The 57,671-nt window shown below is 43.1% G+C and carries 37 protein-coding genes (1 of these 37 running past the window's edge); 5 read left to right on the top strand and 32 right to left on the bottom strand.

The window, feature by feature from the left end:
* From MHM98_RS00005 to MHM98_RS00090, 18 genes are all read right to left on the bottom strand, one after another.
* A partial coding sequence (locus MHM98_RS00005) for a cadherin repeat domain-containing protein (RefSeq protein ID WP_239436943.1) occupies positions 1-9,804 on the bottom strand: 9,804 nt, incomplete at its 3' end.
* A 368-nt stretch (positions 9,805-10,172) separates the two neighbouring features.
* On the bottom strand, positions 10,173-12,089 hold the full coding sequence (gene htpG, locus MHM98_RS00010; protein WP_239436944.1) for a molecular chaperone HtpG: 1,917 nt from the start codon (positions 12,087-12,089) through the stop codon (positions 10,173-10,175).
* A gap of 185 nt (positions 12,090-12,274) precedes the next feature.
* Complete coding sequence (locus MHM98_RS00015) at positions 12,275-14,074, bottom strand: acyl-CoA dehydrogenase C-terminal domain-containing protein (protein WP_239436945.1); 1,800 nt, start codon at positions 14,072-14,074, stop codon at positions 12,275-12,277.
* A 165-nt stretch (positions 14,075-14,239) separates the two neighbouring features.
* On the bottom strand, positions 14,240-14,938 hold the full coding sequence (gene pyrF / locus MHM98_RS00020; protein ID WP_239436946.1) for an orotidine-5'-phosphate decarboxylase: 699 nt from the start codon (positions 14,936-14,938) through the stop codon (positions 14,240-14,242).
* A gap of 53 nt (positions 14,939-14,991) precedes the next feature.
* Positions 14,992-16,146: a lipopolysaccharide assembly protein LapB gene (gene lapB / locus MHM98_RS00025; RefSeq protein ID WP_239436947.1), complete on the bottom strand. Its 1,155-nt coding sequence runs from the start codon at positions 16,144-16,146 to the stop codon at positions 14,992-14,994.
* Between the two features lie 9 nt (positions 16,147-16,155).
* On the bottom strand, positions 16,156-16,455 hold the full coding sequence (locus tag MHM98_RS00030) for a lipopolysaccharide assembly protein LapA domain-containing protein (RefSeq protein ID WP_239436948.1): 300 nt from the start codon (positions 16,453-16,455) through the stop codon (positions 16,156-16,158).
* 237 nt (positions 16,456-16,692) lie between these two features.
* Entirely contained in the window at positions 16,693-16,983 is a 291-nt protein-coding gene (locus MHM98_RS00035; RefSeq protein ID WP_239436949.1) for an integration host factor subunit beta, read from the bottom strand.
* A 67-nt stretch (positions 16,984-17,050) separates the two neighbouring features.
* A complete protein-coding gene (rpsA, locus tag MHM98_RS00040; RefSeq protein ID WP_239436950.1) occupies positions 17,051-18,724 on the bottom strand; it encodes a 30S ribosomal protein S1 in 1,674 nt (557 codons plus the stop codon).
* A gap of 105 nt (positions 18,725-18,829) precedes the next feature.
* On the bottom strand, positions 18,830-19,519 hold the full coding sequence (gene cmk / locus MHM98_RS00045; RefSeq protein WP_239436951.1) for a (d)CMP kinase: 690 nt from the start codon (positions 19,517-19,519) through the stop codon (positions 18,830-18,832).
* A gap of 166 nt (positions 19,520-19,685) precedes the next feature.
* Positions 19,686-20,969 carry a 3-phosphoshikimate 1-carboxyvinyltransferase gene (gene aroA / locus MHM98_RS00050; protein ID WP_239436952.1) on the bottom strand — a complete coding sequence of 428 codons (1,284 nt, stop codon included), beginning with the start codon at positions 20,967-20,969 and terminating at the stop codon, positions 19,686-19,688.
* 179 nt (positions 20,970-21,148) lie between these two features.
* Entirely contained in the window at positions 21,149-22,366 is a 1,218-nt protein-coding gene (locus tag MHM98_RS00055; RefSeq protein ID WP_239436953.1) for an AMP-binding protein, read from the bottom strand.
* Between the two features lie 17 nt (positions 22,367-22,383).
* Positions 22,384-23,202 (bottom strand): ABC transporter ATP-binding protein, encoded by an 819-nt coding sequence (locus MHM98_RS00060; protein WP_239436954.1) that lies wholly within the window; start codon positions 23,200-23,202, stop codon positions 22,384-22,386.
* 74 nt (positions 23,203-23,276) lie between these two features.
* On the bottom strand, positions 23,277-24,518 hold the full coding sequence (locus tag MHM98_RS00065) for an ABC transporter substrate-binding protein (protein WP_239436955.1): 1,242 nt from the start codon (positions 24,516-24,518) through the stop codon (positions 23,277-23,279).
* A 79-nt stretch (positions 24,519-24,597) separates the two neighbouring features.
* Positions 24,598-25,671 carry a branched-chain amino acid ABC transporter permease gene (locus MHM98_RS00070; protein WP_239436956.1) on the bottom strand — a complete coding sequence of 358 codons (1,074 nt, stop codon included), beginning with the start codon at positions 25,669-25,671 and terminating at the stop codon, positions 24,598-24,600.
* 20 nt (positions 25,672-25,691) lie between these two features.
* The gene (locus MHM98_RS00075) at positions 25,692-26,585 is read right to left on the bottom strand and encodes a branched-chain amino acid ABC transporter permease (protein ID WP_239436957.1); all 894 of its coding nucleotides are present in this window, start codon (positions 26,583-26,585) and stop codon (positions 25,692-25,694) included.
* Positions 26,582-28,504 carry a long-chain fatty acid--CoA ligase gene (locus MHM98_RS00080; protein ID WP_239436958.1) on the bottom strand — a complete coding sequence of 641 codons (1,923 nt, stop codon included), beginning with the start codon at positions 28,502-28,504 and terminating at the stop codon, positions 26,582-26,584. Before MHM98_RS00080 ends, MHM98_RS00075 begins: the two co-directional genes overlap by 4 nt.
* Before the next feature lie 3 nt (positions 28,505-28,507).
* A complete protein-coding gene (locus MHM98_RS00085) occupies positions 28,508-29,305 on the bottom strand; it encodes an ABC transporter ATP-binding protein (protein WP_239436959.1) in 798 nt (265 codons plus the stop codon).
* Between the two features lie 234 nt (positions 29,306-29,539).
* Positions 29,540-30,442 carry a lysine exporter LysO family protein gene (locus tag MHM98_RS00090; RefSeq protein WP_239436960.1) on the bottom strand — a complete coding sequence of 301 codons (903 nt, stop codon included), beginning with the start codon at positions 30,440-30,442 and terminating at the stop codon, positions 29,540-29,542.
* Between the two features lie 137 nt (positions 30,443-30,579).
* Between MHM98_RS00090 and MHM98_RS00095 the strand changes: the two genes are divergently transcribed.
* On the top strand, positions 30,580-31,935 hold the full coding sequence (locus tag MHM98_RS00095) for a leucyl aminopeptidase family protein (RefSeq protein ID WP_239436961.1): 1,356 nt from the start codon (positions 30,580-30,582) through the stop codon (positions 31,933-31,935).
* 70 nt (positions 31,936-32,005) lie between these two features.
* On the opposite strand, the gene MHM98_RS00100 is transcribed toward MHM98_RS00095, so the two are convergent.
* The 3 genes from MHM98_RS00100 to hrpA are packed head-to-tail and all read right to left on the bottom strand — an operon-like array spanning position 32,006 to position 37,148.
* Positions 32,006-32,641 (bottom strand): hypothetical protein, encoded by a 636-nt coding sequence (locus tag MHM98_RS00100; RefSeq protein ID WP_239436962.1) that lies wholly within the window; start codon positions 32,639-32,641, stop codon positions 32,006-32,008.
* An 8-nt stretch (positions 32,642-32,649) separates the two neighbouring features.
* On the bottom strand, positions 32,650-33,183 hold the full coding sequence (locus tag MHM98_RS00105; protein ID WP_239436963.1) for a redoxin domain-containing protein: 534 nt from the start codon (positions 33,181-33,183) through the stop codon (positions 32,650-32,652).
* A gap of 5 nt (positions 33,184-33,188) precedes the next feature.
* Positions 33,189-37,148, bottom strand: a complete 3,960-nt coding sequence (gene hrpA / locus MHM98_RS00110; RefSeq protein WP_239436964.1) for an ATP-dependent RNA helicase HrpA — start codon at positions 37,146-37,148, stop codon at positions 33,189-33,191.
* Between the two features lie 153 nt (positions 37,149-37,301).
* Here hrpA and fghA point away from each other — a divergent pair, with 153 nt between their 5' ends.
* Entirely contained in the window at positions 37,302-38,147 is an 846-nt protein-coding gene (fghA, locus tag MHM98_RS00115; protein ID WP_239436965.1) for an S-formylglutathione hydrolase, read from the top strand.
* Between the two features lie 62 nt (positions 38,148-38,209).
* Here fghA and rmf read toward each other — a convergent pair whose 3' ends face one another.
* The 7 genes from rmf to MHM98_RS00150 form a co-directional block, all read right to left on the bottom strand.
* Positions 38,210-38,386, bottom strand: coding sequence for a ribosome modulation factor (gene rmf, locus MHM98_RS00120; RefSeq protein WP_239436966.1), 177 nt, complete (start codon positions 38,384-38,386; stop codon positions 38,210-38,212).
* A gap of 273 nt (positions 38,387-38,659) precedes the next feature.
* On the bottom strand, positions 38,660-40,537 hold the full coding sequence (locus MHM98_RS00125) for a DUF3466 family protein (RefSeq protein ID WP_239436967.1): 1,878 nt from the start codon (positions 40,535-40,537) through the stop codon (positions 38,660-38,662).
* A gap of 198 nt (positions 40,538-40,735) precedes the next feature.
* A complete protein-coding gene (locus tag MHM98_RS00130) occupies positions 40,736-42,655 on the bottom strand; it encodes an ABC transporter ATP-binding protein (RefSeq protein WP_239436968.1) in 1,920 nt (639 codons plus the stop codon).
* A 6-nt stretch (positions 42,656-42,661) separates the two neighbouring features.
* Complete coding sequence (locus MHM98_RS00135) at positions 42,662-42,886, bottom strand: glutaredoxin family protein (RefSeq protein ID WP_239436969.1); 225 nt, start codon at positions 42,884-42,886, stop codon at positions 42,662-42,664.
* Positions 42,883-44,985 (bottom strand): bifunctional 23S rRNA (guanine(2069)-N(7))-methyltransferase RlmK/23S rRNA (guanine(2445)-N(2))-methyltransferase RlmL, encoded by a 2,103-nt coding sequence (rlmKL, locus tag MHM98_RS00140; RefSeq protein WP_239436970.1) that lies wholly within the window; start codon positions 44,983-44,985, stop codon positions 42,883-42,885. The genes MHM98_RS00135 and rlmKL overlap by 4 nt, the downstream gene beginning before the upstream one ends.
* Before the next feature lie 169 nt (positions 44,986-45,154).
* Positions 45,155-46,276 (bottom strand): glycine cleavage system aminomethyltransferase GcvT, encoded by a 1,122-nt coding sequence (gcvT, locus tag MHM98_RS00145; RefSeq protein WP_239436971.1) that lies wholly within the window; start codon positions 46,274-46,276, stop codon positions 45,155-45,157.
* 74 nt (positions 46,277-46,350) lie between these two features.
* Positions 46,351-47,745 (bottom strand): sodium:alanine symporter family protein, encoded by a 1,395-nt coding sequence (locus MHM98_RS00150; RefSeq protein WP_239436972.1) that lies wholly within the window; start codon positions 47,743-47,745, stop codon positions 46,351-46,353.
* A gap of 682 nt (positions 47,746-48,427) precedes the next feature.
* On the opposite strand from MHM98_RS00150, the gene gcvH reads away from it, so the two are divergent.
* From gcvH to MHM98_RS00165, 3 genes are all read left to right on the top strand, one after another.
* On the top strand, positions 48,428-48,808 hold the full coding sequence (gene gcvH, locus MHM98_RS00155) for a glycine cleavage system protein GcvH (protein WP_239436973.1): 381 nt from the start codon (positions 48,428-48,430) through the stop codon (positions 48,806-48,808).
* Between the two features lie 15 nt (positions 48,809-48,823).
* Positions 48,824-51,703 carry an aminomethyl-transferring glycine dehydrogenase gene (gcvP, locus tag MHM98_RS00160; protein ID WP_239436974.1) on the top strand — a complete coding sequence of 960 codons (2,880 nt, stop codon included), beginning with the start codon at positions 48,824-48,826 and terminating at the stop codon, positions 51,701-51,703.
* 82 nt (positions 51,704-51,785) lie between these two features.
* Positions 51,786-52,850 carry a porin gene (locus MHM98_RS00165; RefSeq protein ID WP_239436975.1) on the top strand — a complete coding sequence of 355 codons (1,065 nt, stop codon included), beginning with the start codon at positions 51,786-51,788 and terminating at the stop codon, positions 52,848-52,850.
* Positions 52,851-52,936: 86 nt separating this feature from the next.
* Here the strand turns inward: MHM98_RS00165 and MHM98_RS00170 are convergent, their stop codons facing one another.
* From MHM98_RS00170 to MHM98_RS00185, 4 genes are all read right to left on the bottom strand, one after another.
* Complete coding sequence (locus tag MHM98_RS00170; protein WP_239436976.1) at positions 52,937-53,974, bottom strand: energy transducer TonB; 1,038 nt, start codon at positions 53,972-53,974, stop codon at positions 52,937-52,939.
* A gap of 100 nt (positions 53,975-54,074) precedes the next feature.
* Positions 54,075-54,614: a cell division protein ZapC domain-containing protein gene (locus MHM98_RS00175; protein ID WP_239436977.1), complete on the bottom strand. Its 540-nt coding sequence runs from the start codon at positions 54,612-54,614 to the stop codon at positions 54,075-54,077.
* Positions 54,615-54,805: 191 nt separating this feature from the next.
* On the bottom strand, positions 54,806-55,816 hold the full coding sequence (gene pyrD, locus MHM98_RS00180; RefSeq protein WP_239436978.1) for a quinone-dependent dihydroorotate dehydrogenase: 1,011 nt from the start codon (positions 55,814-55,816) through the stop codon (positions 54,806-54,808).
* 114 nt (positions 55,817-55,930) lie between these two features.
* Positions 55,931-57,671, bottom strand: the final stretch of a protein-coding gene (locus MHM98_RS00185; RefSeq protein ID WP_239436979.1) for an NAD-glutamate dehydrogenase. It continues 3,110 nt past the right edge of the window; only the last 1,741 of its 4,851 coding nucleotides appear in the window; its start codon lies off the right edge, out of view — the gene reads right to left on this strand; its stop codon occupies positions 55,931-55,933.

Raw genomic sequence — 57,671 nt, forward strand, 5'->3', positions numbered from 1 at the left:
TTGGTTGGTCGCTGTGCCCTCTAAGCTGTAGCTCACGTCTTGATTGTTCGGGTCAGTCGCTTTGGCCGTAATACCCACTTGGGTACCCGCTGGCGCGTTCTCTGAAATCTTGCCATCGAAACCGTCGATGTCGTTGACTTCACCAACTGGTAAATTGACCCTAATTGAGAACGTTGCAGTTGAAGTTGAACCGTCGGACGATGTCGCCATCACATTAATATCAATCGTTGTCTCATCAGGAGCAAAATTTTCTTTTACGGTCACGATTCCTGACTGACTATCAATCCTGAATTGATTGTTGCTTTGTCCAAATAAGCTATAAGTTACGATGTCACCATCGTCTGGGTCTTTAGCGAATGCTTGCACTCCAATTTCACTGTCAGCAGGAGCATCGTAATTAATAGTTAAATCTCTATTATCAAGATCACTAATTAGCCCAATAGCATTGTCAGTATCACCACCTGAGCCACCAATACCTTCGTTATTATTGCCGACATTAATCACAAAGGTTTCTTGACTTGTTGAACCGTCAGCCGACGTTGCAATCACTTTAATAGCATGTGATGGGGCCGTTTCGTAGTCTAGGTTACCAATTAAGGTAATAACCCCTTTTGTTTCATCAATGGCAAACAAGGCTTGTGATTCTGGGGCGAGTGAATACGTGACAGCGTCGCCATCTTCATCTTCTGCAAATGCTTTAATGCCAATTTCTGTACCAGCAGTGGCATTCTCTGAGACTTTATCGTTGATTGGGTCAAGATCAGTGATCGCACCAACTGCGTTATCTGTATCACCTTGTGAGCCTTCACCACCACGACCATCGTCGTTGTCACCTACTTCGATGGTGAATGTTTCAGCAGAGCTTGAACCATCATTTGAGCGTGCAATAACTGTTATGTCGTGACTTTCATTCGCTTCAAAGTTCAAATTACCTTTGAGAGTAACAACACCTGAAGTTGCATCGATTTCAAATAGACCATCAGCGATGTCTTGCTCAGATAAGCTGTAAGTAACAACGTCGCCCAAATCGGCGTCAGTCGCTTTTGCCGTGATACCAATTTCGGTACCCGCCGGCGCATTTTCTGAGATTTTGCTCTCGCGCGAATCTGTATCGCTAATTGGACCTACCGCATTATCAGTATCACCACCGCCATCACCGCCAGCATTATTCCCTACCGCAATACTAAAGCTTTCTGTTGAGGTTGATCCATCCGTTGAGGTTGCTATTACAGTAATAGTGTGGGATTGCGCTGTTTCAAAATCAAGGTTACCGTCTACGCGCACAACGCCTGTTTTTTCATCAATGCTAAACAGCTCGTTATCACCGCCAGCTTCTAATGCATAAGTGACGCTATCAGACACATCATCGTCTTCAGCAAAAGCTGTGATGCCAACAATATCTCCTTGCTCGGCATTTTCTGACACGCTGTTAATCGCATCATCAGTATCACTAATCGCTCCCACTGAGCGATCTAAGTCAAACCCTTCATCTTCTACGGCAATGGTATAGACTGCTGTACTGGTTGTTCCGTCCGTTGACTCGGCAATAACTGTAATATCATGGGATGGAGTAGTTTCAAAATCAAGATTGCCTTTAACAGTCACTAAGCCTGATTCAGTGTCAATATCAAACAAGCCATCGGCAACATCAGAGGCTGATAAACGATAGGTTACCGTATCGCCATCTTCGTCTTCAGCAAAGGCAATAAGCCCTACTGCAGAGCCTTGCGGCGCATTTTCTGATACTGTATTCGCGCCATTGTCTTTATCAATGAGCACGCCTAAGCCGTGATCTTTATCGCCGGTTTCAGTGCCACCGCCAATGCCATCGTTGTTATCACCAACCTCAATTACAAAGTCTTTTTGACTTGTCGAGCCATCGCTCGATGTAGCGATAACTTCAATGGTATGACTTTGTTTCGTTTCAAAGTCAAGATTCCCCGTTAGCGTGATAACACCAGTCGTTGGATCGATGTCAAACATCGCTGCATCTGCATATTTATCAGACAAGCTGTAAGTAACAACATCACCATCGTCATCTTTGGCAAATGCCGTAATACCAACTTTTTCGCCAATGCTTAGATTCTCTGATACTTTGCCTTCAAGCACGGTATCAACATCTGTAATATCACCCACCGCATTGTCTTTATCACCCGGCTCAGCACCACCGCCAATGCCTTCGTTATTATCGCCAACGGCAATAGTAAAGGTTTTCGTCGACGTCGAGCCATCAGTTGACGAGGCAATAACCGTCACTTCATGTGATTGAGCTGTTTCATAATCTAAATCACCGATAAGACGGATTATCCCTGTGCTACTGTCTATCGCAAACAGCCCAGTAAGCTCGTCTGCTGCCGATAGGTCATAGCTAATCGTATCTTCATCGTCACCATCGGTGGCTTTAGCGGTGATACCTACAAGCGAACCAATAGGCGCATTTTCTGAAATCGGGCGTACTTCTGGGTCAATATCAGTAATATCACTGATAAGGTTATCTTTATCACCGGTCTCCGTGCCGCCGCCAATACCTTCATTGTTGTTACCAACGTTGATCACGAACTCTTCGGTCGCAGTTGAACCATCAACTGATTTCGCGGTAATTGAAATGGTGTATTCGTTCTTAGTTTCAAAATCGAGGTCACTAATGACTGTCACAACACCGGTATTGCTATCAATCGCAAATATACCATCGGCAATATCGGCATCTGATAGGTGATAGGTGATATCATCGCCGTCTTTATCTTCAGCCAGTGCGGTAATGCCTACTTGGGTATTAACAGGCGCGTTTTCTGAAACGATGTTCTCACGCGCATCGTTATCACGCAGCATTTCTACCGTGTTATCGGTATCCCCCGTTGAACCTTCACCACCGTAACCATTGTGGTTATCAGCCACATTAATCACGAAGTTTTCACTGCTTGATGAGCCGTCAACAGAGCGAGCAATCACAGTCACGATATGACTTTCGGCAGTTTCAAAATCTAAATTGCCATCGACGGTAATAACACCGCTTGTCGCATCAATGGCAAATAGACCAGCTGCCATATCGCTATCTGATAAATGATAAGTAACGGCATCACCATCTTCATCAATCGCTTTTGCGATAATGCCAACCGCGGTGCCTATAGAAGCGTTCTCTGACACAGGACCATTGTCATCTAGATTTATATCGGTAACAGAGCCAACCGCATGATCGGTATCCCCTGTTGAGCCTTCACCGCCGCGGCCATCTTCGTTGTTGCCAACGTCAATAGTAAAGCTTTGAGTTGATGATGAGCCATCGTTTGAGCGCGCAATCACGGTAATGCTGTGTGATTCAGCTGTTTCAAAGTCTAAATCACCGATAAGCGTTACCACACCGCTGGTGCTATCAATGCTAAAGAGTCCGGCATCAATATCTGCTGCCGATAAGCTATAAGTCACCACATCACCATCATCGCTATCGATGGCATTAGCTTTAATGCCTACCTCCGTGCCTGCTGGCGCATTTTCTGAAACCTTACTCTCACGGCTATCGATATCACTAATCACGCCAATGGCGTTATCGGTATCACCGCCATTATCACCACCTAAATTATTCTCAACGTTGATGGTAAAGGTTTCAGATGAGGTTGAGCCATCATCAGAGCGTGCAATCACTGTAATGGCATGAGAAGTTGCTGTTTCATAGTCAAGATTACCAGCCACTGTTACTAAGCCAGTTGTGCTATCAATGGCAAAGAGCCCTGCATCGATATCTGTTTGTGACAGGCTATAAGTGACGGTATCTGAGGTATCTTCATCTTTGGCGAAGGCTGTAACACCTACAATATCGCCGATATCAGCGTTTTCACTGACTTTATTAGCGCTATCGTCCGTATCACTTAACGGACTAACGGCGCGGTCTTTATCACCGCTTTCGGCATCTGTGACATTAATAGTAAAGCTATCACTGCTGGTTGAACCATCAGTCGAAGTCGCTATCACAGTCACTGTATGTGATGCCGCAGTTTCAAAATCAAGGTTACCAGCAATAGTGACAATGCCTGATTCACTGTCGATGGTAAAGAGACCTGCATCGATATCCGCTTGCGATAAGGCGTAGGTTACAGAGTCTTCAGTATCCGCATCTGTTGCTAATGCAGTAATACCAACCGTTGTGCCGACTTCATCATTTTCTGACACACTATTATCGCGATTGTCTTTATCGCTTAAAATACTAATAGCGTTATCTTTATCGCCACCTTGGCCGCCACCACCAATACCTTCGTTATTATTACCAACGTCAATACTAAAGGTCTTTTGACTGGTTGAGCCATCTTCTGATGTGGCAATCACTTCAATGCTATGAGTAGTGGCCGTTTCAAAGTCTAAATTACCTTTTAAAGTAATCACGCCGCTATCACCATCGATAGCAAACAGCCCCTTCGCCGCCTCAGAAGCGGACAAGCTATAAGTCACCTTGTCGCCATCGGCATCAACCGCTTTGGCTGTGATGCCTATCTCAGTGCCAATGTTCGCATTTTCAGAGACTTTATCGTTAACTGGATTATCATCAGTAATTGGCCCAATCGCGTTATCGGTATCGCCGCCACTACTACCGCCACCAAGACCAGTGTCGTTATCACCAACGTTAATGGTAAATGTTGTGGTTGACGTTGAACCATCTGTTGACGAGGCAATCACCACAACATCGTGTAATGGTGCACTCTCAAAATCTAAATCACCAATTAGGCGGATCACGCCTGTATCACTATCAATGGCAAAGATACCCGCAAGTTGATCGGCTGGTGATAGCGCATAGCTAATGGCATCACCATCGGCATCGGTTGCTTTGGCTGTAATGCCAACTAACGTACCTGTTGATGCATTCTCTGAGATTGGGCGGTTTTCTGGATCTGCATCGGTAATGTCGCTGATAAGATTATCTTTATCGCCTGTTTCACTGCCGCCGCCAATGCCTTCATTGTTGTCTCCAACTTTGATAACAAAATCTTCGGTCGCCGTTGAGCCATCAGTAGATTTAGCAATAATCGAGATGCTGTATTCATCTTGCGTTTCATGATCAAGCTCACCAATAGCCGTTACCACACCTGTGTGGCTGTCAATGGCAAACACACCATCGGCGATATCTTTATCCGATAGGTGGTAAGTTATATCATCGCCGTCTTTATCTTCGGCAAGCGCTGTAATACCAACTTCGGTGTTAACTGGCGCATTTTCTGAAATGATATTTTCGCGGGCGTCGTTATCACGTAGCATTTCAACCGCATGGTCGGTATCACCACCGCCGCCATTGCCATCATCGTTATCACCAACTGCAATGATAAATTCTTTTTGCGACGTTGAACCATCCGTTGAAGTCGCTATAACCGTAATAGTGTGCTGCTGAGCAGTTTCAAAATTCAAATTTCCAGCTAGCGTTACAACACCAGATGTTTCGTTGATAGTAAACAGCTCGTTATCACCACCTGTTGCAAGGTTATAGGTTACACTATCACCATCAGGATCTTCGGCAAACGCCGTAATTCCAACTAAAGTGCCTGCATTAGCATTTTCAGAAACAGGACCATCAGTGGCGTTGTTAATGTCAATAATCTCACCAAGAGGACGATCTTTATCGCCAGTTTCTTCACCGCCACCAAGACCTGCTTTATTGTCACCGACACGGATGGTAAAAGTCTGTGTCGAAGAGCTATCATCTGCTGACTTCGCAATGATGGTAATATCGTGGCTTTGTTGAGTTTCGTAGTCTAGGTTGCCAGTAAGCGTCACTTTGCCCGAATTTTTATCGATGGCAAATAGACCAGCATCAATATCAGCTTGCGATAATGCGTAAGTAACAGCATCGCCATCTTTATCAGTAGCAAAAGCTGTAATGCCAACATAAGTACCAACTTCAGCATTTTCAGACACTAAGCTGCTGATCTCTTGGTCATTATCAACAACATCGCTCACTGCATTGTCAGTATCACCTTTAGTGCCTTCACCGCCAGCACCAAACTGATTGTTACCAACATTAATCGTAAATGTATTGCTTGATGTTGTGTTATCTGGCGACGTTGCGATTATTGTGATGTCGTGTGTTTTATTTGTTTCATAATCAAGGTTTCCAATCAGGGTTACGACACCAGAACCAGCATCGATGGTAAAAAGTCCTTTTGCTAAATCTGCTGGCGACAGCTTATAGGTAACACTACCCGTTGAATCTTCATCTATCGCTTTAGCAGTGATTCCAACGGCTGTTCCAATAGGTGCATTTTCAGAAACGAAATTTGAAATTTGATTACCATCTTCATCTGGATGGGTTGAAGTATCTTCGTCGATAACTTCGCCAATGGCCTTACTACCAACAGTAATAGTAAAGCTCTGCGTGCTGGTTGAACCATCGCTACTCGTAGCGACCACTTGTGCAATATGTTCATCACCTTGATTACCAAGGTTACTAATATCACCTAGATAAATTTTCCCATCGTTGCTATCGATAGTTAAAAGTCCATCTAAGTCATCTAATAATTGATAAGTTACTTTGTCTTCATCTAAGTCATCTGCAAATACTTGGATTTGTGTGTAAGTACCTGAATTACTGTCACTAGCTACAATGTTTTTATCACCGTCAATATCCGTCGCTTCTCCGATGGAATTTAATGTCGGATGCTTAACAATGGTGTCTGATACGCTGCCTTGATTACGAGCTTGGTCAGTCACATCCATGGTAACTGTCAACGTGCCATCTGCAAATCCAGATAAATCAACACTTGAGACTCTGATAACACCATCAACTATTGAAATGTTACTCGCGGGGAGGGTCAAATCTGCATTAACGCCATCACTTATAGTGATACTATTTAACGTGGCGTTTGATTCGATAAACCCAATCAAATTGACACTTGAGGCCTCGCTGTCATTAATATATTCGTCATCCTGTTGAAAACGAATATAGTTGCCACTGCTATCGACTTCACCATTCTCGCCGCCATTTTGTCCTGGTGGTGTTAAATCAATGTTTAGGGTAAAGCTCTCGCTTTTAGGTCCGACATTGCCAGCTGCGTCGGTTTGAATAGTGCTAAATCGATGTTCACCTTCTGATAGGCTGTCAATAAACTGATATTGCCAGCTACCATCGTCATTTACAGGAACAACAGCAATGGATTCGCCATTTTTGTCGAAAATTTCAATTGATGCGCCTTTTTCTGCGCCTTCGCCGTTAATCAACGGCAAGGGATCATTAGAATAATCACCGTTGTTAAGACTGATATCAGAGTCGCTCGCGTCATCGATTATCGAAAATTGTGCAACGGTAGGCGCGTTGATATCGAAAGTGAAATTTACAAGAGGACTTGGAATACTTTCGTTACCTAAGCGATCTATGACTATAGCACTTATGTCATAATCACCGTCTTTTGTAAGCTCGGTTAAAGCATTAATTCCAAGATCAACAGTTACAAAACCATTTACAATATCGGATTGACCGATATTGAATTCAACCACAATTTCACTTCCACCTTCAGTAGGGTTAAGATTTACTCTTAGGTAGTCACCAAAATTTGTGCCCTGAGGAAGATCAACTCGTAAAGGAATATTTTGACCATTTACTATAGAGTCAAAATCATCGCGATTAATATATCGATCACCAGTTAACTCATCTGTTTCTATTAGCGTAATCACGGGCGCCAAGTCGGTCCCACCAACTCCTTTTTCTCGACCAGGACCTAAAGTATCAACGTTGATAACTATGTCATCGTCTGGCGCACTGATGTTGCCTGCTTTATCTTCAATAGTTGTGGTAAGTAAATATCGCCCTTGTGATTCAAATAGCTGTTTTAAAAGGTCTAACTCTATGACGTCCCCTGCATTGTCAGTCTCTTTGACTACATAGTTAACCTCACCGACTTTTATGCCATTGGGATCAGTAAGCGTCAATGTGAGCTTGTCACCCGGTTGAGTATCAGCAGCCAATACAATCTTAGTTGTAACACCATCCTCGAGTTCTTGTTGGTTAACCCCAAAATTATCGAATTCTGCAATAATAACCTGTGGTAATTCAGGTGCTTGTCTGTCTACAGACAGAACTAAAATATTACTTTGTGCACTCTCATTACCGACTTCGTCATTGAGTGTTGCGCTTACTTGATAACGACCTTCAAGTGGAAAATATGTCGGAGATAAGCTGACTTCAATTTTTTGACCACTTGTTACCTCACTAACAATTGGATAAATCAAGCTCTCTTTTTGGCCATTGTTTTCAACGGTAATTTTAATGGAGTCACCAACTTCGACTCCGTCGCCTACAGTAACTTTAACTTTGACATCTGCCAAAGATTCGCTGGCACTTATACCATTAATAATCGCTTCTGATACTTCGATAGTCGGTGATTGCCCAATGGAGTAATCTGCGTTAAAACTCACCAACTCACTAGGTTGAGACTGATTACCAGCAATATCAACAACAGTTGCGACTACCTCAATGTCACCTTCATGTTGCAATAGCAAATCTGCTTGAATTGGAAACTCGATAGTCCCTGCATTCAATTCTTGTTGAGAAATAGTAGTGATGAACGGAAGAATTTCATTATTTGGGAGCTTGACGGACAGATTAACTGAATCTCCAATTTCTGCATCATCAGGCAATCGTACAGATATATTTAGTCCATTAGTCGCCTCTTCTAAGCTTAAACCATTTTGCGCTTTGCCTAGGTCAACCACAGCTTGATCTGGTGCAATAGTATCAACTGTAACACTCTTTAAATCTGCGAGGTCAGATCGGTTTCCTTGTGCATCGACTAAAACAATATTGGTAGCGACAACCCCTTGTGCTACTGCCTGTGGTAATTCAACGGTTAATTCGTTGGCATTAATATCACGTCGAGTCAGTGTAAACTTTTGCCCATTAATCTCTAGAAAATCACCAGATTGAGCATCTGTACCATCCAGGTCAACCAAGAACTTGATATGTGTTTGTTCGGCTAATTCTTCTGCATTAAGAATCCCATCACTACTAGTATCTTGAACAAGGGACACAACAGGCTTATTTGGCGCTTCGAAATCGAGGTAAGTTTCTTTTGCCTTTGAAGCTACAGAAGTCCCGTTATCGATAACACTAACTGTTAGATATATTCCACCTTGCTCTACATTGATAAGGTCTGTTTTTTCAAAAGTATGTGAAAAAGTGCCATCCGCTTTAATCTCGATATTGTCGAAGGTATCGCCACCGAAGAAATCATCAAGAAAATCAATTTCAATTGTCGAACCAGGTCGAAAGTTCTCCACGTCACCGCTAACAACAATCTGACCATTGGTCACTAGTAAGTCCATATTATTAACGGTAAGCTTTGGTTCATATGACTTTTGAATAACCGAGAAGGTTAACGCATCGTGATTTAACGTTTCTTGGGCTATAGACTCAAAATCTGACCCTTGCGCAATTTCAGATTCGTCATTTTCAATGACAGTATTATCCCTTAAAGAATCAAGATACCTACCAACGTTATTTGCCAACACAGTATTGCCTGCGGCGGTCTCTTCTTCGATAGCTTTATCTAATATTTCATAGTCTTGTGCGGTTAAAGAGAGGGATTCGAGCTGAGTATCTACTTCGACCTGATTGTCATTTCTAGCATCTAACCTGAGAGCTGAATCTGGCTTAATTGTTTCTTGGGTGCCATCTAAATAAATGAGGGTGAAATGCGTATCAGGATAAAGTACTAGGACCGTTCCAGAATCTAATACATCTCCAACTTTTATTGCTTGCTCAGTTGCTTCGTTTACAGCAGATTTTTCAACGCTAATGATCATAGCGTTTTGAGGAATGACGAAGTTACTCATGCGGTGAATCCTTTACTCAGTAATATTATTAGCTTTACTATCAATGACCTAGGAAGCTTATCCATAAGCAATTACGCTAAGTTATCAACGTCAAACTAATTATTTAATAAATCCCCCAAATTAATAAGTACGGCGAAACAGGTCATTTCATCTTATTAGGAAGTGTCTAATTTGGTACCAGTGGATTTATTGTTAAATTTAACAGTAAGTTAAATTTACAGTCTCTGATCCCGTAGTGCAATAAATCGCCCTTAAAATAAGCAGAACGGATTAGATAAGCATTAGATCTAATCCCTAAAACCATCCCAAACAAAAAGGCCACTAACAGTAAACTATTAGTGGCCTTCTTTATCGGTTTTTTCGATGAATTAACGTTTTGCTAAATCTAACATCAATTCATTCATCTTATTAATGAAGCCTGCTGGATCTTCGATTGAGCCGCGCTCAGACAATTGTGCTTGACGGTATAAAACGTCTACCCATTTTTCAAAACGCGCTTCATCTTGTTCATCTGCAAGATGTTTAACTAGCGTATGCTCTGGGTTGTACTCAAAGATAAACTTAGTTGGTGGAACCGGCTGACCTGCAGCTTCCATCAGTTTAATCATCTGACTTGTCATGTCTTGACCGTCAGATACGATACAACTTGGCGTGTTAGTTAGACGGTGTGATACGCGAACGTCTTTCACTTCATCGCCTAATACTGACTTAATACGCTCAGTCACTGATTCTAGTGATTTTTCAACTTCTTCTTGCTTAGCTTTAGTCTCATCATCAACTTCACCTAAGTCTAAATCCGCTTTAACCACTGACTGGAACGATTTCTCACTGTATTCAGTCAAGTGGCTCATTAACCACTCATCGATGCGATCTGACATCAGTAATACTTCATAACCACGAGCACGTAATTGCTCTAGGTGTGGGCTATTTTTAGCCGCTTGGAAGCTATCAGCAGTGATGTAGTAAATCGCGTCTTGACCTTCTGGCATACGCGAGATGTAGTCTTCTAATGATACTGACTGCTCTGCCGTATCGTTATGGGTCGATGCAAAACGCAGCAACTTAGCGATAGCTTCTTTGTTAGCTGTATCTTCTGCAGGGCCTTCTTTCAGTACTTGGCCAAATTCTTTCCAGAAACCTTGGTACTTTTCGCTGTCTTTCTTAGCAAGCTTATCCAACATTTGTAGGACACGCTTTGTACAACCACTGCGCATTTGTTTAGTGATGTTGTTCTCTTGCAAGATTTCACGCGATACGTTTAGCGGTAAATCGTTTGAATCAACAAGACCTTTAACAAAACGCAGGTAGGTTGGCATGAATTGCTCGGCGTCATCCATAATGAATACGCGTTGCACATAAAGTTTTAAGCCATTGTTGCCTTCACGGTTGTACATATCCCACGGTGCTTTTGCTGGAATGTATAATAAGCTAGTGTACTCAAGCTTTCCTTCTACCTTGTTGTGGGCCCAAGTTAATGGATCTTGGAAGTCGTGGGCAACGTGCTTGTAGAACTCTTGATAATCTTTATCTTCTAGCTCTGATTTACTTAATGTCCACAGCGCAGTTGCTTTGTTGATGGCTTCCCAGTGCGCCGGCACAGCTGGAATATTGTCACCGTCTTCTACTTCAACTTCAGCCACTTCTTCTTTAAACATTTCAACGCTTACTGAAATGTGATCAGAGTATTTACCAACAATTTGCTTTAAGCGGTAATCGTTTAAGAACTCATCTTCGCCTTCGTTAAGATGCAAGATAATCTCAGTACCGCGATCTTCTTTGCTGATATCCGTTAAATCGAAACTACCCTTGCCTTCTGATTCCCAGCGCACTGCTTGGTCTGCTGACTCACCAGCTTTACGGGTATTAACCACAACCTTGTTTGCTACGATAAATGCCGAGTAGAAACCAACACCAAACTGACCGATTAATTGACTGTCTTTTGCTTGATCGCCAGATAGACTTGCAAAGAACTCCGCTGTACCAGATTTAGCAATAGTACCTAGGTGATTAATCACGTCATCACGTGACATACCAATACCGTTATCGCTAATCGTAATGGTGCGTGCTTCTTTATCGAAACCGATACGAACACGTAAATCGCCATCACCTTCGTATAGGCTATTATCTTCTAACGCTTTAAAGCGCAGTTTATCGGCAGCATCAGCTGCATTTGATACCAATTCACGAAGGAAGATCTCTTTGTTTGAATACAGTGAATGGATCATCAATTGTAAGATCTGGGTTACTTCCGTTTGAAAGCCATGAGTTTGTGTTGTTTCTGACATGCTTAACTCCAAAAATTTACTAACATAATCATGCGTGTGTGATTAACTTAATCGACGCTTAGCATTAGTTATGGGGGACTATCACAGCTTTTCAACGGCTAGTTTTAAAAATTATCGATATTTTTTTGAGGCATAAAAAAAAGCCGAATAAAAATTCGGCTTCAATCGTTTATTTAACAGACATCTTAGAACATATCATTTGGCATTGCCATTAACGAACTTACGCCCGCTTTAATCGATGCAGCACAAGATAATTGCTTAGTTAATAGACGTGCAAAAAAGAACTCTGCAACAAAGAGTTTATTTTCGAGATATGGATTATCGCTATCACTTTGCGCAACCACAACATTCAGAGAAATCATACACCACATATAAGCAGTCGCTGCATAACCAAATGCGTTGAGATAATCGACTGCATTACCATTTAACTCATTACCGTCACTTGCACGCTCTAACACAATAGCAGTGAGTTCATCGAGCGTTGTAACCGCTTGTTCAAGCGAATTAAACATCGCATTGAGGCGTTGATTACCCGCATGTGCGCCCAAGCGATATTGACTAATATACGCCTTAACTTCTTCACTAAACAATTGATAATCCGCGCCGCCATTAGCAGCGACCTTTCGGCCGATTAGATCAAGCGCTTGAATACCATTAGTGCCTTCGTAAATTTGCGCAATTCGTACGTCACGTACTAGTTGCTCCATGCCCCATTCGCGAATATAACCATGGCCGCCAAAGACCTGTTGTCCCGCTATAGTTGAATCTAAACCAAGGTCAGTAAAAAATGCCTTAGCGACTGGTGTTAAAAGCGCGACGAGACGAGTCGCTCGTGCTTTGTCATCGGCATTTTCTGAAAACTTTGCAATGTCTAATTGCTTAGCAATATACAGCGCCAACGCTCGGCTACCTTCGTTATTCGCTCTCGCCGTTAACAACATGCGGCGAACGTCACCGTGCACCACAATTGGATCCGCAGCTTTGGATAGATCACGCAACTCGCCAACGCCTTTACTTTGTAAGCGATCTTTAGCGTATTCGGCTGCCCCTTGATACGCCATTTCACCACAGCCAATACCTTGAATACCGATTGAGAGACGCTCATAATTCATCATGGTAAACATGGCTGCTAAACCTTTATTTAGTTCCCCGACCAGATAACCACGTGCACCATCAAAATTCATGACACAAGTCGCTGATGCTTTAATGCCCATTTTATGCTCGATAGAACCACAAGAAACCCTATTGGCTTGGGTTAGTTCGCCGTCTTCTACATTAATTTTTGGCACCAAGAAAAGCGAAATACCGCGCGCGCCTTCTGGCGCATCAGGAAGTTTAGCTAACACTAAGTGGATAATGTTTTCGGTTAGATCGTGCTCGCCACCAGTGATGAAGATTTTGGTTCCAGTGACTTCATAACTGCCGTCGTCTTGCGGGATCGCTTTTGTTTTGATCAAACCAAGATCGGTACCACTATGAGGCTCGGTTAAACACATTGACGCCGACCATTGGCCGCTATAGAGATTTGGTAAATAGGCTTCTTTAAGTTCCTCGCTACCATGAGCACTTAATGCTAAACAGGCGCCAGCCGTCAGTGTCGGATAAAGCGTAAAAGAACTATTGGCGCCATACATCATTTCATCAAACAACACGCCAAGCATTTTAGGCATGCCCATACCGCCGTAGTTTGCATCACCACAAAGACCGCCCCAGCCACCTTCGGCAAATGTTGCGTAGGCTTCTTTAAATCCGGTCGGCGTTGTAACGACACCGTCATTCCATTCTGCACCTTCTTCATCACCGCTGCGATTAAGGGGTGCAATCAGACTGCTCGCTAGCTTACCGCCTTCTTCAAGAATCGCTTGCGCCGTATCGACATCCACAGACTCAGCAAGTGCTGGAATACTCTGCCACAACTGTTCAACATCAAAAACGTTAGTAAGTAAAAAGTTCATATCTTCGAGTGGTGCTTTGTATTCAGCCATGGATTATTCCTATCATTGTTAAACACTTCTTTTAAACGTATGTTTGAATATATAACAAAAATTTTCAAAGTTGAACCTAAGGATGATAAAAACTTGTTAATTACGGGTCTGACCAGACAAATAAAAAAACCGCCAACAGGCGGTTTTTGTAAAGACTAATTAGCGCTACGCCAATGAGGCATTGATTGTTGATAAAACTTGTTGTGGATTATCAGATTGGGTTATTGGACGCCCTATTACCAAGTAATCACTGCCTGCCGCAACAGCTTTTTCTGGTGTCATGATACGTTTCTGATCGCCGACGGCACTTCCCGCTGGACGAATTCCTGGGGTGATCAGCTGGAAATCTTGTCCTAACTCAGCCTTTAGTTTCTGTGCTTCTTGCGCAGAGCAAACCACACCATCAAGCCCACTGTTTTTTGTCAGCGTAGCTAAACGTAGTACATGTTCATCTAATGGTGCTTCAATACCAATTAATGGTAACTCTGCTTGTTCCATACTGGTTAGCACAGTAACCGCAATTAAAATAGGCGCTTTGTCGCCGTAAGGCACTAATGCTTCTTTAGCCGCACGCATCATTTTTTCACCACCAGTGGCATGGACATTAACCATCCACACACCTAGCTCTGCTGCCGCAGTGACTGCCTTGGCCACAGTATTAGGAATATCGTGAAACTTAAGATCTAAAAAGACATCAAATCCCTTGTTTACAAGTTGTTTGACGAATTCAGGGCCGAAATAAGTAAACATCTCCTTGCCAACTTTTAAGCGACAACTTTGTGGATCTATTGTCTCAACAAAGGCCAAGGCTTTATCTTGGTTGTCAAAATCTAATGCAACAACCACTTTTGATTGATTACTCATGTTCTCTTTTACCCTCATTTTACTTCATAAATTAATCGTAAATTAGATGATGGCTAATCGCCATCTAAACCGCGAATCGGTTTAACGCTGCCCCATGACAAACACGAAGGACATTGCCATTGAATTTTCTTTGCACTAAAGCCGCAACTTCCGCAACGGTAAACCGGACGAACTTTCAGTTGCTCGGCTACTAGCGCCTTTAAATGCAGTAAACTTTCTTTTGCTTTGCCATTTTCAGCATTACTAATTTGTGCGCTCATCAAATGATAAAACCCCGTCACACTTGGCGCTTCAAATAGGTGCTTGGTTAACAGCTCTTCGATTGCATCGTCATCTAAATCAGCATCATTCAGTTCAATCTTTGCCATCACCGTTGCTATACCAGCGCCTTTTGCAATGGCGTCATCAAATTTTGCTGCCAATAAATCAAGCTGATTTCTAGCTTGATAACAGGCTTTAAACAACGGGATTGCTTCGCGGAAAAAATCGATATCTTGACCAAGAAACTGGTCTATAACTAACTGACACTCTTCATATTGTCCGCGGTCGAAAAAGTATTGTCCTAACATTAATCGCGCGCGAGTACAGCCAGCATCAACTTGCAATGCTCGTTGCAATAACGTGATGTCATCAACATCACCATTACTCTCGTACAATTCGCAATAAAAATGTGCTCGCGCCGGAATCAGCTGTCTTCTACCTAAATCGACTAGTGCGCGAGATGTGTCGATTGCTTGCTGCCAGTCTTTAGTTTTTTGATAAATACACACCAGATGGGCAAGAGATTTCTCTCGATAAACTTTGTTATCGCTAAGCTCAATAAATAGATTGGCACTGCGATCAATGAGGCCAGCTTGAAGATAATCGTTAGCTAATTCGAACAACGCATTATCCCGTTGTTCGTGACTTAAGTTCGGACGCGCTAATAAGTTTTGATGGATACGCAAAGAGCGATCGACTTCACCGCGCTGGCGAAATAAGCGTCCTAAGGCAAGGTGGGTTTCTATGGTTTCACTGTCAACTTCAACGAGCGAAATAAATTGGTCGACGGCTTTATCTGGCTCGTCAGACAATAAGTAATTGAGGCCAGCAAAATAATTTTTTGAATGTTCACTGGCATTTTTTTGATGTTGATGGCCGGCACTTCTTCTTCCCATGTACCAACCGTACGCAGCGGCAATGGGTAATAAAAGAAAAAGTAACTCCATAATAACTATCTAAGCGTTGTCGTTAACGGCTATCGCGTTACTTGATGACTGAGCATCGGACGACTGTGCCTTATGCAACTTTTTATTGGTCATCGCTAACTTGAGCTTGAGCTGTAAATACATCGAATAGAAGATAACCCAACAAATCACAAAGCCACTAACAAAGGCTAATCCCAACAAGGTGCTTACATTGAAATTTCCCTGTCCCACCAGATAATTCAAATCGACAGTCGCTGTATTGACAGCACTAAACAATGCAGCAATTGCAAAGAAAACAATCACGAACATTGTCGTCAGAATACCTTTCATTATCGCTCCTTACAAAAATCGCTATAAAATGATGAAACTTCCGAGCTTACAACACGTAAGACGCCGTTTATTATCCAAGAAAATCAAGCGCCTTACTAGCGATTATTTGATGAAATAGTTGTTGAAATACTCACTTGCATCAATAAACGACACTATATTATTTAGCGCCCTATTAGCTCAGGCATAAAAAAAAGCGACCACAATGGCCGCTTTTTCACAAACAGTTACTAATGGTAACTACGCATTAAGACTGGCGTTGACTCGCTCGCGAAGCTCTTTACCTGGTTTGAAATGAGGTACGTACTTCGACCCTAGTTCAACCGTTTCACCAGACTTAGGATTACGTCCAGTGCGCGGTGCGCGGTAATGCAACGAGAAACTACCAAAACCTCGAATTTCGATTCGGTCACCTGATGCCAAAGTGTTTGCCATCATATCAAGCATGTCTTTTACAGCACTCTCGATATCTTTTGCTGACAAATGTAATTGTTTCAGGGCTAATCTTTCGATTAATTCTGACTTAGTCATAAACCTTCCTCTTAGCAGTATGATTATTAATAGAATGAGGCGTTTACACGCCCCAGTCAACTAATAATTAGTCACGGTTTGCGTTTTTGAACGCTTCAGCCATTGCATTTGAAGAGAAGCTCTCTTCTGCATTGTTTACGCTTTCAACTGCTGATTTTTCTTCAGCTTCGTCTTTAGCGCGGATAGATAGGCTGATTACGCGGTTCTTACGGTCAACACCAACGAACTTCGCTTCAACTTCTTGCTCTACAGATAGTTCAGTAGATGCATCTTCGATGCGGTCACGTGAAATGTCTGCAACGCGGATGTAACCTTCAACGCTATCAGCTAGTTCAACAGTTGCGCCTTTTGCGTCAACAGCTGTAACTTTACCTTTAACGATAGCACCTTTTTTGTTATCTGCTAGGTAGTTGTTGAATGGATCTTCTTCAGATTGCTTGATACCAAGAGAGATACGCTCACGCTCTGCATCAACTGCAAGAACAACAGCTTCAATCTCGTCACCTTTAGAGAAATCACGTACAGCTTCTTCACCAGCAACATTCCAAGAAATGTCAGATAGGTGTACAAGACCGTCGATACCACCGTCAAGACCGATGAATACACCGAAGTCAGTGATAGATTTGATCTTACCAGAAACGCGATCGCCTTTAGCGAACTTAGAAGAGAACTCAGACCATGGGTTAGCAACACATTGCTTAAGACCTAGAGAAATACGACGACGTTCTTCGTCGATGTCTAGAACCATTACTTCCACTTCGTCATCCAAGCTAACAACTTTAGATGGGTGGATGTTCTTGTTAGTCCAATCCATTTCAGAAACGTGTACTAGACCTTCTACGCCTTCTTGGATTTCAACGAAACAACCGTAATCAGTTAGGTTAGTTACGCGACCAGTAAGTTTGTGACCTTCTGGGAAACGACCAGCGATTGATACCCATGGATCTTCGCCCATTTGCTTAAGACCAAGAGATACACGAGTCTTTTCACGATCGTACTTAAGTACACGAACGTTGATTTCGTCACCAACTGCAACGATTTCGCTTGGGTGCTTAACGCGTTTCCAAGCCATGTCAGTGATGTGTAGAAGACCGTCGATACCGCCTAGATCTACGAACGCACCGTAGTCAGTTAGGTTCTTAACGATACCCTTAACTTCGATACCTTCTTGTAGGCTAGCTAATAGCTCTTCACGCTCTGCACTGTTTTCAGTTTCGATAACTGCACGGCGAGAAACAACAACGTTGTTACGCTTTTGGTCTAGCTTGATAACTTTAAATTCTAACTCTTTGCCTTCTAGGTGAGACGTGTCGCGAACTGGGCGAACATCTACTAGAGAACCAGGTAGGAAAGCACGGATAGTGTTTACTTCAACAGTGAAGCCACCTTTAACTTTACCGTTGATAACACCAACGATAGTTTCTTGCTCTTCAAATGCTTTCTCAAGAACGCCCCAAGACTCGTGACGCTTAGCTTTTTCGCGAGAAAGTTGAGTTTCACCGAAACCGTCTTCCATTGCGTCGATAGCTACGTCAACAACGTCGCCAACAGCCACTTCTAGTTCACCAAGTGCGTTTTTGAATTGGTCAGCAGAGATTGGGCTTTCAGATTTTAGGCCTGCGTCTACTAATACTGTGCCGCGTTCGATGCGTACTACAGTACCTTTAACGATGGCACCTTGGCGAGTTTCTAGTTCTTGAAGAGATTCTTCAAACAGTTCAGCAAAAGATAATTCTGTCATGTTTAATTCACATTTTTTAATCCGACTACGCAGTCCTGCGATAACGGGGTAGTTAATAAAAAGGTCTTATCCATCCTGGAGTCAACCTGAAAGTTGTTAACAGTTCTATTCTATTTCGGCGTCAATCGACACATGTTCGAGTACTTTTTCAAACACTTGCTCAATAGAAAGTCCTGTTGAATCGATTTCAAACGCATCATCAGCCGGAACAAGCGGTGCAACTGCGCGGTTGCGATCTCGCTCGTCACGCTCGGTGATCTCGCTCAAAAGGGACTGGATATTAGCATCAAAGCCCTTTTCTTGCAACTGATTATAGCGACGCTGGGCGCGCTCTTGCGCACTTGCCGTTAAGAAAAATTTAATCGGTGCTTGTGGGAAAACGATAGTTCCCATATCACGACCATCTGCAATTAATCCATCTTCACTTAAAAAAGCGCGTTGGCGACGTAATAAGGCTTCGCGAACACGAGGAAATGCGGCGACTTTTGACGCGCTATTACCCACTTTTTCACTGCGGATTTCGCGAGTCACGTCTTCGCCTTCAAGGATCACTTTAATTGCATTGGTATCAACGTCACTCACAAAGCGAACATCTAAATGACCCGCTAGTGGTGTTAACGCATCTTCGTTATCAAGTGCAACGTTATGATGAATTGCTGCTAATGCAAGCACGCGGTAAATCGCACCGCTATCGAGTAATTGCCAACCTAGTTTATCAGCGAGTAATCTTGCGATAGTTCCTTTACCGGCGCCACTTGGTCCATCAATAGTAATTACTGACAAATTTTCGGCCATTGTATACTCCTAATTAAAACGCCCAACACATGGGCTGCATAACTAACTCGGCAGGGCTAATGACCCTACCGGAAAAATTTCGGTGCATATTCTACATTAGGAAAGGTTAATAAGATAGAAAGAAACAAAAAATTAACCTTTATAAAACACGGATTAAATCAAACAATTATTGATTACTCACCTTGTCAAATTGCTCAAAATAAGTTGGGAAAGTTTTGGCAGTACAGCCGGGATCATTGATGGTCACTGGTGTGCCACTTAACGCAACCAGCGAGAAACACATGGCGATACGATGATCGTTATAGGTATCAATAGCGGCATGAGTTAAGTTTTGAGGTGGCGTAATTGTAATAAAATCGTGACCTTCATCAACTATTGCACCAACTTTGCGCAGCTCTGTTGCCATCGCGTTTAAACGATCGGTTTCTTTCACGCGCCAGTTGTAGATATTGCGAATAGCGGTTGTGCCTTTTGCAAACAATGCAGTTGTCGCAATGGTCATAGCAGCATCAGGGATATGGTTCATGTCCATGTCAACTGCGGTTAGCTCTCCAGCCTTCACAGTAATGGCATGAGGATGCCAAGTGACAGTTGCTCCCATCGCTTCTAACACATCGGCAAAATGCTTATCACCCTGCACGCTATCGCTACCGACACCAGTTACTGTAATTTCACCACCTTTAATCGCCGCTGCGGCCAAGAAGTAACTCGCCGATGACGCATCACCTTCAACAAATACCTCGCCCGGCGATTGATATTGCTGCTGGCCTTTAACAACGAAATTTTGAAGATCGGTATGTTCAACAGTAACGCCAAATTTAGCCATTAAATCTAGGGTAATCTCAATATACGGCTTAGAAACAAGCTCCCCGACAATTTCAATCTCAATATCGTCTTTTGCAAGTGGCGCTGCCATTAAAAAGGCTGTTAAAAACTGACTTGAGACAGAGCCATCAATCTTTACCTTGCCACCAGCAATACCTGTTCCCTTAATAGTAACTGGTGGAAAACCAGGAAAATCGTGATAACTAATATCACAGCCCATAGCTTGCAGTGCTTCAACCAGCGAATCAATCGGACGCTCTGACATACGAGGTTCACCGGTTAGCTTAAATTCACCTTGCCCTAAACACAGCGCCGCACACAAAGGCCGCATTGCCGTGCCGGCGTTGCCTAAATACAGCTCAACCGCATTATCAATATTAATCGGACCACCATTGCCCTGCACAACACAAGTGGTTTTATCATCACTTAATTGATAGCTAACGCCTAATGCCGTTAGAGCATTTAGCATATGACGAATATCATCGCTGTCTAACAGGTTATGAATAGTCGTTTCACCGCTAGCAAGCGCCGCTAATAACAGTGCGCGATTTGATAGGCTTTTTGAGCCGGGTAAATTAACGGTGCCGTTGACCGATGAAATAGGTGATAACGTCAGTGAATCCATGATTTCCTTTAAACCTGTTTAATGCTTTCTTCTTTAATTTGGTCAATCATAATGCCAGTCATTAATCAGGCTGCCAATGGGCCTAAGTCACTAAATCAGCATAAAAATGCATATTTTAGACGAAAAAAAACGCAGTTAAACTGCGCTTTTTTCATACCAACTAAAAATTAGTTTGTTTATTAATTATAAACCCTTAAATCTTCGATAACCTTGCCGTCATTAGCGATACAATTTAAGCCGACAAGTTTAACCCGTCCTGTTAATTTAGTGACTGCTTTAATTCTGTCTCTGAGTTCAGCTTCATTTATCGATTCTGGCTCACTACTTTCACAAATGAGTAACATCTCATCGTTGTGGTTCTTACTGCTAACCACCAGTCGCGCTTTGTTAAGGCTTGGATAATGACAAACAATTTGCTCGATTTGCTCTGGGTGAACAAACATACCTTTTACCTTAGTGGTTTGATCGGCACGGCCTAACCAGCCTTTGATCATCATATTAGTGCGACCACAAGGACTTTGCCCCGGCAATACCGCTGATAAATCACCAGTGGCAAATCGAATGAGTGGATACGCTTCGTTAAAACACGTAATAACAATCTCACCGACTTCACCTTCGCTAACGGGCTTATTAGTGCCCGGTCTGACTATTTCAACAATGATATCTTCGGCGACAATCATGCCCATTTTTGCTTTGGATTCATAGGCGATAAGGCCCGCATCGGCATTGGCATAAGCTTGTAGAACGCTAATACCACTATCTTCAAAACTTAAACGCAATGATTCAGGCAATGCTTCCCCAGTAACGAGCGCTTTTTTGATAGAGCTAATATCGCCTTTTTGACGCAAAATATTCAAAAAGGACGGCGTGCCACAATAACCTTGAGGTTTTAGATGTTTGATGACTTCAAGCTGTTGCTCGGTTTGCCCAGGCCCAGCAGGGATCACGCTACAGCCACAAGCTTTAGCACCTGCATCGAGAATAAAGCCCCCCGGAGTTAAGTGATAAGACAGACAGTTTTGAACTAAATCCCCTTGCCTAAACCCTGCGGCGTAAAACGCGCGACCTGTGCGCCAATAATCGCTGCCGCTGCCTTGTGGATCATAAATAGGCCCTGGTGATTGAAAAACGCGTTCAATTGGCGCGTTGTTTGAATTAATGCCTGCAAACGGATATTGCTGTTGCTGGAGTTTAATCAAACTACTTTTGCGCAAAATCGGTAGTTTTTCTAACGCTTCACGCGAGGTAATAGTCTGTGGGTCAACATCGATTAAGCTCGAGCGGTAGTAGTCACAGTCAGCCTTGGCACGCGCAATCAGCTCAGGCAATTGCCCCAACAAGTGTTGCTCTCGCGCAGTTGCATCTTGCGTTTCTAGCTCGTCAAAAAATTCACTCATTGTGGATATTCCTTCTGTTATAACCAGCGCTTACGACGCTTATAAGACTTAAGGTTCTTAAAGCTTTTGCGCTCTTCATTACCGCCGCCGAGGTAAAACTCTTTCACATCTTCATTATTGAGTAGCGATTCGCTGGTGCCGTCCATTACGATTTTGCCAGATTCCATGATGTAACCATAATCGGCTGCACGCAGTGCGTAATTCGCATTTTGCTCTACCAGTAACATCGTAATGCCCTGCTCTTTATTGATACGCTCAATAATAGAAAATACTTCTTTTACCAATAACGGCGATAATCCCATTGATGGTTCATCAAGTAAAATCATTTTTGGACGCGCCATTAACGCGCGGCCGATTGCCAGCATTTGTTGCTCACCACCTGAGAGATAACCGGCAAGCCCAGTACGTTCTTTTAGACGCGGGAACAAATCAAATACCATTTCAATATCGCTATTTATTTCGCGATCATTTCGGGTATAAGCCCCTAGCTTTAGGTTATCGATACAGGTCATGTCTTCGACAATACGACGGCCTTCCATTACTTGGAAGATCCCGCTACGTACAACATCTTCAGCGAGCTTTTTATCGAGGCGCTCTCCCATAAAATGGATGTCGCCCTTGGTTACTTCACCGTATTCCGTTTTAAGTAAACCACTAATTGCTTTTAATGTAGTTGATTTACCTGCGCCGTTTGGACCCAGTAAGGTAACAATTTCGCCTTCCGGTACATCAAGGCTTACGCCGCGAAGTACTTGAATAACATCATCGTAAACGACTTCAATATTGTTGACACTCAACAAAGGTGTTTGGGTTGCTATTTTTTCTACTGCACTCATTTTTTTCTCCAACGAAACTACACCGTGTCCCAATAAGTGGCTGACTCTGCATCAGCCACTTTGGGCTTTATTGATTAGTAGCCTAACCAGTCGTCGCGACGCTCTAATGTCACTTCGTCAACTTTGTCGACTTTTACTTCACCGTTAACGTAGTTACCTTTATAGATTGCAACAGTGTTAATACCGCGATGATCTTCCGCTGTCCAAGTTGCAGGCATACAAGCACCTTCTAAACCTTTTGGCTCCCAATCTTTGACGGCATACATACCTTTCTTGATGTTTTCACCTGTGATACCACCATTTTTCTTGGCCCATTGCATTGCTTCTTTCATGTAAAATGCACTACAGACGCCGCGAACATAGTGGTGGGTACGCGCCTTTTGACCAGATTTATCAGATATTTTAGAAATTTCGCGCACTAACTCCATGCCTTTAACTTTATCCGTCCAGAACGGTGTCATAGTTGGGAAGACGTAATCTTTTACACCATCGCCAATTGCATTGAAAATCTCTTTATCGCCACCCCAGATGTTAGACATTAACTGAATTTCAGTACCCACTGTCTTACACGATTTTACTAGTGATAATACCGAACCACCTAAGTTGCCAATATAACCATAGTTAGAGCCCGAGTTTTTAAGAGTTAAACACTGCGCCTTGAAATCACCTGGTTTCATCGAAACAACGACTGAAGGCATGACTTCAAAACCAAGCTCGTTGGCATATTCGGCACAGGCTTTTTTCGGTGCGTTAGGGAATGGGTGGTTTGCGCCAATGTGAGTAAATTTAGGCTTACCTTTATTACCTTTCGCTTTCCAGTCGTCCGCAGCCCACTTAACAAGTGCGCGACAAGCATCTGAATATGATGCGCCGTAGAAGAAGTTATATGGTGCAGGCTTTTTAGTGTGCGGGTTTTTCCCCATTGGATCCGTTAAATGCCCCGAGTAAGACGCAGAGTAAACGGGAATTTTATCTTTAGCGGCAAATGAGATGAGTGCTTCAGTATCTGCAGTGCCCCAACCTTGCATTGCCACCATTTTCTTACGTGATTTCCATTTTTTATAAGCGCCAATTGCTTGCGGTACTTTGTAGGCGTAATCAATGGTTTCAAAGTTCACGGTCGTACCGTCAATACCGCCGTTTTTATTAATATAAGCAAGTGAGTCGCGTACACCATCGGCATAATACTTACCAACGAATGCCGTTGGGCCCGAAAGATCCGCTAAGTGACCAACAAACACCTCATCTTTCGCCTGAGCTGCTGCCGACACTGCTAAACTAACTGCGCTTAGTGAACCTAGTAATACTTTATTCATTTTACAATCCTCTTGTTTTAATTATGTGGCGAAGCGAACTTCGCCGTTTTGGGTTTTAAATGTTTGTTTACTGTTTTGATTAATAAGAAAATGGGTAGAATTTCCAGTAATTTTTGATCTGTGCCCAGCGGTGCGCTAGACCTTCAGGTTCAAAGATTAAGAACAGGATAATCACCAAGCCAATAGCCATTTCTTTGAGATAAGCAATGCCATCAACTACCGCTGGAATGTTGCCCCAGCTCGTTTCTTTCATGATGCCAACTACCGACTCTAACGATTCAGGTAACATAACCATGAAAACTACGCCCATTAAGGTGCCTTTTACCGAACCCAGACCGCCGATAATACACATGGCTAAGAACTGAATGGACAACATAATGGTGAAGCCCTCTGCTGATACATAGCCTAAGTAATGACCGTATAACGCGCCACCGATACCAGCGTAGAACGCTGAAACACCAAACGATAGCAAACGGTATTTAGTTAAGTTAATCCCCATGATTTCAGCAGATAAATAATGATCGCGCACTGCGACAAAAGCACGACCATCACGCGTACGCATCAGGTTTGAGCCCCAAAGGTACATGGTCACCAATGCAAAAATAGCGACATAGTAGAAGCTTTGGTCGGTATCGAATAAGAAACCGAAAATTTCAACGCTTTCAGCCATCGCACCAGCAGAGCCACCTGAGAACCACTCTGCACGAGCGAAGAAGTCTTCGATGATGAATTGCGCCGCTAGCGTCGCGATTGCAAGGTATAAGCCTTTAATACGCGCCGCTGGCAAACCAAACATCATTCCCACTGCCATGGTTAAGAAACCCGCGAGTGGAATGGCAAAAAACACTGGAATACTAAATTGCGTGTTTATCCAAGCTGAGGCGAACGCGCCAAAGCCAAAGAACGCGCCGTGACCCAGCGAGATTTGCCCAGTAAAGCCCACTAAGATATTTAGACCTAATGCCGCAATACCAAGATATGACACCTGAATTGCTAACGATAAAAAGTACTCATCAAGAAATAGCGGTGCTAAACACAGCAAGCCAACGCTTGCGATTGCTAATAACCAAATAAACTTGGTTTCAAAAATTGTATTGTCCTGCTGATAACTGGTTCTAAAGTCACCACAAGGACGCATAGATGTTGTAGACATAATTAAAATCCTTATCGAGTTTAGATACGTTCGATGTCTTTAGTGCCGAACAGACCGTAAGGTTTGAACCACAAGATAATTAACAAGACATAGAATGGTGCGATGTCATATAGGTTGCCCCAATGTAGGTATTGGCCATCGAAGAATTCGGCAACGTTTTCAAGCACACCGATAATTAAACCGCCGACAATTGCACCGACAATTGAATCTAAACCACCTAAAATTACCGCTGGGAATACCTTGATACCGATGACTGAGAGCGAATCAGAGACACCATTTACCATTCCGATAACGATACCCGCGGTCGCAGATACTGTTGCAGCAATTGCCCAGCTCATGGCAAATACATGCTTTACAGAGATGCCTAAGGATTGTGCAACTTGCTGGTCGAATGCTGTTGCACGCATCGCTAAGCCCTGCTTTGAGTATTTAAAGAACCAATAGAACATTCCCATGATCACAATGGCGATACAGGTACTCATTAAGTAAGCCGCTTCAATGTTTAATCCAAAGATCTCAAATGATTGAGTATCGAATACTTGCGGATAACTCTCTGCCGATACACCGAAGATCCACTTCATTAGTGCTTGGAAGAACATCGATAAACCGATGGTGATCATAATCACCGAGATAATTGGCTCACCAATCATCGGGCGCAACACCACCATTTGCAGCAAGATACCGAATCCCGCCATAAAGACGAGGGTCAACAGGAATCCGAAGATAAACGGAACTTGGAAATAGACCAGAAAGGCCCAACACACCCAAGCGCCGATCAATAAGAACTCACCTTGGGCAAAGTTTACGATTTGGGTAGATTTGTAAACCAATACAAAACACATCCCCACTACGCCATATAGCAAACCAACAATGAGTCCGTTTACTACTAGCTGCATTAATAATTCAGTATTCATGATGCTTGCTTCCTATCCATTTCGATCACATTGTTTGATTCAATAAGCGTCGCCACTTTCAAACAAGTCTGAATGCGCGTCTTACTGCCATCTTGGAAGGTAATCTCTGTATCGATATCAACCGAATCATCACCTGAGTAAATAGATTCGATAATATCGCCGTACTTGTCGTTAATAACACCGCGACGTACTTTACGGGTACGCGTTAGCTCGCCATCATCGGCATCCAGCTCTTTGTAAAGCAGTATGAATTTTTGAATCTTCTGCGCGTCCGGTAGGGTTTTGTTTACCCCTTCAATCTCCGCTTGGATTTTAGCGTAAACCTCTGGCAGTGATGAGAGATTGGTATAGTTGGTAAAGGCTAAACCTTGCTGCTCTGCCCATTTTGATAAGATACCAAAACGGATACAGACAATAGCGGCAAGGTGGTCACGCTCATTACCCAAGATAACGGCCTCAGCAATAAACGATGAGAACTTAAGTTTGTTTTCGATGTATTGCGGCGAGTAACTCACGCCATGAGCGGTTTTCGCCATATCTTTAATACGGTCGATAACAACCAAGTGACCGTTATCCTTCTTAAAGTAACCAGCATCACCGGTGTGCATCCAACCATCAACCACATCTTCGTTATAAGCTTTCTCGTTATTGAGGTAACCTGTAAACATACCCACGGTTTTGGAAATGATTTCGCCAACGCCTTCAGAATCTGGATTAATGACCTTAACTTCAGCGTTATCGAACGCAAAGCCCACACTGTCGTAATCAATATCGTTGTCATGGTGCACTGTGTAAGCACCACACATTTCTGTTTGACCGTAAAGCTGACGCAGCGGCACGCCGATAGCGTGGAAAAACCTAAAGGAGTCAGGTCCCATTGCCGCGCCACCAGTGGCTGCTGAATCGAGGAAACTAAAGCCTAAACGATCACGCAGTGCTTTTAACAGGATCCATTCAGCCAGTTTAGAATGACGACCTTCATCCAGCGCCTTGTAGGCTCTATCCATCGCAAACTTAAACAACTTTTGCTTAAGCGGCGTCGAGTCCATCATGCGGGTTTGCACATCAGCAATAATGTTTTCCCACACACGAGGTGCAAGTAGTACGAAGTTAGGGCCGATTTCACGTAGATCCGCCATCATGGTCTCTTGCTCTTCCACAAAATTGACAATTTGACGGCTAATTAGCGCCATACCAACGGCGTACACTTGCTCCATGATCCAAGGTAATGGCAATACTGACACATAATTGTCACCTGCTTTTCTCGGATCTGCGCGTAAATACGCCTGACAGTGCTCCACAAATCGGCCACCAGGCAATAGCGCAATCTTCGGTTTCGAAGTCGTCCCCGAGGTTGTACAGTAAATAGCCGTATCATCAGGGTTAGTTGCATCCACCAACGCATCATAGGCACCAGCGTTTTTAGCCTCGATTTGGCGGCCTATTTCATACACTTTTTCGACGTCGATTAAGCGTGGATCATCATACTTACGCATGCCGCGTGGATCGCAATAAACAATGTATTTAACCGATGGTATTTCATCGCCAAGCTCTAGCAGCTTGTCACATTGTTCTTCATCTTCGGCAATAACCACTGTCGCTTGACCGTGATTTAGAAGATAAGCAACTTCTTCGTGCATTGAGTCTTGATAAACACCCAAGGAGAAACACTTCATGGCATGAGCCGCAACTTCACCCCATACCCATTCAGGACGGTTATCGCCAAGCAATGCCACCGCATCGCCAGGTGCAATCCCTAAATCAAGCAAGCCTAACGACAACCACTTCACGCGATCGTTGTAGTCTTGCCATGTAAATTCGTTCCAGATACCAAATTCTTTTTCGCGCATCGCAACATCATTAGGATATTGCTTAGCATTTTCTCTTAGTATCTTTGGAAATGTATCCAATGTTTTCATGTTCTAAGCTCCAACCGTCTCAGATTCGTCCACTTCTTCACCCAAATAAGCGCGTTTAACGTGTGGATCTGCCATCACCATTTCTGGATCGCCACTAATCAGTTTCTTACCGAAATCCAATACCATCACCTGATGTGAAATATCCATTACAACACCCATATCGTGCTCAATCATCACCACAGTGATACCGAACTCTTCATTGAGATCGAGAATATAGCGCGCCATGTCCTCTTTCTCTTCCAAGTTCATGCCCGCCATTGGTTCATCAAGCAGAATCATTTTTGGTTTTAATGCCATCGCCCTTGCTAACTCAACACGTTTGCGCAAACCGTACGAGAGCGTTCCAGCTGTCGATTTTCGAATATGCGAAATCTCAAGAAAATCGATGATCTCCTCGACATGACGACGATGCGCGAGCTCTTCTTTTTGCGCACCGGATAACCAATACAATGGACCAGTTACCCAATTATTTTTCAGCAGGTGATGTCGGCCAACCATGATGTTATCTAACACTGACATGTGTCCGAATAATGCGAGATTTTGAAAGGTTCGACCCATACCGAGATTGGCACGATCATTTGGTCTTAGATTAGTTACGTCTTTCCCGTCGAAATTTATCACCCCTTGTTGTGGTTGATATCGACCAGAAACACAGTTAAGCATGCTGGTTTTTCCTGCCCCATTTGGCCCTATAATAGAAAAGACGCTGCCTTTTTCTACTGAAAAACTAACATCAGTTAAGGCTTTCACACCTCCAAATGCTAAAGATATGTTATTAACATCTAATATAGATTCTGCCACTTACGCCTCCTCTTCCTAGACGGTTTGGTGCTCTTATCTAGTTATTGCACCGTTAACGTTTACGTAAACTAAATGTTAAATAAGTTACGTATTGGTAAAGCAATATCGATAATACGGAGTTGAATCTGACTGAAAATTAGACGTTAGTATATTTAAGCAACAATATTAGAGACACCGCTTTACCTTAAGGTAAAGCGGTGTGGTTGAAAGTAGAGTGGGATTACTGAAGTAGAATTAAAGATTAATAAAGAACAACATGCACAGCGGAGCCATAATACTGAGGATGAAACCACTGACAATAGCAATAGGCACTGCTGCACTGCCCCCTGTCTTTTGAATAATTGGCAGGGTAAAGTCCATTGAGGTAGCGCCGCCGATGCCAATAGCGCTATGACGTTTGGAAGCGATTAATAATGGGATTATAAATATTGCTACTAGCTCACGGCCAAGATCATTAATTAGTGCAACAGCCCCTAGCAGTGGCGAGATACCATCGCTAATCAGAATTCCTGATAAAGAGTACCATCCAAAGCCAGAACTTACCGCAAGACCATGATTTAGCGGCAGTTGCAACAGCTTAGCAACCACTAGGCCACCAATCCAAGAGGTCACCATCACGACTAATGCGATTTGCATCCCGCTTTTATTGAGTAGAATATCCCGCAGCGCAATGCCGCTGTTACGCAGCGAAATACCAATAAGGAGTAGCAACAACATTAATGCCCATTCACTGCTTTTATCAATCCACGTTTTATCAATAACCACAAAAAGTCCAATAACAAAACCCAATGCGACAACACCAAGTAGCGAAATCGACTCAATAATCATTGGCCACTTATCAATGACGACCTTTGTCACCTTGTTGATTTTTTGTCGATGCCAGCGATCTAACGCATATAACCCGATTAAGTTTACACCGAGAATAACGCCGATAAAGGTTACGGCTTGAATGACGACTTCTTTGGCATTGCTGGCGAAATTATCGATTAAGCTAAGACTGATGCCCATGAGAAACAAAATGAAATAGACCATATAGCCGCAGCTTTGATTAACACGATGGAGCAATTGTTCAGATTTAACGACAAATAAATAGCCAATAACCAGCGGTAACAATATAAATAGTAAATCGACGTACATGAATTTCTCAGGCGAAAAAAGAACGCATTATATACTGCTTCACTGCTGCGGGGAAAAGATCTGTAACGGCTACACATTATTAATGACAAGCGTATAATGACCTTCAATTTTTCAACCTAAGTCCCTAAGGATCATACATGCTCATCAGTGCTCATGACCAAGCCACCCTTCCCCTTCACATTCTAGAGAAAAGCCAATTTGAACAATGGTTGACTGAGCAATCATCGGCAACCAAGCAATGGCTAACTGCAACAGGATACAAACAACAAGGGCTCAGTTTGGTACCAGATGCTGATGGCAACATCACTTTTGCACTTTTTGTAGCGGATGATTTAAGCGATTACTTCGCGTGTGGCGACCTTGTAAAATCGCTACCTATCAATACTTATCAGTTAGTTAGCCAGCCACAATTCGAGCAAGCTATCGCTTTTGGTTGGTTAGCTGGTTGTTATGAATTTACTGACTACAAAAAGACATCAAACACTTTCCCAACGCTAGTTATCAACAATGACGAGCTAGTCGCACAGGTCAATTTAGATCATCAAGCGCAGTCGTTAGTGCGTGATATGGTAAACACACCAGCAGCCGATATGATGCCGCAGCATATTGCCCAAGTTGCTATAAACCTTACCGAGCAATATGGCGGTGGCGTAAAGCAAATTGTTGGCGACGAGTTACTTGAGCAAAACTATCCGACCATTCATGCGGTTGGCCGCGCAAGTGACAATACACCACAACTTATCGACTTAACTTGGGGTGATGAAAATGCACCAAAAGTTACGCTCGTTGGTAAAGGAGTTTGTTTCGACAGTGGCGGTTTAGATTTAAAACCAGCAGCAGGCATGCGCAACATGAAAAAAGACATGGGCGGTGCAGCACACGTGTTAGGTCTAGCGCAACTTATTATGGGTAACAACTTACCCGTTCGTCTGCGCGTGCTTATTCCAGCAGTAGAAAATGCTGTTTCAGCCAACGCCCTGCGTCCAGGCGATGTTGTGACAACGCGTTCAGGGATCACGGTAGAAATTGATAACACTGATGCAGAAGGCCGTTTAGTGTTGTGTGATGCGATTAGTGAAGCTATTACTGAGTCGCCAGAAATGCTGATTGATTTTGCCACGCTTACAGGAGCGATGCGCGTTGGACTAGGTACTGAATTGCCGGGCTTCTTTGCAACGAATCAAGATACCGCAAATTCACTACTGTCACACGGTTTAACCAACTCAGATCCTGTATGGCAAATGCCGCTGCATCAACCGTATAAAAGTTTATTGAAGAGTAACGTTGCCGACATTAGCAACTGTGCAACAGCGCCATTCGGCGGTGGTATTACGGCAGCGCTTTATTTACACGAATTTACCGACAATCACAGCGATTGGCTCCACTTTGATATTATGGCGTGGAACATCCGCCATTTATCAGGCCGTCCAGTCGGTGGTGAAGCCTTTGGTGTGCGTACTGTGTTTAAACATTTACAGCAGAAATATGCATAAAACTAAAGCTTAAACTCATGCCTAAAACTCATGTCTAAAAATAAGAAACGCCGCTAAATGCGGCGTTTTTTTACAAATTTATCACCTTCGCAAAACTCGTAAATTTCAGCATTTGCAAAAACTCAAGTTGATTTGGGTGTAGCAAGGACGCGTGTAAATCACCCCACCGTTTGTCCTTCTCAAACAATAAATGCGTGTTAATAACCCGTACTTTTTGCGATTGAATTGTCATTAACCCCACATAAGTTAGTGTCACACCATCATTGTGCGGTGTAATTGATACCGTGTTTTCTACCACCTTAATTACGCCGCGTTTGCGCACTTTATCAAGCACACAATTAGCGTGGTGTTGCGACGTATAATCTCCTTTACACATCGCATGACCAAGATTAAAGGACACTTGCATCTTGCCAATGCTTCCCTTGCGATAAAAACGCGTCTGACTTTCAACTTGCCTAGGATTAATTAGCGTTGGCGCGCGAAAACTCACCCCGCTATTAATTGACGATGCAACCCATTGATGAAGCGGTAATGTTGATTGGGCCTCAAGTCGCTCTTTAACTAATGCAACGGCTTTGTCACTATTGACTGAGAAAGGTTGCTCTTCCTCAGGGCCAGTTGCGCAGCCCAGCATGATCATTGCTGCAGCCAAAGTTAGCGCTGGCATAAAATAGCGCCTGATGTGATTATCCCTAACACTACTCATCGAAATTCCTATTTTGTTCTAGGTTTCAACCCTAGCTCTTTAAGGGTCTTGGCAATGTCTTGTGCCGCCGTTTTCGGGCTAATATCTTTATCAATTTTTGCAATTTTACCCGCCTTATCGATATAAAACGTCCAGCGTTTAGCAAAGCCCATAAAACTCAACACATCATAAGCCTTGGCAGCTTCTTTAGACGGATCACTAAGCATCGGAAAATCCGCTTTGGTCTTCTTCGCAAAATCGATGTTATCTTCCAGCGGGTCAACGCTCGCCATAAAATAGCTCACATCAAAATTGCGGATAAGATGACCATCCTTCACCAAGGATAAACACTCAATGGTGCAGCCGCGAGTATTCGCCATCGGATACCACGCAAGGACCACCGCTTGGCGTCCTATGTAATGAGCTAGCGTATAGGTTTTTCCATTGGTCGCTTTAAGTGAAAAATTAGGTGCATCATCACCAACTTTTAACTCAGCATTGGCGCTACATGCGCCAATGCTCAACACACTGCCTAACAACAACGATTTAACTAGTGCTTTCATGCTACTTATCCTTGTTTCTTGTATTCGGTAATTGCTTGGGATACCCGCTTCTCTGAGATTGGGTATTGGGTACCCAAAGTTTGCGCAAACAGCGACACTCGAAGTTCTTCTAACATCCAACGAATATGGATTAGCTCAGGCGGCATTGATGCGCGTTTTGGCAGTTTGTTCACTAACACTTGATAATCTTTAGTCACACGCTCAACGCTGAGCATCGCAAGTCTGTCTTTATTGACATCGATAACCAGTTTCTCTAAACGCTTTAAAATAGCTTGTAGGTAACGTTGCAGGTGCACCATACGTTCAAAGCCAAGCTCAGTGACAAAGCCTTTAAATATTAAACCTTCCAATTGCGATTTAATATCGCCGTGAGCCATGATCATATCAAGCCCCACCTTGCCCTTAAGCTTTTTATTCACCTGATTAAACAAGCTCAAGCACTGCTCTACCGACTGTGCAATACGCACCACGGTGTCAGCAAGATCACTGCGCACGCGATCTTTTAATAAAGTGAACTGCTGTTCATTATTTACACTAAGCTCACTATCTTCGATAATAACGTCCACCGCAGCGCTAATAATGTCATCTATTAGCACATTAAGCTGGCCAAAGCCGTGATAATACAAACCCAACTTGGCTTTATTTGGCAAGGTTCGCTGCATATGAGCGATTGGCGATGGTACGTTTATCAGCAACAATTTACGCAAACCAACGCGATTAACACGACTTGCCTGCTCTTCACTGTCAAAGAGTTTAATTTCTACATCGTCTTTATTGGCAACCAGTGCTGGATAAGCCTTAACTTCAAATTGACCGCGCTTCGAGGTGTAACTTGACGGCAACTCACCAAAATCCCACGCGGTAATATTTTTCTTCTCAATGCCATCGTCTGCCACTTTCACTAATGATTTAGCCACTTTATCACTGAGATCTTCTTGCAGTTTTGCTAAATCGCGCCCCTGACCAAGCAGCTTATTCTTGCTCCCTTTAAGTACCTGCTCCACTTTAAAGTTCATCAGTAGGTGCACTGGCAGCTGATTTAAATCCCAGGCCTCTTTATCGATGCGCACACCTGACATACGCAGCAGTTGTTTACTCATTGCCTCGATTAACGACGATTCCATCACTGGCATCGCCGCCATACAGGAATCAGCGTAGTTCGGCGCTGGCACAAAATTACGGCGGATAGCCTTTGGCAACGATTTAATTAGCGCAATCACCTTCTCGTGACGCAAGCCATTAACTTGCCAATCAAAATCCACCACTTGTACTTGATTAAGTAATTCAATCGGAATATGAATACTCACGCCATCGTCAATTTCACCGGGTTCAAAGTTGTAGCTCACTCTAAAGGTCAGGTTGCCTTGCTGCCATGTATCGGGAAAATCATGCTTAGACACACCGCCAGCGTCGCTGCGAATAAGCTGCTCTACGTCAAACTCCAGTGCTTTGGGTTGTTTCTTACCTTCCTTTCGCCACCAACTATTAAGCTGAACTTCGTTAACAATGTGCTTTGGTAATGCCTCTTCATAAAAGAGATAGAGATCGTTATCGTCCACCAAAATATCGCGGCGACGTGATTTATGCTCTAAGTCTTCAACCTGTGAAACCAGATTCAGATTATGGCGATAAAATGGAATATTTGAGTTAAGCTGCCCTTCCACCAAGCCTTGACGGATAAATAACTCTCGCGATTCAGCGGAATTTATCGGTGAATAGTCCACCTTGCGTTTGGCCACGATCACCACGCCAAAGAGACTTACTTGCTCGAACGCCACCACTTGGCCGCGCTTCTTCTCAAAATGCGCTTCGCTATAACTCTTTTTAACTAAATCGCCAGCTAGCGGCTCAATCCAAGCTGGCTCAATTTTCGCCGCAACGCGGCCAAATAAGCGAGAAGTTTCAACGAGCTCAGATACCATTACCCATTTAGGCGGCTTTTTCGATAGCGCCGAGCCTGGAAAGATATAGAATTTACTGTTGCGAGCGCCGCTAAACTCGTTATCTTGATCTTTAAAACCAATATGACTGAGCAAACCAGATAAAATCGATTGATGGATCGCATCGAAGCTACTCTCATTATCCAGTACTTCGATACCCTGCTCATTAAGAACTTGCATCAATTGCGATACCAAGTCTTGCCATTCTCGCACGCGGTTATAATTTAAAAACTGCTCGCGACAGAGCTTGCGAAAGCGCGAATTAGACAAGGCCGCTTGCTGCTCTTTCAAATACGTCCACAGATTTAAGAAACCGATAAAGTCCGACGCTTTGTCCAAATGCTTTTGGTGTGCACTATCAGACTTTTGCTGCTGCTCCAAAGGACGCTCACGAGGATCTTGAATACTCAGTCCCGCCGCAATAACTAACAGCTGCGATAAAGCGCCATTTTTTTGCGCTTCAATCACCATGCGCGCTAAACGAGGGTCGATTGGCAATTTACTGATTTGTTTACCGATAGCGGATAAGCTCAATTGCTCATGGCCGTATTGTTTTTTCTTGTCGTGCTCTTTTGACAGCGCGCCAATTTCTTCGAGTAAACGAATACCGTCGTTAATATTGCGACTATCAGGCGCCTGTAAAAACGGGAAGGCTTCAATGTGCCCTAACCCTAAACTCACCATCTGCAAAATAACTGACGCTAGATTGGTGCGCAGAATTTCTGGGTCGGTAAAGGGTGAACGGGCATCAAAATCCGATTCGCTATAAAGACGAATACAAATACCATCGGCAACACGACCACAACGACCTTTACGCTGATTAGCACTGGCCTGTGAAATCTTCTCAATCGGCAGACGCTGCACCTTGGTGCGATAACTATAACGACTAATGCGCGCCGTACCAGGATCGATCACATAGCGAATGCCCGGCACCGTTAACGAGGTTTCAGCAACGTTAGTAGCAAGAACAATGCGGCGTTTGTGACTGGATTTAAAAATCTTCGACTGTTCGCTATAACTTAAACGGGCATATAGCGGTAAGATATCGGTATTGGGTAATTTTTGCTTTGAGAGCGCATCGCTAGTATCGCGAATTTCTCGCTCGCCATTCATAAAAATCAAGATGTCGCCATCGCCTTCAGCCATCAGCTCATCGACGGCATCAAAAATTGATTGCAGCTGATCTTTATCTTCATCACCATCATCGATGTGATAACGCACCTCAACGGGATAGGTACGGCCACTGACTTCGATCACAGGCGCGTCATCAAAGTGCTTCGAAAAACGCTCGGTATCGATAGTTGCCGAAGTAATTACCACTTTTAAATCAGGACGTTTCGGTAAGATGCGTTTAAGGTAACCAAAAAGAAAATCGATGTTTAAACTGCGCTCATGCGCCTCATCGATAATAATCGTATCGTAGCGATTTAAAAAAGGATCATGAGCAATTTCGGCAAGTAGAATACCGTCCGTCATTAGCTTGATATAACTGTGATCATTAAGCTTATCCGCAAAGCGAACTCTAAAACCTACAGCATCACCTAGTTCACAATTCATTTCATCGGCAATACGCTCTGCCACGCTGCGCGCCGCTAAACGTCGTGGTTGAGTATGACCAATCATCCCTTTAAGGCCGCGCCCTACTTCTAAACAAATCTTCGGCAACTGGGTTGTTTTACCAGAACCGGTTTCACCCGCCACAATAACCACTTGATTATCGCGAATTGCATCTGCAATTTTCGATTGCAATTGGCTCACTGGCAGTTGCGCTGGATAGCTTACGTTAGGCACATTTGCCACACGCTGCTCATAGCGATTAAGCGCCTTTGAGCAATCGATGCTAATTTTCTCAAGCGTTTTCGTTAAACGCTTTTCATCTTTAATTTTTTTAAGAGATCGCAAGCGCGCCCGAAGCTTGATGCCATCGAGTAAGGTGGTATGAAAAGACTGCTGTTTGATGATGTCAATGATTTGCGAGTTGGATAGTTCGCTGGCGTCATTTGTCGCTGGAGTTTGCTCAGACAAGGTTCTACAAATTTGCTAAAAAATAAGGCCGATTCTAGCAAATATAGGCGCTTGGTAAAATAGCGCACCGCAGATTAACTTTTTAATTGAAGACTGTCTAAGACAATGATTTATTTGCTATCATGCACCACAAATTATCGAACTGAGAAGCTTATGTCAGATTTAAATCTACTCTCGTCGCAAAAGCTATTTGACGGCCAACACAATCAATATCAACATCAGTCAACTGCAACTAACTGCACCATGACCTTTTCGGTGTATTTACCGCCGCAAGCAACTGCCGAAACGCCAGTGCCAGTGCTGTATTTTCTATCTGGCTTAACCTGTACTGACGAAAATTTTTCCGTAAAATCAGGCGCGCAACAATGGGCAGCGAAGCATGGTATTGCACTCGTGATGCCAGATACCAGTCCGCGTGGCGAAGATGTGCCAGATGATTTAGAAGGCGATTATGCCTTTGGTCAAGGGGCTGGTTTTTATATCAATGCTACCCAAAAGCCGTGGAAAACTCACTTTAATATGTATGACTATGTAGTGAGTGAGCTGCCAAAACTCATTGAAGAAAATTTACCTGTTAACGATAAAAAATCAATTTTTGGTCATTCAATGGGTGGTCACGGCGCGCTAGTCATTGCCCTGCGCAATAGCAAGGCATATCATAGTGTGTCAGCATTTAGCCCGATTGTTAATCCAATAGAGACACCATGGGGTCAGAAAGCCTTCTACAATTATTTAGGCGATCATCTCAATTCTTGGTTGCCATATGACACATGCCACCTAATCAAACAAGGTAACAACCAATTACCTATGCTGATTGACCAAGGCAGTGCCGATGACTTCTTAGAAGAAGAGCTGCTGACGGACAATTTAGTCGATGCAATTAAAGAGGCCAAATATGAAGCGACTATCAATATGCGCGATGGCTACAACCACAGCTATTTCTTTATCGCGAGCTTTATTGAGTCGCACATTGCGTTTCATGCTAAGTATCTGAAATAACGCCAATCAGACAATAAAAAAGCACCGCTTAGGTGCTTTTTTATTGTATATAATTTGTTGCGCTAACGATTAAAATAACCTTCAGCACTTCGTTCGCAAGCTTCTCGCCAGCCTCCTAACCATTGTTCTTTTTGATCGATATTTTGGTAGGGACAGTTATCTCGACTTTGTTGATGAAGTCCTGCTTGATAGCCTTTAGAAAATGCGCGCTGCTTACGATCTCGCTTCTGTCTATTCATTAAAAATTTCCTCTTTATTCCAATAGTTTAACCTGTAGTAAACTAATTGAAGTGTTTAGATAATTACTAACTTCTTGACGTTTTAGATGAACGCTAGAATAAATGCTTCTTCCTGAATATATCTTCAAGCGCACACCAGTTGCTGAGGGTACTCTCTGTGCTGCGGTATTATTTTTAACCAATACAATTGCGGAGATCAAGCAAAAAAAAGGACCATTCCCCTAACTAAATGTTAAGTGAATGATCCTAATATGAATTTATTGTGAAATATTTTTAACGGCGAAAGCGACGAATAAATAATCCAGCTGTTGCCATCAATAGTGCGCCAATGCCAAATCCAGCACCTTGACGTTCTTGTTTGTAATCAGCAGAGTCTTCTTCCACGACACTACAAGCTTCACCTTCAGTTGGTTTTAAAATTACGGCACGTGGAATCTGCTCAGTAATTGGTTCACCTTGTGAGTTAGTATCGAAAACTGGTTCACCATTAGCGTCGACCACCAGTTCCTCAACTGCCCCTTCGGTCGTTGAAGGCACTTCATTACCCTTATCATCTACCCAACGGGTTTTGACGCGAGGAAGTGTTACAAGTGCTGTGGCAATGATATTTCCATCTTCATCAATTTGCGCAGCATCTACTACTGTAATATCAGCATCGTAACTAATTTTCTGTTCATTACCACCAGTCGCTTCAACTTGATACTTTTTCCAATCGCTACCAACTTGGACATAACCTTTAGATTCACACGTCAATAAATCATTCAAGTCACTAAAAGATTTATCATTATGATTATAAATAAAGCCATGAGTACGACGACCAAAATCAACTTTCTGACTATCAACTTCTATCGAGCCAACAACCTGATTCTTATCATTGATACCTTTGGCATTAGAGGCGAAATCTGATTCACTAGAAGAAAAATCATTCGGGAAGGTTAATGTAGTATTCTCGCTATTTGCGTCATAAATGAAGAATTTCTTGCGAATAAAACCACTAATATTTTTCTCCATAAAGCCAACAACCAAATCATTGTTGTTTATCGCGTTAGCACTTGAGTAGCGCCAGTCTGTCTCGCTGTGATCCATTAGATCAACCACTTTTTCATCTTTAAATACTACAGCGACATCTAAACGATTCGAGTATTTTTTATCATTATCACGAAATGTTTTACTACGCCCAACCGCAATTCCTTTATCGTTAACACCGAGAGCAATACTGTTATATGAATCGGTATCAGTGTCGTTAATTGGAGTCGTCAAAATACCCAATGGTTTTGGATTGGATAGCTCACCATTACTGTACTCCCAACTATACGCTTCAAGATAGTATCTAACTGCTGAATTGTTTTTGCTACCGTCACTAAAGCCTCTAGCGCAAACTTGTAATGGCACTGTTTCTTTGTACGTATCGAGACAGTTCGAATCAATATTGGTTTTCGAACTATATTCAAGGCCTGTACTTGCATAGCCAACCACTAGGCCGTTGTTATTAATTGATGTTAATCCACTTTGGCCACCATAGATTGAAAACTCCGGCGCAAAAGTTTTGACAACACCATTATCAATCACAAGTGCACGTTGCGAATAGTCGTATACATAGAAAGGGTCATCTTTGTCAGCGTTATCATCACTCTGATCAGGATCATCAATAGCATAAGCTGCTGAGCTTGTGGTCCCTACAATCACACCAGTGTCAGAAACATCAAACGCAAATGAATCAATTGTTGAAACTTCGCGTCCATCTCGCGTAATTGATTCGTCAAACACTTTAATAAATTCAGGAAGCTCATTCGTATCGAACTTAAAAATAGAATTGTTAGATTGCGGAATCAGTTTCACTACCCGCAATGGATTTGTACTGCTATTGGATGCTTGTGCATTAAGCTGTGTAAGTGAAACATCAACGCGATTATTGTTGATCGTATTTTGATCGTCTTCACTGAGAAGCGGTGCAAAAGTGCCAGAAGCGCCACCTAAAATATCACCACTATTATTTAGTGTAACCCCAAAGCCACTGCGACTATTTTGGATGGTGCCATTAACTTTGTAAAATTCATCGATATTTTCAATTTTGTAAACTGTGGCTGCTTGAGCGCCGAAACTAGCCGCTAGTGCAAGGGCGAGTACTGTCGGTTGTAACTTTTTGTTCATTATTGTTCCTGTTACCTGCAAAACGTCTAACATTCACTTGTGGTGTAGCCGTATGCGAACTTCTCATTTAATTGCAAAGCATTATTCATGGGAAAACGCTTTGATGCAATTAAAGTTATGTTTTTATTTGTAAACGCCGTATTACAGCGTTTACCTTAAGGACTAAGTAAAGACTCGTAACCTGTCAAAAGGTTCAGCTTAATCTTCAAAACTTGCCAAATATTCCCAGCGCTCCATCGCCTGCTCTAACTCTTCATTCAGTTTGGCAAGTTTATCGATTTGTGGCTGCGTTTCAGAAACTGGCCTGGTAAAAAAGTCGGCTTGTGCCATAGCTTCTTCTAGCTGCCCTATTTCATCTTCTAAGGCTTCCATTTTATCCGGCAGATTATCGAGCTCTCGCTGGTCTTTATAACTAAGTTTTGCTTTCGCTTTTGCCTTTACAGGTTCAGCAGCTTTGATCTGAGCTTGTTCTTCTGCCGCTTTCTTGGCAGCAATTTGCGCTTCATGGGCTTGCGGATCAAACAATGAGGCGCCTTGATTCATAGCATCTTCATAACCGCCAACGTATTCACTTAGCTGACCATTAGCACCAAACCACCAGCTTGAAGTCACTGTATTATTAATAAATTCACGGTCATGGCTCACTAACAACAAGGTGCCGTCGTACTGATGGACAAGTGATTCTAACAGCTCGAGCGTTTCGATATCCAAATCATTGGTTGGCTCATCCAGTACCAATAAGTTGTTCGGTTTTAAAAATAATTTGGCCAGTAACAAGCGGTTTTTCTCACCACCAGATAACGCACGCACAGGCGTACGGGCACGTGCAGGAGAGAATAAGAAATCTTGTAAATAGCCTAATACATGGCGTGAACGACCGTTGTGCATCACATCGTCTTTACCATCACCGACATTTTCTTGTACGGTTTTATCGAGATCTAACGCGGCGCGGTGCTGATCGAAATAGGCTACATCGAGCTTAGTACCGGTCTTAATTTCACCGCTTTGTGCTTCAAGCGAGCCAAGCAACATTTTAAGTACAGTAGACTTACCACAACCGTTAGGGCCAACTAAAGCAATACGATCCCCGCGCATTACTTGAGTGGTGAAATGTTTAACGATGGTCTTGTTTTCCCATGCGTAACTAATGTCATCGACTTCAAACACTAACTTGCCAGATTTAGAAGTACTGGCCAGTGACATCTTCGCCTTGCCAACCACTTCACGGCGCGCCTTACGCTCACGACGCAATTGCTCAAGGGCACGAACACGGCCTTCATTACGAGTACGGCGAGCTTTAATGCCTTGGCGGATCCAAGTTTCTTCTTGCGCTAACTTTTTATCAAAGAGTGCGTTTTGCTCTTGCTCAACACGCAGCGCTTCTTCTTTCGCTGTTAAATAGGCATCGTAACCACCCGGCCAAGACGATAGCTTGCCGCGATCAAGATCGATAATACGGGTTGCCATCGAGCGAATAAAGGCGCGATCATGACTGATAAAGACAATGGCACCTTTAAAATCAAGCAAGACTTTCTCAAGCCAGCCAATAGCATTTAAATCCAAGTGGTTAGTTGGCTCATCGAGTAATAATACGTCTGGCTTTTGCACCAGCGCTTTCGCTAGTGCCGCTTTACGTAGCCAACCACCTGATAATTCACACAGTTTCTTGTCAGCAGGCAAGGCTAATTGCTCAAGCACTGTATTAATATGGGTTTCAAATAGCCAAGCATTATTGTTATCCATCTGCGTTTGCAGTTTAGACAATTTCGCCATGACCTCGTCGCTGTAATTCGTTTCCATCTGATGCAGTACTTGATGGTATTTAGCAATAAGTTCACCAACATGAGCAATACCAGAAGATACAAAGTCAAACACTGTCATTTCTGCTTTTTCTGGCGGATCTTGCTCTAAACGCGCGACCACAATCTCATTGTTGTAATGCAGCTCGCCGCCATCTAAGTCCATTTGTTTGGCGATAATCTTCATTAAGGTAGATTTACCAGTACCGTTTTTACCCACCAAACACACGCGCTCGTTAGCGTTTACCTGAAAGTCGGCGCCGTCTAAAATAACGTGAGTACCAAAGGCCAATTGGCCGTTGCTCAATCTAATTAACATCTGTGTTTATCCTAAAAATGCTTGTAGCTGTGGCAACTCAAACGGCCAGCCTAGTTCTTGTTGTTGCTGGTTTAATACCACAGGAATGCGAATACCGTAACGCTCAACTAATTCACTGTCATCGATAATATCCACCACGCGATACGCAACTTGTAACTCGTCAAGCTGCGCTTGTGCTAATTCACATAGATGGCAGCCATCGGTGGAATATAAAATTACTTCCTTGCTCATAATCGAGTAATTTCCCAACAGTTGTGGATCTTTTGATTGCCTTTAAAATCACGCGGAATCGTGTGCTGTGTCACTTCCTCAGCGTGTAAGCCAATGCCCTTGATATCACGATGGTTCATCTTAAAAGTGCGCGAGTTATTTGAGAAAATAATCAAGCCATCTGGGCGTAAAATGCGTTTGAGTGCTTTGATTAACTCAACGTGATCGCGATTAACATCGAACGAGCTGTCCATACGCTTTGAATTTGAGAAAGTTGGCGGATCGATGAAAATCAAGTCAAACTCTTGCTGACACTCTTTAAGCCACGCCAAACAATCCATTTGAATAAAGTGATGCTGCGGCCCAGTTAAACCATTAAGCTTAAAGTTCTCTTTCGCCCAATCAAGATAAGTACGCGACATATCAACGCTAGTGGTTGATTTTGCGCCGCCTAAGCCAGCGTGAACCGAAGCCGAACCTGTGTAACAAAACAGGTTAAGGAAATCCATGCCTTCGGCTAACTCACCAAGTTTACGACGCGTTAAGCGATGATCTAAAAACAAACCGTTATCGAGATAATCAGAGGTATTGATCAAGAACTTGGCGTTATATTCTTGCACCACAAACTTATCTTTTTGCTCGTTAAGCTTTTCGTACTGATGCTCGCCTTTTTTCACCTCGCGTACCTTGTACACCAAGTCTTCACTATCAATATCAAATAAGTGGTCGATAGCAATAAAGGCTTCAATAAGACGCTTTAAGGTCTTGCTTGGATCCATATACTTTGGCGCTGCATATTCTTGCACTATCCATTTATCGCCATAACGATCGATAGCCAAGTTAAAATCAGGTAAATCGGCATCGTATAAACGATAAGCGGTAATGCCTTCGCTCTTAGCCCACTTACTTAAAGTTTTATTGTTTTTAAGCAGACGATTAGCAAAAGGTTCTGTTTGTTTTGAAATGGACTTGAGCGCGCCATCACCAATAGCGTAGTTAGCAAGCATCGCTTCTAACTGACCGTTATACAATTTATATTTTGAATCAGGTGCGAGACGAATAGCGGTAAGCAGTTCAATGGATGAACTAAATACACTTAGGTTCCAACCGCTAAATTTCGCTTTTACCGCTTTAGCAAAGCTGTGGTAAGTAAAGATAAGCGGTAATAATTCACCTAAACGCTCACCATAAGGCGGGTTTGTCACAACAAAGCCTTTTTGATTACCAAACGGCGGTTTAATATCTAGCGCGTTACCCACTTCAAAACTGACTAAATGCTCGACACCTGCGCGGCGCGCATTATCACGAGCAATGTTTAACACGCCAGAATCCATATCACGGCCGCGAATACACAGCTGCTTGCGCCCTTTGCTTTCATCCGCTTTTGCTTGTGCGTCTGCTTTAATTTCTTGCCATAATTCAGGCTTAAAGGCTTTCAATGATTCAAACGCAAAGCGCTCGCGAGTCAGTGATGGCGCAATATTCGCCGCCATTAATGCCGCTTCAATCACCAAGGTGCCACTACCACAGAATGGGTCGAAAAATGGCTTACGCGTTTCCCAGCCACTACGCATAATTAATGCAGCAGCTAAATTTTCACGCAGCGGCGCTTCACCGGCATTCGAGCGATAACCGCGTTGCTGTAGCGAACGACCTGAAAAGTTAATTGCCAAGGTAAGCTTGTTATTGACCATGCGACATTCGATGCGAATGTTGGCGTTTTGCTTATCGACATTCGGACGCTCAAAGCCACTATCGCGGAATTTGTCGACGATGGCATCTTTGGCCTTTAGTGCACCAAATTGCGTGTTATTAATGAAGTTATTAGTACCGCTAAACTCAACGGCAATAGACTGACTGGCATCAAAATATGAATGCCAGTTAACACGATAAACAACATCGTACAGATCTTGTGTGCTGTGTACCTCATCCGTGTGCACAGATAATAAAATACGGCTAGCCAAGCGCGACCACAAACAAATGGTATAAGCCTCCGCTAAATTCGCTTTAAAACGCACCCCAGCAAGAGATTCTTTAACCTCTACCCCACCTAAAGATTCAATTTCTTGTACTAATAGGTATTCAAGCCCTTTGGGGCAAGCGGCGAAATATGGCAGCATATTTAATGTCTCGGTCTAACTATAAAGCGCGCAATTATACGTGTTTTACGGCACTAATACATTAGTTAACCGCAAATACTTGTACCGCCAATCACAAAATACAGACATAAAAAAACACCGAGTAATGAGAGAGTTACTCGGTGTTTTTTAAATAAATTAACGTTAGTGGCTAACCGCGATAATAACGCTGTTCAACAAATGGCATTTTTTCAATGCGCATTGGCAGTTTTTTACCACGCACATCAGCAAATACTTCAGTACCTAATACTGCATATTCAGTCGCTACATAGCCCATAGCTACTGGCGCGCCACGAGTTGGGCCAGCTGTACCACTGGTTACTACGCCAATTTCTTCATCGTCACTATTAAAGAGTTTCGCTCCTTCACGTACTGGCGCTTTACCAAGGCCAAGCATACCAACGCGTTTACGAGCAACACCTTTGGTGGCAATTTGATCGAGAATAATGTCAGCACCAGGGAAGCCGCCAGCGCGTTCTCCGTCAGTGCGGCGAATCTTGCTAATAGCCCATAGAAGGCTTGCTTCAACTGGCGTTGTTGTTGGATCGATATCATGACCGTAGAGACATAAACCAGATTCTAAGCGCAGTGAATCACGTGCCCCTAGACCAATCCACTCTACTTCTGATTCAACTAATAATTTGCGTGTTAGACGATCGGCGTGTTCCGCTGGAATTGAGATTTCAAAACCATCTTCGCCAGTGTAGCCAGCACGACCAACAATCACATCCACACCATCGAACGAGAGTACGCGAGAGTCCATAAATACCATATCAGCAGATTCAGGTACTAAACGCTCAAGCACCTTCGCCGCTTGTGGACCTTGTAGAGCCAGCAATGCACGCGATTCCATCACCTCGATTTCAACTTGATCGCCAATATGTTGCTGCAAGTGAGCAATATCTTGCGCCTTACACGCGGCATTAACGACAACAAACAGATGATCGCCAAAGTTACTCACCATTAAGTCGTCTTGTAAACCGCCCTGCTCATTAGTGAATAACGCGTAACGCTGCTTGCCAACAGGTAAGTCGATGATATCAACAGGCACTAATGACTCCAGTGCTTTGGCCGCATTCTCACCGTGAAGTTTTAATTGTCCCATATGAGAAACATCAAACAAGCCAGCCGCTTCACGGGTGTGTAAATGCTCTTTTTTAACACCGAGGGTATATTGCACAGGCATATCATAGCCAGCGAACGGCACCATTTTTGCCCCTGCTTCAAGGTGAAGATCGTAACACGGGGTTTTAAGTAATTGAGAATCAGACATAGGAACTCCAATAACCGCCCATAAATGGGCGGTTTTATTGATTTATAACTTTAAGGGGGGAATAATCGGTTAGATTATTCTTGAGATTGAGACTTTTGCTCTTTCATACACTCAGGCACTGCACCGTTGCTAGCAAAGTATTCTTTAGTAAGTTTGAATACTACAGGGCTTAGTAGTGCAATCGCGATTAAGTTAGGAATCGCCATTAATGCGTTCATTGTATCAGCTAGTAACCAGATAAACTCTAGAGAACCCGCTGCACCTACTGGCACTACAACAATCCAAATTACGCGGAATGGGATAATAGCCTTAACACCGAATAAGTACTGAACACATTTCTCACCGTATACACTCCAACCTAGGATAGTTGTGAAAGCGAATACTGTTAGAGAGATTGCAACAATGTAGTTACCTAGTGGTAATGAGCTACCGAATGCTGCTGATGTTAATGCTGCACCTGTTTCACCAGAAGTCCACTCACCAGATACGATAATCGCTAAACCAGTGATAGAACAAACGATTAGTGTATCGATGAATGTACCTAGCATCGCCACTAAACCTTGAGCTACTGGGTTTTTAGTTTGCGCTGCTGCGTGAGCGATAGGCGCACTACCTAAACCAGCTTCGTTAGAGAACACACCACGTGCAACACCAAATTTAATCGCCATCCAAACTGCTGCACCAGCGAAACCGCCTTGCGCTGCTGTACCAGTGAATGCACTTTCTAGAATTAGCGCAAATGCAGCTGGAATTTCAGAAGCATTAACCACAAGTACCGCGATACCACAGGCAATGTAGAATGTCGCCATCATAGGAACAAGTTTACCCGCTACATCACCGATACGCTTGATACCACCCATTAGCACTAAGCCAACAAGAACCATCATCACGACACCAGTAATCATTGGGTCAACACCAAAGTTTGACTCAATAGCGTTTGCTACTGAATTTGCTTGTACAGTGTTACCGATACCAAAACCAGCAACCATACCAAATAAAGCAAACGCAGTACCTAACCACGTCCATTTACTCGATAAGCCGTTTTTGATGTAGTACATTGGACCACCAGTGTGGTTACCATTTTCGTCTACTTCACGGAAACGTACTGCTAATACTGCTTCGGCGAATTTAGTAGCCATACCTACTAACGCTGTACACCACATCCAGAATAATGCACCTGGACCACCAAGGAAGATAGCCGTTGCTACACCTGCGATATTACCAGTACCGATAGTAGCTGATAGTGATGTCATTAACGCGTTAAATGGACTAATTTCACCTTCTTTTGAGCCGTCTTTGTCAGGGATGCGACCACCCCACAATAGTTTAAAGCCTGTGCCTAATTTCAAAATAGGCATAAGTTTTAAACCAAAGGTCAAAAACAGACCCACGCCAAGAATCATGATAAGCATAGGTACGCCCCACACGACTCCATTAATGGCTGAGATAATCTCACTGATAAATTCCATAAAAACCTCGTTGTATTGTTATATTTATAATTGCCGCAACAAAGTTTGCCACGACAAAGGGTTTATCATTTTTAATCGGAGGTGACTGCGAATATCTTTGTTAGCACACCCAAAACAATCGTTTCCGATAGGAAACAAATTAAATCGTTGAGAAACATAACGCAAGAACTTTTTCACTTTTCATTAACACACCGACCGTATCACCATAAGATAACAACATAAAAACAACAACTTAAATCTGCACCAACCAGTAACACTGCGATTACAAGTAGCAATATTTGATTTTATTTCACGAATAACTCAGCAAATAATGGTAGATAATTCCCCTATCTACTTTCCATAGACACAGCCTAAAAATAGCTATATTGCTACATCCAAGCCCTAGCACAGAGAGAATTCGTGCCTCTTAGTTACTCGAATCCCAATATCAAGCCTTATGCTACTATCCAAAACCCAACAATGAATATTGTATACAATGTTTACCATGATCACTTTTATTTCCAATAGGAAACTTTTTTGTTGATTATGAAATTCGAGCCTGTTATGTTTGAAAAATGTTAACGAGTTATTAACAACAAATGATTGCCACTTAAAACGAGTTATATAGCGGCCACATTTGAGCAATAGACCTGCATTAACTCAGTTTTATTGCACGCAATAACAAGAAAAATAGGAAACAGATATGAGCACTAATCAAACCAAATTTGCAAAAAGCCACGAATGGGCACGAGATAACGGTGATGGAACAGCCACCATTGGAATTTCAGATCACGCACAAGAGCTTTTAGGCGATGTAGTGTACGTCGAGTTACCTGAAGTTGGTGATGACGTGACAGCGGGCGAAGGCTTTTCATTAGTAGAGTCTGTTAAAGCAGCATCCGACGTTTATGCACCGCTTTCTGGCGAAATTATCGAAGTCAATGAAGCGCTAGAAGACGAGCCAGAACTTGTTAATGCCTCACCACTAGAAGACGCATGGATTGTAAAAATTAAGATCAGTGATGACAGCCAATTTGGCGACCTATTAGACGAAGCCGCCTATCAAGAAGCGATTTCAGAATAACTATCGAGGTTTTGAATGTCAGTAATTAATTCAACACTCCCGTTGTCTGCACAACTTAGCACAAGTGAAGAGTTTATCGCTCGTCACAATGGTCCTGACGTTGCCGAACAACAACACATGCTTAGCGCTATCAATGCTTCTTCTATTAAAGAGCTTATTGAACAGACACTACCAAGCAATATTAAACTGTCTTCACCTATGGGTTTAGCAGCGCCTCAATCAGAAGTCGAGATGCTTAAAACCTTAAAAGCCATGGCAAACAAAAACATTGTCAATCGCAGCTTTATTGGTCAAGGCTATTACGATACCCACGTACCGCACGTAATCCTAAGAAATGTCCTAGAAAACCCTGGTTGGTACACAGCCTACACGCCGTATCAACCTGAAATCTCACAGGGCCGTCTTGAAGCGCTGCTAAATTATCAACAAATGATCGTTGATTTCACTGGCATGGAGTTGGCAAACGCTTCCCTACTTGACGAAGCAACCGCCGCAGCGGAAGCAATGAGCTTCTGTAAACGCGCTGGTAAGAATAAAAGTAATAGCTTCTTCATTAGTGACGATGTTCATCCGCAGACTATCGACGTATTAAAAACGCGTGCCCAATATTTTGCATTCGAATTGATCATCGCTCCTGCCAATGAACTAGAGCAACATGATGTGTTTGGTGCACTCGTCCAATACCCGGGTACAACCGGTGAAGTCACCGACCTTAGTGGGCTAATCGAAAGTGCCCACGCCAAGAAAACGCTAGTGGCTGTCGCAACAGATTTACTCGCACTCACCTTATTAAAATCGCCAGGTGAAATGGGCGCAGATATTGTCATTGGTAGCTCTCAACGCTTTGGCGTACCAATGGGGTTCGGCGGTCCTCACGCGGCATTTATGGCGACTAGCGAGAAGCATAAACGTACCATCCCAGGTCGTGTAATTGGTGTCTCTATCGACAGCAAAGAAAAGCCTGCTCTGCGTATGGCAATGCAAACACGTGAACAACATATTCGCCGTGAAAAAGCGACCTCAAATATCTGTACAGCACAAGCCTTATTAGCAAACATGGCTTCTTTCTATGCGGTTTATCACGGCCCACAAGGGCTAAAGAACATCGGGCGTCGTGTACATCATTACACAGCAATCTTTGCTCATGGTCTGGCAGCACGCAGTTTTGACTTTGCGCATCAGCACTTTTTCGACACGCTTACGATAAACACTGGTGATGATACAGACACCATCTATCAAGGCGCGCTAGCTCAAGGTGCAAACCTAAGAAAATTTGCAGATCAATTGGGGGTTAGTTTTGACGAAACTACCACAACTACAGATATCGAAATGTTGTGGCAGATCTTTACCGGTGAAAACCTCAACTTTAGCGATGTTGAAGCTAGCTATAGCCAATGTGAATACCACCACATCCCTGAGCAACTGCGCCGTACTAGTGAGTATTTAACACACCCAACATTTAATCGCTATCACAGCGAAACACAAATGCTGCGTTACCTAAAGTCATTAGAAAATAAAGACTTTTCATTGACTCACGGCATGATTCCATTGGGCTCATGTACTATGAAACTCAATGCAACTGCACAAATGATCCCAGTTACTTGGCCAGAGTTTGGACAAATGCATCCATTTGCACCAAAAGATCAAACAATTGGCTATCAAGAACTCGCAGCAAGCTTCTCAGAAATGTTAGTGAAAGTGACGGGCTATGATGCATTCTCCTTACAACCAAACTCTGGGGCGCAAGGTGAATATGCTGGACTAATCGCGATTTCTAGATATCACGAGTCACGCGGTGAAGGTCATCGCAATGTTTGTCTTATCCCAAGCTCTGCCCATGGTACCAACCCAGCCAGTGCTTCGATGGTGTCGCTGCGTATTGTGATTGTTAAATGTGATGATGACGGCAATGTTGATTTAGAAGATCTCAAAGACAAGATTGAACAACACCGAGACCAACTGTCTTGTATTATGATCACCTACCCTTCAACACATGGTGTTTACGAAGACGGTATTACCGAGATCTGTGAACGCGTGCATGAAGCTGGCGGCCAAGTCTATTTAGACGGCGCCAACATGAATGCGCAAGTGGGTTTAACGTCACCAGGCTTTATCGGCTCTGATGTATCCCATTTAAATCTACACAAGACTTTCTGTATTCCACACGGTGGTGGCGGCCCAGGTATGGGACCAATCGGTGTTAAATCTCATCTAGCGCCATTCCTACCAGGTCATGGTGTGCACAACACCGGCGGCGCAGTATCAGCAACTGACCTTGGTAGCGCTTCGATTTTACCTATCTCTTGGGCATATATCGCGTTAATGGGAGATAAAGGACTTACTCAAGCGACTGAATTAGCAATCTTAAATGCTAACTACATTACAGAAAAACTCAGTCAGCACTACCCTGTCCTTTATCGCGGTAACAACGACCGTGTTGCCCACGAATGTATTATCGATTTACGCGATTTAAAAGAAAGCAGTGGTATTAGTGAAGAAGACGTGGCCAAGCGACTAATGGATTACGGCTTCCACGCACCAACCATGTCTTTCCCTGTCGCAGGCACTTTAATGATAGAGCCTACCGAAAGTGAATCACTGGAAGAACTGGACAAATTCATCAATGCAATGATCGCCATCCGCGGCGAAATTGCCAAGGTGGAGTCTGGAGAATGGACCCTACAAGACAATCCTCTGGTACTAGCACCACACACCATGAGCGATTTATCTGAACCACAATGGGAACGTAGTTATAGTCGAGAAATCGCCTGTTTCCCTAACAACGCGGCCAAAACCACTAAGTTCTGGCCAACAACCAATCGAATTGACAACGTTTACGGCGATCGCAACCTCATTTGTAGCTGTCCGCCTATCGACGTTTATCAACAAGATTAACCCTAAATCGTGGCTAAACGTGCTTAGCCACACTTTAGCTACGACTTTGTAGCGACAATTTTGATAGTAAGAAGGAAACACAATGAAAAACTTAAAACTAAAAACTGCATTACTTCCTTTAGTTATCGCAATGCCAGTATTTCAAGCATCTGCTGATGATAATGTGAGTAAAGCGCAATTAGAAAAACAACTTGAAGTTATTTCAAAGCGCATTGCAGCTTTAGAAAGTGCAGAAGGCAAAGCTGAGAAGAAATCTGACGGTAAAACTCAGTTCAATGTTTACGGCACACTACGCCCTACTTTCGGTGTAACTAGTGGCGATTCAGAAGATGTATGGGATGTTGGTGATGCACTATCACGCGTTGGCTTTGCCACTTCACGTGAGCTTGGTAATGGCATGACGGCATTTGCTAAAGGTGAATTCAAAGTTAATATCCAGCTTAACGGTGATTTCGGTGAGGCACGTAAAGCCTACGTTGGCCTAAAAGGCGACTTTGGCCGCGTTGCGATTGGTAAGCAAGCAACGATGCAATACAACATCATTGCCGATCCAGTAGATATCTTTAACCGTGCCAGCACGCCCCTTGCTTACGATGATGCTAGTCCATTCCGTCAACAGCAATTGGTGTCGTACAGCAAGAGTTTCGGAAACCTAGCATTTAGCATGGCAGGTCAGTTCAAAAAAGAAGACTCACTAAATGAAGGTAGTGATTTGTTTAACGCTGGTGTTAAATACTCTGGCGACGGCTTCACACTAGGTGCAGCTTATCTGACTAAAGATCTGGCAGGCATTGATGAAAATACTTTTGGTGTGTCAATGTCTAAAAACGTTGGCGATCATTACGTAGCGTTGTCATATCAAGATATCGACCGCGGTGGTAACGGCCAAGATCGTAGCTCATTAGACGTTGTTGGTGCGTTCAAAATTAGCGACAGCTATAAACTGAAATTGGGTTACTCGAACTTTGCAGATGACCTCGGCGCAGCAGAAACCGCAGAAGTGACTCGTATTAATACGACGTTAGAATGGCATTTGGACAACGATTTTTACACCTTCGTTGAATATCAAAATAATAACTTCAAAGAGCGTGAAGACAACAACCAAGTAATGGTTGGTATGCGTTACAACTTTGACTACAAATTCTAAGCTTAACACTTATACACTTCTCTCCAAGGTAAAGGGCGCATTTAGCGCCCTTTTTACTTTTAGTTTTAAGTTTTAAGTTTTAAGTTTTAAGAAGACATTTTAGCCATCTCAACTAGCTTCACTGTTTTATCTTTTTCTCCATAAACATAAAGCGCGCACTGGCCATAGCTATCCGGTACTGTCCACTTTGTATCTTGTGCAATCTTATAGCTTAGGAATTTATTTTCACACCGCACATCCATTTTCCTAATCGAGGATACATCACCAGTAAAACCAAATGAATTACGTGCTAATTGATAACGCCATACACCTTCTTGACTAAACTTTCCTTGCACTAAGTAATTTTCGTTGCCGTCAATATATTGCTCAATACGTTCAGTAATTTTACGCACACGGGGATAAAGTAATCGCTCTTTATCTAATCGCTGAATCTCCTTTGCAGTATAAAAAGCGTCAATAAACTCTTTTCGGTTCACTTCTAAATTAAATAAACGCGCCAGACTATTTAAGTGCTCGCTGATGCCAAGTAGCGGTTTATTGGCGCTAGAGATTCGAGACAATGCTTGCATTTCACCGTCAATATCCCCGCTCATTTGATAATAGCGTGCCTCGACATTAGAAAGCCAGGCATCTTCGTATAGATTCCATGCGCCACGACTTCGCTGTTTATCAATGAGTTCTCGTGCTTCCTCTAGATCATTACTGTCTAGTGCTTTGGTAATCTTTTTATAAACAGACACAAATTTTCGTCTTGCACCTTCATCACCGTTTGAAAGTGTAAAATCCATTCTGACGCTGTTTCTACATTGCTCAATTGCTTGGCCATTAACTGTAGTTGGCTCAAACTTCCAACTATTGATTGCCTTGAGTGTCGCTCGATCAAATACTTTCGGATTTGAAGATTGCTCGATAATTGGCGAGCGAACACCGCCCTCTTTATCAATCACAAAACTCACGACAACCCAGCCTTCTTGACCTCGCCTTGCAGCTTCAATTGGATATTTAGGCGAAATACGCTCAATAGGTTTCCCCCGCTTGATTTCCTCAAGCAATAAATCAGGAGATTGATCAATATCGTCTGCTATTACAGACGTGGAAGAAACGAGGAGCGCCAATGGCGCCAAGAAAAAGCGATGCATATCCTTGCCTTTTTTAATTAAAATAAGGGTGAGTATAGTAAGTTATTGATTAAATTGAAATAGCGTTTTACTAGAGGCGTGAAACTTAAGCGGCACTAACGTTTTGGCTAGTTTCAAACTTCACTGGCACCAAGCGATCATTCATCACTTTGATAAGCTCGAATTGATTGAGACATTTCACGTCATTGAGGGTGTGTGATTTCTCTATTAGTAATAACGTCGAGGCATTGGGATTGCTTTCAACAACGACATAATGTCTTGCTTCACACGTTGATTGCAACTTAACAACATTACCCACTATCGCACTAGAAACCGACGAAGCGGCTTCAAAAAACCAGCTTTTTGGCATCAATGGCTTATAGAAACTCTTTGCGGTGACGCAGTTAAGGGTAATTTGATAGATAAAATCTGTTGGCACAGGTAATTGGCCGTCGAGTTTTTCAAAAAATGTGGTGAAATCCTCACCCTGCTCTATCGACATGTGATCATTAGCAAAGGCGTCATTGACTAAATGACGTTTTTCAAACGCAGATACAAACAACATACCACCACCCATATCGAGTGTTAGTTTATTTTGCTTGTGACAGAAATTCCATTTCCAGTCTTTGTTCGGCTTAATGTGCACCAAATTACCTATTTAGTAGACTATTGAATCGATTTAATGAGTATTACTACCCAATTACGGTAGACGGTATAATAACAAAAATCAACGCCTTTGGTTAATTTTTTTGCATTTAAAACCAAAAACTTAGCGATCAATTAAAGGATCCTTTTCCGAGATCTAGATCCCTTAATTGATCGCTATTTACGATCTTTTTATCGAGCGTTAACCAAGTCTTTGATTAACTGAGGACCGTGGTAAATAAATCCACTGTAAACTTGGATCAATGACGCACCAGCCGCAAACTTTTCAGCCCCTGCCGCGGCAGAATCGATCCCACCAACACCGATGATTGGAAGTTGACCGTTGATCTCTTGATTAAGCAGTTTTACCACTTGTGTTGACTTATCTGCCACCGGACGGCCACTTAAACCACCAGCTTCATTGCCGTAAGTTGAATTTTCGACCCCTTCGCGAGATAGCGTAGTATTTGTTGCGATAACGCCATCAACTTTATGACGTACTAAGCTGTCTGCAATCTGTACCACTTCTTCGTGGCTTAAATCTGGGGCGATTTTTAGCAACAAAGGAACTTGCTTGTTATGCAATGACGCTAAAGCCGCTTGTTTTTCTTTTAGAGATTTTAACAGATCGTCTAATGCTTCACCGTATTGCAGGCTGCGCAGTCCTGGCGTATTTGGCGATGAGATATTCACCGTGATGTACGACGCGTGTTGATACACTTTGTCCATACAAATTAGATAATCGTCTTTACCGTTCTCTACTGGCGTATCAAAGTTTTTACCAATATTGATGCCAAGCACACCGTTAGATTGGCGATTACTCACGTTATTCACTAAATAATCAACACCGTGGTTGTTAAAGCCCATACGGTTAATAATGGCTTGCTGCTCTTTGAGGCGGAAAATACGTGGCTTTTCGTTACCATCTTGCGCACGTGGCGTTACCGTACCTACTTCAACGAAGCCAAAACCCATCTTGTCGAAGGCGTCAACACATTCGCCGTTCTTATCTAAGCCAGCGGCCAAGCCAACAGGGTTCTTAAAGTCGATACCCATCACGTTTACTGGTTTATTTGGCAATGTCTGCGCATAAGTGCAAGCAAGCGGTGTATTTGCGGAGTTTTTTAAAAAGGAAATAGCCATCTCATGAGCACGCTCAGGATCGAGTTGAAACATTAACTTTTGCGACAAAGAAAAAAACATAGGCTCTCCAAATTTAAAAAGAATGATAACGATGACATCTGACAATTGAGATCATCGGTATCAGCCTTCATAAAAAAGCCCGGTAAAAACCGGGCTTTTTCCAAGCGCTGCGTATTATAGCGCTAAAGTTGCATTATGGCTCAATAAATTTAATTCACGGAGTGCAACAGAGAATTTAGCAAACTCATGTGTCTTACTCGCTTTAAAGTCAGCCAATAGGTGTACCCAACGGCTTAGTAATTTGTCGTTGTCATTAACCCATTTCGCAACGATGTCATCACAACCAGCTTTGGTATCAGTACAACCTTTTAATACCGTCGCTGTCAGTGCACGTTGCTGCCAATCCAACTCTTCGCGGAATGAAGCACGTGCCAGCGCTTGCCAGTGATTCGCTACTGGTTGTGCTGAAATTTGATTCAAGAACCAATGTAGCTCAACTTCATCACCAAGTTTGAAGTAAGTTTGAGCAACTAAACATAAGTCCATGTTAACTTCATCAGCAACCTGCGCAATATCCATTGCAGAGAACATGGTTGAGGCTTTACACACCATTTCACTAATGTCTTTTGGTACGCCCTGTTTCTTCATTTCGTCGATACGTGCTTTGATTTCTTTAGCATCGCTATCAACTAACAGATCAAACATATTATCGTTCAATGTATCGAACTTAGGCTTGTAGAACGCAATAGTCTCTTCAATACTCATAGAAGTATCGCGGTTACGCAAGAACCAGCGCGTTACACGACGAATACTGCGACGCGTTTCTGAAAGCAGTTTAGTTTGAATTGAAGCGTCTAACTTGTTGTTAAGTGCATCAACAGCTTCAAATAGGTAACGCAGACCAAATACTTCAGAGGCAATTGAGTAACAATGTGCGATTTCATCAACTGTCGCACCTGTTTCATCCGTCATGCGGTGAACGAAGTTTAGACCCATGTCATCAACAAGCTTATTAGCTAGTTGCGTAGCGATGATTTCACGGCGCAGCGGATGGCTTTCCATATCTTTTGCATAACGATCTTGCAGCACTTTAGGGAAAGCAGCTGGTAATAGACGTGAATGGAAGCTGTTATCCGTAATTTCATCAATCACTAATTGCTCTTTTAACACCATCTTACCGTAAGCAAGTAGTACCGCTAATTCAGGGCGAGTAAAACCACGGCCTTCAGCTTGACGCTCTGCTAACTCTTCATCTGTTGGTAAGAACTCAAGCGCGCGATCTAGGCTGCCAGCTTTTTCTAAGCCATGCATAAAGCGGATTTGCTCTTTAAGCATGTTAGCGCCGCCGTAGCTGCTAATAGACAGTGACTGAGTCTGACGATTGTGGTTATCAATAACGATATCGCCAACTTCATCTGTCATTGAGTAAAGAAGCTCATTACGTTGTTTAACCGTTAAGTCACCATGCTCTACTAAAGTGTTTAGCAAGATCTTAATGTTAACTTCGTTATCCGAACAATCTACACCGCCAACGTTATCAATAAAGTCAGTGTTCATGCGACCACCAGCGGCACAGTATTCAACACGACCTAGCTGAGTACAACCGAGGTTACCACCCTCACCGATGATCTTAGCTTTCATTTCGCTACCGTTGATACGCAGCGCGTCATTAGCGCGATCACCAACATCAGCGTGGCTTTCACCTTCGCCTTTGAGGTAAGTACCGATACCACCGTTCCAGAACAAGTCGACTTCCATGCGTAGGATAGCCTTAATTAACTCGTTAGGTGTTAAGCTAGCTTTTTTCACACCAATCATTTTCTTGATTTCTGGTGTTAGCGTAATTGATTTCGCGCTACGAGAGAAAATACCGCCGCCTTTTGAAATTAGCTCGCTGTTGTAATCTTCCCACGAT

This window comes from Psychrobium sp. MM17-31, assembly GCF_022347785.1.
In the GTDB taxonomy this organism is placed as follows: Bacteria; Pseudomonadota; Gammaproteobacteria; order Enterobacterales; family Psychrobiaceae; genus Psychrobium.

What these genes read in the sequence shown, in the direction of transcription:
- cmk (WP_239436951.1), bottom strand. Translation starts at nt 19,519, where the DNA reads ATGGCCGAAAATTTGTCAGTAATTACTATTGATGGACCAAGTGGCGCC.
- MHM98_RS00105 (WP_239436963.1), bottom strand. Translation starts at nt 33,183, where the DNA reads ATGAAAGCACTAGTTAAATCGTTGTTGTTAGGCAGTGTGTTGAGCATT.
- MHM98_RS00065 (WP_239436955.1), bottom strand. Translation starts at nt 24,518, where the DNA reads ATGAATAAAGTATTACTAGGTTCACTAAGCGCAGTTAGTTTAGCAGTG.
- MHM98_RS00030 (WP_239436948.1), bottom strand. Translation starts at nt 16,455, where the DNA reads ATGAAAGGTATTCTGACGACAATGTTCGTGATTGTTTTCTTTGCAATT.
- rmf (WP_239436966.1), bottom strand. Translation starts at nt 38,386, where the DNA reads ATGAATAGACAGAAGCGAGATCGTAAGCAGCGCGCATTTTCTAAAGGC.
- rpsA (WP_239436950.1), bottom strand. Translation starts at nt 18,724, where the DNA reads ATGACAGAATTATCTTTTGCTGAACTGTTTGAAGAATCTCTTCAAGAA.
- MHM98_RS00060 (WP_239436954.1), bottom strand. Translation starts at nt 23,202, where the DNA reads ATGAGTGCAGTAGAAAAAATAGCAACCCAAACACCTTTGTTGAGTGTC.
- MHM98_RS00070 (WP_239436956.1), bottom strand. Translation starts at nt 25,671, where the DNA reads ATGTCTACAACATCTATGCGTCCTTGTGGTGACTTTAGAACCAGTTAT.
- MHM98_RS00090 (WP_239436960.1), bottom strand. Translation starts at nt 30,442, where the DNA reads ATGTACGTCGATTTACTATTTATATTGTTACCGCTGGTTATTGGCTAT.
- pyrF (WP_239436946.1), bottom strand. Translation starts at nt 14,938, where the DNA reads ATGAGTAATCAATCAAAAGTGGTTGTTGCATTAGATTTTGACAACCAA.
- aroA (WP_239436952.1), bottom strand. Translation starts at nt 20,969, where the DNA reads ATGGATTCACTGACGTTATCACCTATTTCATCGGTCAACGGCACCGTT.
- MHM98_RS00130 (WP_239436968.1), bottom strand. Translation starts at nt 42,655, where the DNA reads ATGTTAATTAGATTGAGCAACGGCCAATTGGCCTTTGGTACTCACGTT.
- fghA (WP_239436965.1), top strand. Translation starts at nt 37,302, where the DNA reads ATGTCAGATTTAAATCTACTCTCGTCGCAAAAGCTATTTGACGGCCAA.
- gcvT (WP_239436971.1), bottom strand. Translation starts at nt 46,276, where the DNA reads ATGTCTGATTCTCAATTACTTAAAACCCCGTGTTACGATCTTCACCTT.
- MHM98_RS00100 (WP_239436962.1), bottom strand. Translation starts at nt 32,641, where the DNA reads ATGAGTAGTGTTAGGGATAATCACATCAGGCGCTATTTTATGCCAGCG.
- MHM98_RS00080 (WP_239436958.1), bottom strand. Translation starts at nt 28,504, where the DNA reads ATGAAAACATTGGATACATTTCCAAAGATACTAAGAGAAAATGCTAAG.
- lapB (WP_239436947.1), bottom strand. Translation starts at nt 16,146, where the DNA reads ATGGAGTTACTTTTTCTTTTATTACCCATTGCCGCTGCGTACGGTTGG.
- MHM98_RS00035 (WP_239436949.1), bottom strand. Translation starts at nt 16,983, where the DNA reads ATGACTAAGTCAGAATTAATCGAAAGATTAGCCCTGAAACAATTACAT.
- gcvH (WP_239436973.1), top strand. Translation starts at nt 48,428, where the DNA reads ATGAGCACTAATCAAACCAAATTTGCAAAAAGCCACGAATGGGCACGA.
- MHM98_RS00125 (WP_239436967.1), bottom strand. Translation starts at nt 40,537, where the DNA reads ATGAACAAAAAGTTACAACCGACAGTACTCGCCCTTGCACTAGCGGCT.
- MHM98_RS00150 (WP_239436972.1), bottom strand. Translation starts at nt 47,745, where the DNA reads ATGGAATTTATCAGTGAGATTATCTCAGCCATTAATGGAGTCGTGTGG.
- gcvP (WP_239436974.1), top strand. Translation starts at nt 48,824, where the DNA reads ATGTCAGTAATTAATTCAACACTCCCGTTGTCTGCACAACTTAGCACA.
- MHM98_RS00095 (WP_239436961.1), top strand. Translation starts at nt 30,580, where the DNA reads ATGCTCATCAGTGCTCATGACCAAGCCACCCTTCCCCTTCACATTCTA.
- htpG (WP_239436944.1), bottom strand. Translation starts at nt 12,089, where the DNA reads ATGTCAGAAACAACACAAACTCATGGCTTTCAAACGGAAGTAACCCAG.
- MHM98_RS00135 (WP_239436969.1), bottom strand. Translation starts at nt 42,886, where the DNA reads ATGAGCAAGGAAGTAATTTTATATTCCACCGATGGCTGCCATCTATGT.
- rlmKL (WP_239436970.1), bottom strand. Translation starts at nt 44,985, where the DNA reads ATGCTGCCATATTTCGCCGCTTGCCCCAAAGGGCTTGAATACCTATTA.
- pyrD (WP_239436978.1), bottom strand. Translation starts at nt 55,816, where the DNA reads ATGTTTTTTTCTTTGTCGCAAAAGTTAATGTTTCAACTCGATCCTGAG.
- MHM98_RS00015 (WP_239436945.1), bottom strand. Translation starts at nt 14,074, where the DNA reads ATGGCTGAATACAAAGCACCACTCGAAGATATGAACTTTTTACTTACT.
- MHM98_RS00165 (WP_239436975.1), top strand. Translation starts at nt 51,786, where the DNA reads ATGAAAAACTTAAAACTAAAAACTGCATTACTTCCTTTAGTTATCGCA.
- MHM98_RS00055 (WP_239436953.1), bottom strand. Translation starts at nt 22,366, where the DNA reads ATGAGTGAATTTTTTGACGAGCTAGAAACGCAAGATGCAACTGCGCGA.
- MHM98_RS00075 (WP_239436957.1), bottom strand. Translation starts at nt 26,585, where the DNA reads ATGAATACTGAATTATTAATGCAGCTAGTAGTAAACGGACTCATTGTT.